This is a genomic window from Ehrlichia ruminantium (assembly GCF_009728835.1).
Classification (GTDB): Bacteria; Pseudomonadota; Alphaproteobacteria; order Rickettsiales; family Anaplasmataceae; genus Ehrlichia; species Ehrlichia ruminantium_B.
The window spans coordinates 1,103,596-1,161,266 of record NZ_CP033455.1 but is presented as its reverse complement, the minus strand read 5'-3'; the positions used below and the strand labels follow the sequence as shown (position 1 = coordinate 1,161,266).

Below are 57,671 nucleotides of genomic sequence, written 5' to 3'. Positions count from 1 at the left end.
TAAATAATAATACTCTATTTTGTTTTAATACAGTGATGTGTGCAAATATAAATATACTTACTATAACATTAATCGTTTCATATCAAGAAATTATGAAATAATTTATAGTGCTGGTTATGTTAAGTTATATATGTGGTCACTCAGTTATAACATTAAGTATGTATTTGTAATATAGAATAAACGATAGATTGTTTGAGAAATTACAACGTGTATATAATTTTAATATGACAAATCGACTTTAGGTAATAGGAGTAGTGATTGTTTGTTATTTAATGTTGGTTATGTATTATAAGTCTGAAATAAATTGGATTGTATAGTGCTGTAGAGTTTTCAGATGGTTAGTTAGTTTGTGTAGTAGAATACTATTAGAGGCAATTTAGGTGAAGGTTTATATATTTTTATGATAAATACAGTATGTATTATAAGAATAAAGTAAAATGGATTGTGTAGCACTATAGAGTTTTCAGATGGTAAATTAGTTTGTGTAGTAGAATACTATTAGAGGCAATTTAGGTAAAGGTTTATATATTTTTATGATAAATACAGTATGTATTATAGGAATAAAGTAAAATGGATTGTGTAGCACTGTAGAGTTTTCAGATGGTTAGTTGGTTTGTGTAGTAGAATACTATTGGGCAATTTAGGTAAAGGTTTATATATTTTTATGATAAATACAGTATGTATTATAAGAATAAAGTAAAATGGATTGTATAAGCACTGTAAAGTTTTCAGATGGTTAGTTAGTTTGTATAGTAGAATACTATTAGGGCAATTTAGGTAAAGGTTTATATATTTTTATGATAAATACAGTATGTATTATAAGAATAAAGTAAAATGGATTGTGTAGCACTGTAGAGTTTTCAGATGGTAAATTAGTTTGTGTAGTAGAATACTATTAGAGGCAATTTAGGTAAAGGTTTATATATTTTTATGATAAATACAGTATGTATTATAAGAATAAAGTAAAATGGATTGTGTAACACTGTAGAGTTTTCAGATGGTAAATTAGTTTGTGTAATACAATACTGTTACGGAGTTTTGTTTAAGGTTTATGTATTTTTATAGTAGATACAGTATTTAGCTTATTTCATAATAGTATCGTAGTTATATTGAATATTGTGTTATTTCAATAAAAAAAGTTGTTAAGGTAGAAATACTTAGGTGTTGTGAGATATATAATAATTATGAGTATATAGATATGTATTAGGAACTATAATACTATATTGTGTATTGTTACTGATATACATAATATATTGTATTATTTAAATAATAATAGTACACTTACCAGCGTGTTTTTTAGGATTTGTTAGATTCTAAATATTCATTCATAAAAGTAGTAATCAATTTAACAGAAAATATATATTTGGATGCTGGTACTTACAATTTCTATTTTGTCTTAAGTTTTATAATTTCCATTTCCTTATATTAAGTATGTTTCTGAGATATCTAATTGTAGCTATGGATTTATTATTTTAAATAATGGTGGAGTGTGTGTAATGTATGAAGTGAATATTAATTGTATATCTGTAGAAATAAGATTGGCAATTTTGTTGGTAGTATTATTAATACTATTGATAGTAACTGTATGGGGCATCTTTTATAAAGGAACGTATACTATTGATCATAAAAAACGAGACAAAGTAAAATTATTCGAAGATAGTGATGTTGGCAGTAATGTTGGCAGTAATGTTGGTAGTAATGTTGGTAGTAATGTTAGTAGTGATGTTAGTAGTGATGTTAGTAGTGATGTTAGTAGTGATATTACAGTGATATCTAGTATAGTTGAAAAAAATAGTGAGTTTTTAGCACAAATAGATAGTCTGAATCTTGTTATGAAAAACGTTGATGTTCAACATGATACTAAATCTTTTGATGAAGTTGGGATGAAAAATCCTAATGATAATACAAGTACAACATCTGAGGTTTCTAGTGTTGTCAATGACTGCAATTCTATTGCAGGTAATGTAAGTTATATTCGTCAATGTAGTTTAGAAAGTGTTATTGTACCTGTTGTTAATGCTCATACAGATAATGCTCAAAATGATAAACCAAACATAAATGGTGTTTCTTCAGTGAGGGCAACACAGGGAGAAGATATAGGTAATAGTCAAGGTTTAACAAGTAATGTTGTGAGTGTTATCAATCCTATGGTTGGTGTTGCATTAAGTTTGTTTGAATATGTTAGGGAGTAATTTCCATAATCATTGTTTATTATGTGTAAAGGGTTGTAGAATGTTATACAGTGTAAAGTTTTATTAAGTAGCAAAGTTATTGTATAGTAGTGTGCTGTTAATGTATTAGGATATATATAAATAATAGAATAATGTGTAGCGTAACAAATTTAATGTATAAGTTATAGTGTAAAACTTACCTAAGGGAACCTATTAAAAAAAGCTAGGTTAGTTTGTTATAGTAAGTGATTTTATATATGTCTTGAGTTATGATAGATCATATAGGATGCTAAATTTGAGATACTGATTGTACATTTCTGAATTTTTGTAGGAACTTATGTCTTATTTAGTAATGTAATACTATACCTTTATTATATTGTTATAAGAAGAAAAGTAACATATATTTGTTGGTGTGTAACTGAATTTCAGTACTGAAGTGATAGTGCTAGATTTTCAGTATGTACATTGTACGCTGTTAAAATTATGGAGAAATTTATTATTCTATTATAAAGTAAAATATATAGTCAAAAGCAATAGGATATTTTGTTAATGGTCTATGGTATGACAGTTATGGTGATAAAAAACAATAATATTATCTTAAACTGAATACATAATTAGTATCTTGTTGCACGTTACCGATACAGTATATGTTTAATCAATACTGTTGTTATATTAGTAGGAAGTTATATCAAATAAATATATTCCATATTTATAGAAGTGAATAGTAAATTCTCCTACTCGTTTATAGATTGACATTAAAATTATAAAAGTACTTGTCCATTTTAACATGTTTGTATTTATAGTAGGTGCAAGTGCTAGAAAATTGCTCTAATGGTATTCTACTATACAAACTAACTTACCATCTCAAAACTCTACAGTGCTACACAATCCATTTTACTTTATTCTTATAATACATACTGTATTTATCATAAAAATATATAAACCTTTACCTAAATTGCTCTAATAGTATTCTACTACACAAACCAACTTACCATCTAAAACTCTACAGTGTTACACAATCCATTTTACTTTATTCTTGTAATACATACTGTATTTATCATAAAAATATATAAACCTTTACCTAATTTGATAAGAGTTTTTTTTCAATATAAAAAATAGTAAGTATTATAATATGAGTGATTAGGTAATGTTGTTTTGTATAGTAAGTTGTATGTGTAATAAACACTGATTATTATAAAATACTTTTATTTTTGATAATATTTTGATAGATGTTTATTGATATATAGTATTCGTAAATCATGTAATAAATATAGTAAAAGTGTGTTTGTATTATGCATCTATCAGGAGATGATTGTGAATGATGTCGTTAAAAGAAAATATGGTTAATGAACCTTTAAATAAATAAGATGACTTAATATTTATTATGGTATTACTAAATTTTGATAATTACGTGTTAATGTTGTGTGACCTTCATTAGCCAAAGGAGTCATTATATGTTAATATTTTTTAACTAAGTAATAAATTGATTACTTTTTTATATTATTATTTTCTACGTTTATCTTGTAAAAGGAAGGATATTTCAGTAAGAATACATACTATTTACGATGTCTTTTTATGAAAATTCATCCAAATATTGTTTTTGTCAGCATAATTACTTGATAAGCATTAATCTTATGTTCCTTTAGTAAGAATATGGATTGTTTAGTCTATTGAAGGGAATAGAAATTAATATGTATTGATTACTAAGTGGTAACTTATTAATAAGTAGTTTGCGGAGAAAAAGGAATTCATATGTTGGAAACTCAGGAATATTGTTTTATAGGATTAATAGTGCTGTTGGCATTATTGTTCTGTATTGTTATGTGCGTTGCAGCATGTGTATTATCCAATTTTTGTAAATTTAGGAAGGAATGGAATAGTGTAAAAACACAAGATGCGGATTATTGTACGGATATTGAAGAACGACTTCGGAACGTAATTGGAAAAACTAATGAATTGGAGAATTTAACAAAGCTAGTTCATGATCTGCATGATGATATGAGTAAAGATGGTATATGTTCTGATGAAAGATCTACAACTGATCATAAGATGTTAAGTGCAAATTTGTTGTTAAGAATACCTGATAAAGTTAGTGGTCCACTTATTCGAGATCCGTCAAATCCTATAAGTGATGATCCAACAGGTCAATCTCTTATACTAGAAAATCCTATGTTTTCAGATGCTGATAAAAATCCGGAAGAAAAAGGAGCAGAAGGAGATGTTAGTGATAAAAAATCTTGTGTAACATCTGATGTATCAGTTACTTCTGTTGCTGATGGAAAGTTAACTGTGCGTTATAGGCATTAAGATGTATATTAAAATGAGTAAAATATGTGTTAAGTAAAATTAGTATACGTATTTATATTATACTGAGTGTGTTTTATACTTTTTTGTTAATTTAGTGAAGTAGCATAGTATATGAATATTATGCTATCAGTATTTGTATGGTATTGTCGTTTATAGATGTAGGAATATTCTTTTCTCTAGTTTTACAGATATGTGTGGGGAATTAAAAGTTTTATTCATTTTTCTAGTTGTGTCTATATACAGCTTGTTTAGTAATTTTTCATTTATTATTAGTTGTAAAAAGCATTGAGTTGTAATTTTTATAAGCTGCTTATATTATAAATCTATATATTCTAATTTACTTGTTTTAGCAATACATCTTTGTATCAATACTATAGTATTATTGTTGTGTTTGTATTGGTCATTTACTATAATACATAGTTTTATCATGAAGTTATATACTTACAAAATATAGAAAGAAGTTGTCTATGTGAGTTAGTTATTTTCTAAGGTTGAAAGAATGCTATAATGTTAAAGGAATTTAAGGTATGTTAATATGTATTTCCTTTTGAGCATATAATGTTTGTACTGATGGTATATGCATTTTCAGCTTTTTAAAGACAATTTAATGTCATAATTGGACCTATAACAATTTTTTATACAACATATTAATACAATTAATTAATATAAAAGTAATTAGTATATATGAATATATTAATGAGAAAAGTTAATATATTAATTACCTTTCTATGTTAGTATGCTTTATCGGTTAGAGTTTAGCATATAATGGAATACATATGCAAACTGTAGAGATTATCAAAGTGTTTAGGGTTATTTTTTTTTTTTTTTTTCAGATTTATACCAGATTAATGAGTTGTTTAGTGGTTACTACATGTTTGTTTTTTAAGTAGGGGAATCTTATGAATTTGCGAGTTTATATAGCATTAACAGTTGTTACATCGGTTTTACTACTTATTTGTACAATTGCAATGGTGAAGGTCTGGTTAAAATTAAAAGAAATGCGGAGTTCTGTTGCTGGTTTGGTTAGAACAAATATGGTGTACTATGAGAATACACGTAAAGAGCTTGAGAATGTACAGAGTAATGTGGAAGCACGCGTAAAAGAATTAAGTGCTGAGTTGTTATATTTATCAGATGAATTAGCAAAATATTCGTGTGATACATCTCTTGGTGTGGGTAATGCTCAATATCAGGATGTGATGGGTAAACAGGATAAAATTAGTGACGAAGTAGAGGATCAAGCTGTACATTCTGGTGTGCGAAGAAGTGTAATAGGATCTATAAATACTGCATTGGAATCTTCAAAAGAATCTCTGGGGGAAAATAAAGAATCTGGAGATGATATTTCAGAAGTTCCTACTAAACCTATAGTGGAAAATGTAAAAGCAGGTAGTTCACGGGACCAAAGTACTATTCCGCGTGTTGCTATGCAAGATTTATCGATAGGATCCCAAGATCTTGAACAGGGAAAGCCTGTAGGTAGTAATGTAACATCTAAGTTGAGTTCTATTGAATTACGTGATGTAAATAATAGTAAACCGATAAATCCTGTAGGAGTAGTAAGGTAGTTACCCTTTATATATTAAAAATATTTTACAGAGTAGTTTGTTTTGTGTTCTGATAAAATATTGTAATTATAATATAAGTTTATCGATGTGTCAGGATAGTGTAGTTTTCATTATAGGAATTACGCTTTCTGCCTAATTAATGTAGAAATTAGTTAGATTTATTGCTGTACTACATACACTATGTTTTATATTACAAGAGATGTATTTTGTGTAGATAGATTGTGTATACAAAGTATATATGCAGTTATGGTTGAATTTTTCTTATCAGTTTATTTTAGATATGATGTAATATGTGAGTATATTTATGATATTACTATATTGATACAAGAATATATCTTAATGGGTGATATTTTAATGTTTAAGTAATCAAATTGTTATTGATTTTCATATATAAGATTAAGATAAAAGAAAATATGTACGATCATTTAATATGCTGTACAATATTGTGGAATAATGTTAATTGTATGGTTGATAAGTTGATATTTTAGCGATAAAACTACCACTTATGTATTGATATCCAGGTATAGTAAAGATAAAAAAATAGATATGTTATTAATTAGAATGTTACAGCTGTATTATAAAATAATGTCAGTAATGATATTTTTATCTACAAGTCTATAGCTATTTTATTTAATTAATAAAAGATGTCAACTTATAAGGATGTACAGGGTTACTGTAATATATAATTAAGTTGCAAATATCTAACAATTAAGAAAATAATTATACGCATATTTTAGTTATGCGTATTTTAAAGTTAGATTAATTTATTTAGTGTAACATTATCTTTACAGATAAATATTTGTGATCTAATTGCTGAAGTTTGGTTACATAAGTATAGGTGTGTTTGTGCAGACTCATTATATTTTGTTAATAGTATTTCTTCTAGTAATAGCCTTACTAGGAATAATTTTCTGGGCTATAAAAACTTTAAGAGAAAATGAGCAATTTTATTATAAATCTAATATAATTGATAATAAAATAAATGATATTTCATATAAATGGTTTGTTAAATTTTTAGTAAATTCTCAATTTACTATTGATAAATTATGTTTAAGATTACCTATACAAAATAGATATGAAGTTAATGATCAGTTTAAAGAATCTACAGATCAAATGCGTGTATGCATTGATGTATTTGTCGATCGACAGACACCATTAAAAAGTGACACTATTTATGATGATTATGATAGCACTATGAAAAGTATGAAGTCTTTATTAGATAAGGCTATTGATAATTATCCTGAGTCATGCAAAGTAGAGATGTGTAATCATTTTGCTGATATGTGTAGTTTTATTAAAAGTGATATTGAAGATTTATTGGAAAAAGATGTTGTATTGGGGAAAGCTAATGTTTCTTCATGTCATGCGAAGTGTAATCAGGTGAACATATAAAAATTTGTAATAGTTTTTCTTAGATTAGTATTTAAATTGTAGTGTCTAAAGTGATTAGTAAGATTATTATTTAATAGTAGATTTGTTTATCTTGTAAATTATAAGTTTACAGTAGTGTAGATATTCTAATTATCTAATGATGATATTTAATAGTACTATAATTAGTAATTTATTGCTAAATAAAAAGGTATATTTTATATCTACAGGATATATTATTGATTTATGTTACTGTGTATTAAAAGCATATAAGTATTAAGTAATTGCTTTATTGTGATATTTAGTTAACTGAAATATTTTATGTATAATTCCTTTATATTTGTTTATACATAATTGTGACAGTATGTTGTACTTAATTTAGTAGCAACTCTAAGATATGCTACTTATTAGATATAGCAATGTAGTGTTTATGATATAAGTGTTGAGTTTATATATCTTAATAAAAAAGTTGCGTTTACTTCCTTTTTCTAGCTGGTAATTATCATGTTGTATACTATAGTCCTTACAGAATAGTATAGCTATATATGTATAATATTGGTAAAAGATAGAGTATGCTCAAATTTTACAATATTATTTTTGGATTGTATATAAAAACTAGATCTATAATTTCTCTTAAAAAAGTCAGATTTATTATTTTATAAAAAATGTACTATAAATTTTTGTTGTTATGAGCACTATTGGTTTTAAAGTATATATTATCGATGTATTTGATTAAATAGTGATTGTCGTTACTAATGTAGGATAAAAACTTACTAAATGTTTTTTAAGTGTGATATGGAAATTATTTAGTAGAGGTATTCTTTTATTAACATAGTGTATTAGTTGAATAATACTTTATGTATTAATGAAATATAGATAGATATTTTTAAGAATTAAATGGTATATTTAAGTTGTAATGTTGCATTACATTACAATAAATTTTTATATATGTTAAGCGCTATAATATATAGTTTATTATTAATAAATTTATACTAATCTTATCAAATGTAATGTTGTTATGGGTGTAGCATCTCTAATACTGCTACTTCTAAGTGTGGTAATATTTGTGTTATGCTATTTTGTAAGAAAGTTACTTCAACAAAAGTTGTATATTGAGTCAGATATGCAGGGATTAAGTAGAGTTTTGCCTGGAGTACAAGGAATACCAGTAACTCTTTTAAACAAAGTTAATAAGGCACTTATAACTGAGGAAGTTACCAGGTCTTATTTAAAACCAGGTAGAGTTGAACAGCGTTTATACAATCAAGCATTTATTTATGGTACTTTATTAAGTATGCTAGGTGTTGTACGACAGTCAATACCAGAATCTTCTGGGCAGAATTTAGAAGATTTGTTGAGGTTGTGTGACAGTAAACTTGTTGATTTAGAAAGAACATTAGAAGCATTTGATCAGGTAGCGATTTGTGAAGATGGTAGCACAATTTCAGAGTTCTTAAGTTATGAATTATTAGGATATAATAGGCTATTATCTACTATTACTAAGGTACAAGAAATGGTTAAGTTAGTATCTACAAAAAATGCTGCAGATTATGACCTATATCATATTATTATTAAGGCAAGTATGGACGATTGTTGTAAGAAGCAAAGAATATTGCAAAAGTTATTATGGGGTAGAGATATAAAGGAAGATGTTATTGTTAGGTGTTAACTAATGATAATATGTAATATTATTAACTTATACTAAATGGTGCTGTATAAAAAATGTTTATAATACCAATAAACAAGACACGCTAAATATACAATTATATGATGTTTTTTACTGTAGGAAAAGTTATATGTTTGTTAGGGAAGTCTATTTAGTTAATATTCACTGTAGGAAAATATGTGTATAAGGGTATTAAAATTAAGAACTTAAAAGCAATGTGTTTTATATGCTAGATAGTCTTGTGAAGCATAAAAATATATATTTGTAGTACGTAAGGGCTAAAATAAATATGTACATGTTATGATGTCGTGTGGTCTTAGATGTATTATTCCTATTAATATAAGGTATTAGTGTTATTATAAACATGGGATGTATTGGTGATGTGTAGCAAGATATTAATTATGTATTTTGTTTTATAGTATTATTATTTTTTTATCACTTGCTTTGTTGAGTTGGTTAGTTTGTTTTTTTATAGTGAAGATGGACTATTAACATATATGTCTATAGCTATGTCTTATAAAGAATAATTTGATGTTAGTGCCTTTAAATACATAAGTTGTGTAATAAATTTATGTAATATACTACTGTTATGTGTAAGGGTTACTATATTAACAAAGAGTGGGATTGTAAATCTTGTATATCATAGGAATTCCAGTATTTAGATTTATTTGTTAAATCTTATCATAAATATTATGTCATAAATATCATGGTATTAATTCTTAATGTTGTAATAAGTCTACGGTAGGAAAAAACAAATAATAAATTAGGATTTTATTAATTTATATTCACATATACTTAATATAGTAAGGTTTTTTACTAAAATTTGAAAGAAATATGTAATAAATTTAAGACTTCTGTGTTTGAAGAATGGTATAGAATACTTATAAAGATAATGAGAGTATCTCATTGCTATTGTGGGTATTGCATATGCACAAGTGGGTTCTGGGATTTGTAAGAAGGGGTATATTATGGAATGGAATGAATATGTTATTATGGGAGTAATAGTATTATCTATAATTATTATTGCTTTACTACTATGTATTTTTAAATGTATTTATAAAGCTCTATCTCATAAAAGACAAATAAGTGACAAGAGTGATATTAGTTCTTGTGTAGGTGTAGCATGGGATAAAAAAGTTGATAGTGATATTCAATATTTAATTGCAGGATTACCTTATACTACACTTGACGCGCAATTAAGTGAAGAAGGTCAAATTAATCCTTTAGCAGATGTACCAGAAAGTGAGAAAGTCGGTAGTGAAATTGAACATTTACCTGAAGGAGTACCTTCTACTCAATTAAATAGTATTGTAGGTATGCCAGTACTAGATGGGTATGATAAGTCTTTATGTAAGATTCGTGGAATGAAATTACGATTTAGTATTAATGCATATCTTCTTACATCTATGAGATCAGCATTGTTGAGTTTATGTAGTAAGTCTAAGTTAGAAGGTACTGACACATTACAAGAAATAGTGTCAAGTTTAAAGTTGCTCTCTGTGAAGTTGAATAATTGGCGCTGGCATCTTGAGCTTGATAGTAAGCTAGCTATTGAACCACTATTGAATTTTGAACATAGTTTTTATTATGAAACAAGAGCATTAGTGAATAAGGCGTATCATACAGTATCTCGAGATAATGATAATACGCATATGTTTAAGACATGTTTAAATTTGTTGAGTACTATTGATAAAAGATGTGCTGATATGGATCAACAGATAGTTGCTGTAATAAAGGGCTTACAGGGTCCTAGTTCAGGTATTAGTCAATAGTCATGGAGAAATTATAAGTTATTTCTAGTTTAATAATAATATTAACATGTAAAAGTAATATTTAGGTTAGGTTAAAAAGCAGATATTGAAGTAAAAATGCTTAGTGTAGTGTTAATTGTAGATTATTAAATAAATTAAATCCATCAATATATATTATTATGCGAATACAGAGTATTGCTATCTCATCATATGTATTGGATGAAGTTTAACAATAGATGAATATTATATATCTACATTATTGATTTCAGTGATTATTTTGTAATGAAATTACATTGTTATGTACTCTATATGTAGGTATTTTTATTAAATGTTTAAGTCTTATTCTAATTATTTTAGTATTTATATTAATATGTTTGCCATTATTTATTATTTTGCGTAATAATTTGTCATATATTGTAATATATATTCATAATTTCAAGAATTTTCATAAAAATTTACATTAAAATAGTATATTTTTTATTAAATAGTCTTGTTTATATTAAAAAAGTCATATATTATCCTAATAACTTATGAAGGGTATGGTATATGAAGATAGAAATGTTAGTGCTACTTGTGACTGTATTATTAGCAGTCATAATTATAGTTGTTAGTTGTGTAATATATTGTTCTAGGAAAGTTTGTGAGGTAAGTGAACAAAATGCTTTGATAAATAATGGTATAGAAAAAGAAAGATCAGATTCTTCTGAAGCAATTTGTCATACTATAGCTCATGATTTACATGAGGGAAATTATGATGATACAGAGATGGATTTTTCTGATGATGAAGATGTTAGTTATAATAAACAGGATAGAGCACGTTTACCTATTCTGATAGATGATACAAAGTTGAATAGTGTACCACTTAGAGATTGTTCTCAAATTTGGTGTGGTGAAAGAAGGGGTGAAGGATTACAACAGGGTAATGGTGTTTGTTTAACATCTGTTGGTGCTTTAGGTTATAAATGTCATTCAAGTAGCATTATGTATCCTATGAGTTCAGAGCGTGTTGATTGTCAAGATGAAATATTACCTGTTAGTTATAATTTAAGTGGAAGTGGTAGTTCTGATATACTATTAGATCAGTCGTGTAGTAAAAGTATATTTGAGAGTGACCGTCTTTATTCTACAAGTGGTTTATTTTCAGGTGTTGGACATTTTAATAGTGCTGGAGCAGATTGTGATAGTTTGATTGGTGATACCTGTGGCTATGAAAGATTATCATCTAAAGGTTTTTCTTCTGAAAGATGTAAAGTAGGTGTCAAGCCACATGATAGTATTGGGGAATTTGCTTCAAATAGAGGTAGGATTTTTGGTGAAATTGCACGGCAAGATGATATGGGTCATACATTACCGACTGCAGGTCTGTTAGATAATGTACTATCTAGTGATAGTAGTCAATCTGCTGGTTGCGGATTAGGAGATGCTACTGCGTGTAATAGTAGTATACAAACACAAGATGTTATTTTGGATAAACCAGTATCTGAATTATTAAAGAATGTTGTATCTCCTAATCCTGTTCTTCAGGTTGATCAAATGGATACAGCTGATATCGAAAAAAGTATGCCAGATTTATTGGCTTGTTGTTTACAACGTTCTGATTCTAGTAAAGATGATGGTGTAGATAATACTGGGGTTCATAATGACCGAGTCCTTTGTTCTATAGGCCCACACAATATAGAGAGTAGATTAAGTACAGTAATGCATAATGCTGTTGATCAACAGTTTTTAAATCAAGTAGCAGGTATGACTTTTGAAAGTTTGTTAAAAATGCTGTCAAATATGGATTCTAATATACGTTTTATGCTTAATAGTGCAGAAATTAATCTGTACTTAATACTTAATGACCCAATGATGAATATACGCTTGATGTGCAGCCATCCACGAATTTTTCAAGCAGCTATACATACTAGGTATGCTATAAGTGGAAGTTGTGGTAGTAGGTCTATGAGTACTACGAGTACAAGAAGTAGAAAAATACATTTGCATAGTAAGAAGTTTCCCTGTGTTTCTAAACGTAAGTCAACAATGGCAAGAGTTTGTCGTGGTCAAAAAGTTAGTGTAATTTCTAGCAAAGCAAATGGTACTTGTCTTACTCGAAACGTTAATCAAAGTAGTAAAGAAGATACTGCTAATCATACTATGCTACCATTAAATGGTACTATTCGTATTACTCAGGTTATGGATCGTAATATCAGTACTATGGGATTACCATATAATAGAAGTGATCAGTCGTTGGTAAGGCATACTATAAATAGGCGATCTATAGGACATTATGTTGATGGAGAAAGTACGATGGAAAATCAAGAATTAGCTTGCCTTGATACAGGTGAACTGAGAAAGCAGCAATATTTAGATAGTACTTATTTGCGTAGAACTTGTGCTTATGAAGCACCAAGCATGTCTACTCAGGTAGTTCAATCAGTGATGAGAGTTGATCCTAATGACTCGTTAGATGCAGTGTTAAAACTGGAATATGATAGATTGGATAATATATTATTAGAAATGAATGATAGAAGTTTGCAGAATAAAATAAGGGATGAATGTTTAAATGTGCATAGTATGATATTACAGGTTATGCAGTGTATAGATCAAGAGGTTATATATCCTACTATACAAAGTTGGGTTGTTCAGCGAGGTGAAGCGTTATATAACAAACATAAAGTTACACTTGTGAGAGATTGTATTAGGCTATTAACAAGTGATATTAAAGGATCTTGTACTGATAAAAGCTGTAGACAAGCTTTAGTAAGTCGATTGACCCATAAAGTAGAATCTTACATTCGATCTGAGTATATTATACAAGTACACAATATTGCTAGAAAAAAAGCAATAACAATGGCGTATAAAAATGTCTTAGTTATGATGACTAATAAGGTGCGATCTAAGCATACTATAATACAAAATGTTGTGAAAGGATATGTAAAACATACGAATAATCCTAAAAAAGGTATGTTAAGTGCATTAGTATCCAAGATAGTAAACGATAGAGAAGAACTTGATGTATTCAGATCTTTTCATAAGTTGGCTAACTTTTTTATGAATAAGGCCAAAGTGAGAACTATATCTATAGTCAGGGAATCTTTAAAAGAACATAAACAGGAAATTTCATCTACTGTTGTTAGAAATAGTGTTATAGAAAAAATTAGAAATAGTGTGTGTAATGGATTCGAAGAATCTCCTAGTTCTCATATGAATTGTATCATAGGTGATGAGTCTAATGTTATTAGTTTGGGTCTTACGCAGGCAAAACATCGTATCTTTTAACACTTTCTAATGTTATTGATGTGATATAATTATTAAAAAATAATTATATTTTAGTATAAAACTTAAGTTTTATTTTTATATAAATTAATATTATTCAAATAAAGTATAATATATTTTAATAATTATTTAAAAAATTTATTAGAAATAATAACTTTTTTTTATTATAATTACTTAGTTATTAAATATATTTTTTTATTAACTAATATTAATTTTTCTCGTAAAATCATATGGGTAGTATAGTGTTGTATGAAGCAATAACTAATGTAGTGCTGGTTCTTGTATGTCTTGCTTATGTTTTGCTTATAGTTAATTTAATGTTATATATTATAAATACTATAAAGAGAATGCTAGGCCGTTTACATATATCAAATGATTCCAAGGATGATGTTACCTTTTGCAAATATGGTAAAGATGAAAAAGAAATAGATGTGGTGGATGACTTAGATGATAATCAATGCCTAAAATCAGTTGATTATCAGAAAGATGGTGATGTAAGTGGTAATTCTGGAACTATGCCTACTGGTGCATCTTCTCGGGTAGATCAAGTAGAAGGTCAAACTTCTATATTGCACGTTGTCAAGTGCAGTAGTGCAACAGGAAGTAAACGAGTTGTAGATAAAGTAGGTGTTGTTGATTGTGATGTTCATGATAGTGTTGATGCTATAGAGACAAGTAGTGATATTGAATCGAGTATTGAGAGACCAAATACTATTTTTCGAGGTAACAGTACTGTTCTTCATTCTCAGACTGATAATGTAAGAAATATTAGAAGAACAATATTGAATACACAACTAATAGCACCAGAGGGATCATGTTTACCTAATACTAGTGGAGCAGTATCTGTAGAAGAGACCAAAGAAAAATCTGTGGCGAAGGAAGTAGTTCCTAGTAATGGTTGTGTAGACTGCAAAATAGAAAGTGATGTTCACCCGAGTTCTTGTGCTGTTTCTAGTACTGGGTCTGATAATATGAGTAATACTCAAGTGGGGCCGTTATATACAACACTAAGGACGTTAGAAGAATCAAGTTTACCTGATGCTAGTGGGACAATACCTGCAGAAGAGACCAAAGAAAAATCTGTGGGGAAGGAAGTAGTTCCTAGTAATGGTTGTATAGACTGCAAAATAGAAAATGATGTTCATCCGAGTTCTTGTGCTGTTTCTAATACTGGGTCTGATAATATGAGTAATACTCAAGTGGGGCCGTTATATACAACACTAAGGACGTCAGAAGAATCAAGTTTACCTGATGCTAGTGGGACAATACCTGCAGAAGAGACCAAAGAAAAATCTGTGGGGAAGGAAGTAGTTCCTAGTAATGGTTGTGTAGACTGGAAAATAGAAAGTGATGTTCATCTAAGTTCTTGTGCTGTTTCTAGTACTGGGTCTGATAATATGAGTAATACTCAAGTGAGGCCGTTATATACAAAACTGGAAACATCAGAAGAGTTGAATTTGTCTGTTACTAATGAAGCGATGCCTATAGGAGGTACTACTGAGGAATCTGTAGAAGAGGACGTAGTCTCTACTGGAGATGTTTATGTAAAATGTAATATGGAAGGTGATGTTTTGCAGAATACTCATGCCGTTTCTTGTGTTCAAACTAATAGTATAAGAGATTTTCAAGAAAAACTGTTAAGTGTGGGATTAAATAATCCTAAAGATTCTGGTTTATCTACTGATGGAAAAAACACTCCCGTCGAAAATGTTAAACCTGGCATCTATGTTGATGGACAAGGTATTTACCAAATGAATTCAAGTTGTGATCTTATGAGTACTAATAATCAGGATAGTTCAGCTCGTACTTTAAGTGACACTTGTTCTGTAATGTTAGATTTTTATAAAGATGGTCATTCTATGTATAGTGAAACTATGGATAATCCGGGTTCTAATTCTTGTCCTAGTAATATGTATGATACTCAAAAACAGCGTTTGAATGTTAGTATACCTGAGTCAGTTAGTATGTCTTATTCAGATGTTTCTGGAGAGCAAAAGGGATTATTGTTAACGGTAGAAAACACAAGGGTTGCTGGTGTTCATAATGAATGTCATAGTGTACCTCAGGATGAGGCAAGTGAAGATCCAGGTAATTTGGCAACTGGTGTTGAGCGTATAAAACAAGTCGAGCAACAGCAAGATGGTGTTATTAGGCAGACAGCTTCTCTTATGGTTAACCCTTCTATGATTAATGCATTAGATGTTTCTAATGTTAATTTAGAAGGAGAACCCAATACTAGCGAGAAAGTTGTTGTATCGTTAGGTGGTATTACTGTTAATCCAGCTTGTAGTTCTGTCATAAAACATAGAGTGCAAAGTGTTGAACCTGTCATAAACAATCCAGTAACACCTGGTGCTTTGGAAAGTAAACATAATGTAATTGATTTAAGTGGAGAACATGATGTTGATGAAAAAGTTGTGTCATCAACTTATACTACTATTGATTCAATCCATAATTCTGTAGGTGAGTCTCAGGTTCAAGATATTGGATCTGTTGTAAAGTGTCAATTGGAATTGAGTTCTTCATCGTTTTCTCGTGATACATGTTTGGGCAAAGATACTAGTACAACAATGGACGTGAAGAAATGTGATGACGACAAGCCCGATAAGGAGTTTTCATGTTCTTCTGATAGTGAATGTACTGATGACAGTCTACCTATGGTTGGTATTGGGTCATATTTTATAGATCAGATGATACGTGATATCGATTCTAGTGCTAATAGTAACAAAAAATTATCTGATACTTTAGAAAAGAGTAGGAAACAATTTTCCCGATTAATTGAAGATGATAATGAGAAGTTGTACTACAACCTTATCGACATTGTAGATTTAATAGGGGGGACTATTGGTTTGTGTTTTATTAATGATAGTGACACAAGAAATATAGTACAATATGTAATGAAACAAGCTAATCATACTGATGATGATATGGCATCAATGATGCTTATGCGTGATGAAAAATGCCTATTTAGAATTTTAGTGAATATTGTTCCTGTATTTAATAAGGTCTTTTTTGGTAAAGGTCCCGTATCTGAGAATGAATGGAAGTTGATAGGTGGATTGTTATCAATGAGGAAAGGAATCTTACAGGGAAATATTTATTTTCAGAGACTAGTTTATTATTCAACGTGTATCTGTCGCAGTGCTATAGAAGCAATAAAGCAGACTGACATATTGTCTAAACAATATGATGAAATAAAGAGAAAAATTGAAAAGTGTGTAGCTGAGCAAGAGCAACAGAAAGATTCTTTTGTGAGACGTGTTGTAAACCATTTTAGTAAAAGTGAGAAAGAGTTGTTGAGTGAGTTAGATGAAGTAGAAAAAAAGAGAGAGTTAGTTCAGGAAATTCGCGACAGTTTAGTAAAAGAAAAGGAAGCATTATTAAGATGTGATGCTGGTTACATGAGATATCTTATATCACGTATTGTTTTTGATTGTTGGAGGTTTGACGATCAGTCTAAAAAAGTTCTTTCTAATGTTAGAAGTTTAGTACCTTATATATTGGGTGATGGAAAAGGTGTGGGTTTAGTAAAATATTTGATACCTGAGTCTAAGATTTTTAGTGGAGATACAGATGCTTTATTGTCTATGGTGAAAGCATATCATGCTACACGGCAATATAATGATATTGCTAAGAAAGGATGTCAAAGTAAAGAAGCAAGTACTTCTACTCCTACTAATATTCTGGAAGATGTAAGAGATTTGATAGGGATGGAATGGAATAAAAGCAGTGGATTAACTGTGTAATTGTGTATTGTCACTTTGTAATATTTATGTAGTTTTACATGATTTACGTAAAGATAGAGAACATTTTTATGTGATAAAGATTAATTTTTTAAGTTAAAAAGTATACATTTTAGTTAGTATTGCATTACAAGTTGTTAATAAATTAGTGTGTTGTTGTCAGAAGAAATTTAAATATATAAGAGGATTATATTATGATGAATGAAGGAAACGATGTTGCTGGTGTTTCTGATAGATCATATGCAGGTTTTAAAGTATCTTTAGGAATTGATCATACGTTAGAAGATAGATTATATGCTAGAGAAGTAATGGGTCTATTAAAAACTGAACAAGAAAAGTTTGAGGATCTAAAAACTTTCTTAGTTATATACGAACGTGATCTGCAGTTTTACAAGTTATTAACATTAGTAGGTAAAGCGTTAAGAAATGAAGATTTGACAGTTAAAAATTCTAAGCAATCTCCTGCTATGCATGCAATAATGAAATCTATTATGGTTTTACTCAAAGGTAAAGAAGTATTATTTAATAATGAGTTTGTTAGAAAACTTATTAATTATGAAGTAATAAAAGTTATAGAATTTATTAGCCAAAAGGAGGAAATTCATAGAGTTACAAATGAAAGAATATTACAAGCTAAAGAAAATAGTTATCTTGCAATAAATGAAGCGAATAAAAAGGATCAGGCTTTAATAAGTATGCGTAGTAGTATGAGTGAAGAAGATTTTACACAGCGTGTACAAGAAATATGTTCAGAAGAACTTGAAAAATTTTCGGACTTGGTTGGGATTTATGCTGAAGCGCAATCTGATCGGGAGATGGTTAGTGCATTAAAAGAAAAGTGTATCCCTAATATGACGGAAATATTGTCTTCTCGAGATCATGTTAGTTATAAGCTTGTAGTTGGGTTAATGCAAAAACTTGGTAAAATTTCGGGTGTAGATATGGTATATGTTAAAAGGTTGGTAAAATATCTTGTTCTTGATACAAGTATTCCAGGTGTGGCATTATCCTTATTACGTGATAAATTACAAGATTCTTTGAGGAATGTGTTACTTGGTATTCAGGAACATTTTGTAAATTCAGAAGAAGAAAGTAAACGCCGAAATAGTAGAAGACTTGATATGGAAAAATATCAACACATAGCTTCGATGGCAGAACCTTTTTTGTATATGATGCTGCCAACTAAGGATATATGTGATATATGTCAGGAGATATCTGATACTTTAACTATGCATTTTCAGAAAATAAACAAAGAGATAGAATTTTTATTGTCTAAGACATGGTCTTCTACACAGATGAACTATAAAATAGTAAGGGAGAAAGTGCTGGAATGTATTAGTAGTAATGTGAGGTCAGCTTATTCAGTTATTGAACAAGATGCTGATATGAGTACATGGTTAACTTTGGGTGTAGATCAGCAGAAATTATTAGATCTTTGTTCTCAGCGAGATATTGTATTAGATCGTATGGATGAAGTATCTAGGTTATCTTCTTCTGCAAAAGATTTTCCTAAAATTGTGTGTGATTTTTTGACAGATGATTGTGTAAATTATGAACGAGCATTATTAGAATCTAGGACTACTTTAAAGCAGATGTATCAAAGTATGCATCAAGTTATAAAATTAAGTGAGGTTCCTAATGATACAGTAGTGATATTAAAGGATCACATAACTTGTGTAAATCATATCTGTGAGAAATTAGAGCAAGATATGGGTGTATTAAAACGCAAACCTGGTGTAATGTATCCTACTGCGGGTATTGTAGGAGGATCTCGTGGTATGTGTTGTTTATGCTTGTGTAATAGTGCAATGTATATGAAATAAATACATATCATGGTTAATGTAATATGACGTGTATTCTTTGACTATATAAATTATTGTTATACGCTGTACTATAATGTTGTTGGTAAATGTATATAGGAAACATATGTACTATAAAGGGTTTCAGTTTTTACTGCTAACTTATATAGTACAGGGTATAGCAAATAATGTAGTAGCCAGGATGTTTTGATTTAATTGATGTGTCCCGTGTATTAACAACTATTCATTTTATATACTGTAATGCAATTTTATATTTTGAAAATTGTATGAGAATATTGCATATAGTAGATTTTAGGAATAATTTCATTTGTTTGGGGGTAATATCAAGTGTATCTATCGTTTAGTTAATGTGCAATGGTATTGCATTTATGATAAGGATTTTAGAAGTCGGTCCATTTTGATTGTATGCAGCAAAAATGTAACAACTGATATGGTGGCATTTAAGGTTTTGTAATTTAGTTAGTGTAAAGTGTGTTAACAACTATTCATTGTGTATACTGTAATGCAATTTTATATTTTGAAAATTGTATGAGAATATTGCATATAGTAGATTTTAGGAGTAATTTCATTTATTTGGATATAATATCAAGTGTATCTATCGTTTAGTTAATGTGCAATGGTATTGCATTTATGATAAGGATTTTAGAAGTCGGTCCATTTTGATTGTATGCAGCAAAAATGTAACAACTGATATGGTGGCATTTAAGGTTTTGTAATTTAGTTAGTGTAAAGTGTGTTAACAACTATTTATTTAATGTACTGTAATGCGGTTTTATATTTTGAAGGTTATATAAAAGAAATATTGTATTAGTTATGACTTTTTGAAAGTAGTTGGACTTGTACTGTATAATATACAAAGTGTCAAAGAATAGAGTTGTATTCTGGACTAAGAGTAGATTATTGTAATTACATAAATGATCAGTTTTATACTTATAAAATACCATTTGGTATTCTATTTTCTAAGTTGGATATGTAATTTTATTTTTTTGTACCTTGTATGATTTGATTTATCTGTTCTGTTTTTGTAAATTATGCTTTCATAACTATATATACATAGGGTTAAGTGTACATAGTCAATTTATTATGATTTTATCTACATGGTAACATAGGTATTATTTTCTACTGTACTAAGAAAAATATAGTTATCGATATTGATAATATTATATGATTATTAATTGGACACTATATCTTTTTATGTAGCGGAATGTGTTATGTAAATTACAAACATGTATTTAAAGGGTATTTATATATTGTTTTGATTGGATTCTAAGAGTTCTTATACAGAGTTTAATAAAATTTGTGTTTTTTGTATAATTTTTATTTACCTTTAGTAAATTATATTTTAGTGGAACTACTGATAAGCTCTTCTGTAATATGTTATTAATTTTTTATATCAAGGTACTTATATCAGTGGTTAGTGTATTCCTATATTATATAGTGAAAACTATTGGATGTAGGTCTATGTTTATTTATACTAATTTCTTTATTTTATAGTTACTTCTAATTTAATTCTAATATTATGTATTTGGAACATCTGGTAAAGCGTGTAATCTCTGTGCAACTTCCCTATATCTTTCTATTACGTTACCAAGATTGAGTCGGTAACAATCTTTATCTAGTTTCTTGTCAGTAGATATATCCCAAAGCCTGCATGTATCAGGACTTATTTCATCAGCCAGAAGTAATTCGGACTGATTACTGTATAACCTACCAAATTCTAATTTGAAATCTATTAGTTTTATGTTTACGTTTAAGAAAAGTTTACTTAAGGTGTTGTTTATATTGAATGCCAGCTTTTTGATAGTTTCAAGTTCCTGATGTGTAAGTAATTCAAAGCTTAAAATATGACTTTCACTGATCATTGGGTCAGATAATTCATCATTTTTATAATAAAACTCAATAATGGGTAATTTAAATGTGATACCCTCTTTCATATTAAATCTTTTGCTGAAGTTACCAGCTGATGCATTCCGTATAACTACTTCGATTGGTATTATTGTTGCGTGCTTTATTAGTTGTTCTCTTTCATTTAATAAAGATATAAAATGTGTGTTTATACCTGTAGCTGTGAGTTTTTTCATTAAAAGTGCACTTATATGGTTATTAATTATTCCTTTTTCAGGAATAATGTCAGCTTTTTTATTATTAAATGCAGTTATTTCATCTTTGAAATGCTGTATAACTTCTGTGGGGTTAGAAGTTGACAATATGATTTTTGCTTTTCCTTCGTAGATTTTGTGTACCATAAATGTTTAAAGGTGAATATGAGGGTTTATTGTATCTTTCTATAATGGTTTTAGCAACTGCCTTTTTGGTATTAATAATGTGTTGCATATATTAATACACTTAACACTCCATTAAATTATAGAACTCTAAATGCTATTATATTTAGTCGTTATGCTTTTACTATATACAATCAAAAGGAACCCACTACCAAAACCTTTCTGAATAGTTTGTTGTGTGTGTTTTTGTGGATTGATCAAAGTAATATGTATATAGTTGTAGAATAGAGAATATTAAATAGATCGGTATGGAGTAATCTTATGCAGCGTACTAAATTAAGAGAAGTGAGGGGAACTAAAGATTTATTTGGTAATGAACTTTATAAATTTCAGTATATACAACATTTAGCTCAAACAATAGCAAGTAGATATGGATTTATACCTGTTGATACTCCCATTATTGAGTTTACAGAGGTATTTACTAAGTTGGGTGATACTTCTGATATTGTAACTAAAGAGATGTATAATTTTAAGGATAAAGGTGGGGAAGATATAACACTAAGACCAGAATTTACATCAGCTATTGTAAGATTACTTATTAGTAAAAATTTGGCTGTGCCTGTAAGGTTATTTTCTAGTGGTCCTGTATTTCGTTATGAGAGACCTCAAAAGTGTCGTCAAAGACAATTTCATCAAATTAATTTTGAGTTTTTCGGGAGTGATAGTCCGATTGCAGATGTTGAGATGATATCATTAGGTTATAATATATTGAGTGAATTAAAATTGTTAGATTGTGTTAAACTGGAGATTAATTTTTTAGGTGATAGAGAAACTATAGATTCATATAAAGTACATCTTGTAGAGTACTTGAGTAAATATAAAAATGATCTATCAAAAGATAGTCAACATAGACTTATTGTAAATCCATTAAGGATATTAGATTCTAAAGCTCCTGAAGATCGTGAAATTTTGCTGAATGCTCCTAGTATTTCTAGATTTTATAGTCAGATTTCCAAAAGGTTCTTTAAAGAAGTTTTGGATGGATTGGATAGCTTATCTATTCATTATGTTGTCAATCACAATATAGTTAGAGGTTTAGATTACTATTGTAATACGGTATTTGAATTTACAACTTCTGAGTTAGGATCTCAAAATGCAGTGATTGCTGGTGGTAGATATGATGGATTAGTAAAATCTATGGGGGGAAATGATATGCCTGCAATTGGTTTTGCGGCAGGTCTTGAAAGACTTAGCGCTTTAGTAGATTATGAATATAAAAAGCCTAAAAATGTTGTGTTGATACCTATAGGAGATAGTGCAAGATTTTATGCTGTTAAACTTGCTTATGAGTTACGGAATGAAGGTATCCATGTGTGTTGGAATAATTATAAAGGTTCTAGTCTAAAAAATGAATTAAGAAAGGCAAATGATGCTGATATAGTCTTAATCTTTGGAGATGATGAGCTTCAGAATAATGTAGTGAAAGTAAAAGATATGAAAACTGGTGATCAGCGTGATGTTATTATGTGTGATTTGCTAGATGATTTATTGCCTAGAATGTTTACATAACATTTATAAAATACTTGTAAATTGTTGATCGCATGGGTAGTACTGAGGAATCATTATGACTAAATAATTGTATATTTAATAATAATATATTAAATTTTAATTAAATAATGGCTTATGCATATTGATAGTGTTTATTTTCTTATATAAAAACTTTTATGCGTATAACAACTTTGATTTGTAATGAAGTTGTGCCATTTATTATTATTTATACGTATAAATTATGGTGTCAATGTATCGTTTTCTTTAGTAGTGTAAGAACCTGATTGTTCAATATTTGATGGGTAGTGTTGTGTTCAGTAAAAAACTTAAGAAGTATCTTTCCAAAAGAGAAAGCATTTTTTTTAATTGTTTACGTAACTATGGTTTTAATAATCAAGAAATTTTAGGAACTCTCAGTATCCTTCTTTCGTTTCATCAAAATGCTGTTTCTTATATTGATACTGGTACAGGTATACCTAACACTATAAATAACTTGCATATAGTTTTTGACATTCCGCCTACTGATTCTAGAAATTTCACACTTTTTAGAGTTGTAAGAAAGCAATCTGTATTAGGTGTAAGTGCTGGTGATGAAATATTAACATATATTGTTCAAATGTATGGAATATATCGCGTTTTTGGAACTTTATATAAGCATATGCTTGCTGATCTGCAGCATACTAATGAACAAATTGTTGATGAAATTTTTAGGGATATTGTCAATACTTGCAAGATTGTTGTTGATATGGAATCGGTAGATGATAATGATGCCGATTTTGTGAAACATCTCAAAGAATTTACTAAAGTTGTTTTGGGCCTTGATTATAGCGTAATTAAGAAACAACTTCTTGAACAGGTAAAGCTAGTTAGAAGTAATTATTTAGCGACAGTAGCTAGGTTAGATAAGACTGTAGATCAAAAATTAGTAAAGAAGTTTCTTGTTATGATGATATATCGAGAGGCTATAAGGTATTTTTCAGAAGTTAATAGTGATGTATTTAGTAAAAAATTTCAAGAAGAGATTGCTCCTATACTTACTCCAGTGAGTGGATCATATGAAACAAGCTTGTCTTCTGTAGTATATGAAAATGAAAATGTTGATGTATTAACAAGGTTAATAATAGATGCCTATAGAAATCTTTTTTATGAGCTATATCCGGAGTGTTTAGATGTTTGTGATGAAAATTTCTTAATCTCAGCTTCTCTTTCTTGCGATATTAATCTTACAATAAGAACTTTTGAGCAGATGCAAGAAAAGTTTGATTATCAAGTTATGCCACGTTATTTTTCTAATTTTGTTAATTGTGATATTTCATGTGCAATACTGTTCTTGCTAAATACTGATAGGGCTAAAAAATTGTATCACTTGTATGTAATGAGTACATTATATAAGAACATGCTCATGGCAAGATTTGTTTCACAAGGAATGCCACAGAATGATATAGTCATGGAATTATATGGTACTCGCGAGTGTTTAGCAGAACATTTTTTGGAGTTGCTATATGTTTCGTGTCATGCTGCATTTTCTTTGGGATTACCTGCTTTATCAATAAAAGAATCTTATCAAGAATGTTATAATGCGCTATTGAAGATTCAAAGTGCCCCATCTTCTCAAGTAAATATATTGTGTTGTGAATATGATGAACTCTTCTTTAAGGTTAAGCAAAAGTTAGAATGTGAAAAAATTCTTACATATGATATTGGACGCAATGTAAATAACTTAGAGCTTTTGTTAAAATACTTAGTATTTAATGAAGATATAGACCCATGTTTATCTAATATGGGATTGTCATATCAAGTGATAACTTGTCATAGTAATGAAAGAAAGGTTAATCAAATTATTATGACCATGTGTAGGACATTGGGAAGGTTTGATGTTCCTTTAAGTAAATGTTCAAGTATTCTATTGAGTTTTTTATTAAAGTTACGCTGTGGTAATGTTCTGGTAAAGAAATTAATAGTAAGATTATGTGATATAGCATACTTTGCTCATCAAAATCCTCATCTGTTGCCGAAACATATTACAGTAGAGGATCTTGCCAAGATACTTTTCAAGATGCTATTTAGTTTATCAAATATATTGGATGAAGGAGTATCAAGTGGTGAAATACCAGGTGGTATAAACAAAGTTTTCATGTTGAATGACATGCATATTAAAAGTCTTGCAGATCTAACACGACAAGAGATTGACTATTATAATGCTGCATTTACGACTGTCTCATCTTTAGCAGAGAGATTAGGTTTTAATGTGAATGACGTTGACTTAAATAGTGAAATATATTGTGATGATTTTTATCCTGTATTATGGCATGCCGTACACAATATGCAATCAATGTGTACTTCTGCAAGTTATGTCGGTTTTGTAGGGAGTATTAATATTCAATCATTTGTTAAGTCTGTACAATTGGCTACATCCTATATAAGTCGTTTTAGTAGTGAATTGTTTTATCAGAATTTCTATAGAGCTGAATTATCTTCACTTCATTTTTTATTGTTTAATATTCTGATTTCAAATCCTGTAATGGATAATATCGATATGGTGTATTGTCGTGTATGTTCTGATGATACTGGATTTCCTGTTCGAAAGTGCGAATCAGTACTAAAAGAATGTATTACTGGTGGCAGTAGTACAGCATTGAAAGTATCAGTGCACGAGAGTTATAATCTAGCACGAGAAATAGCTACTATTCTAGTTGATAGTAAAGGACATATTTGTCTATCACAGGAGATCATTGTGTATTTGAGTAGTCTTGTGTTAGATGAGGATGCATTCAAATTTAGGGGTGTTGAATTAGATCAAGTTGGTAAGTCAACTATGTCATTGTTATCTATAGAAGCTATTGATCAGTTATATATTCCTAATATATATCCTACAGCTATGTCTTTGAGCATGTATCATCCTAAGGTTAAAAAAAGTAGTGATGCAAAAGTACAGTCAGATGAATCTGATAGAAAATTGTCTTTAAAAACTGATGAATCTTTTGTAGAAAGTAAAAAAGGTAGTGATAAAGTTGATGGAATATTTTCTGGTAGTGCAGTAGGAAAAATGCGACTGGATAAGTTTGCTGCAGTGCAATCTCTAGAAGCTTATGATTCTTCTGTTAAAGCTAAAAAAGGTGGTAGCCTAATATATAAGTTACGTGAAAGTAAAGTGACTAGTCATAGTGATAAAATGACAAAAAAATGTCCAATGTTTTTAAAAAAGAAAACCTGCATACTTGTACCAGTATTAACCTTACTTTTCAGTGCAGTATTGGTCTCATTATTATACCATTTCCAGGTTACAGGTAGGGATATAATAACTACCTGTGTTGCTATAGTCAACATTGCTGCAATTATGTCACTAATAATTCTTAATGTTTTACATAATAAGTCTAATAACCCTACCGATGACAATGATAAAGGTAAATGCATAGAGTTAGATGGACACCCAAATACTAACGGACTCACAATAGATGAAACCCCTTACAACCCTATCATGTACAAAAGTGTTGAAATGGATAAGTATGTTTCTTGATATATGTTTCTACCTATTCTCCTTCTTGTTCGACTATTTTACTTCTTAGGGTTGATAAGTCTGCAGCTCCTGCAATGAATGCATCCCCTATGATAAGTGCAGGAGTACCTCTGATGTTTAATTTTTCAGCTAAACTTCTAGTAGACTCTATCATCTTATCAATAGCATCAGCATTTTTGGATAATGAAGCTTTAAACTCTTCCTCTGAGATTTTAATTGACTTTACTATACTTAGTATAGAATCTTCATTAAACTGTTGCTTATGATTTAATGCTTCATAGTAAAACTCTAAATACTTGTCTGGATTAATGAAATGCACGGCTAGTGCTGCTTTAACAGCTTTCAATGAGGACTCTCCAAGTATTGGAAAATCTCTGAATATAACACGTACCTTACCATCTTTAATAATTTGTTTTATATCATCAGACATCATCTTACAATATCCACAAGCATAGTCAAAAAACTCAACAAATATAATCTTGCTATTTTTATTTCCCGCAGATGGATAAGAGATATCTTCAAGTTCAGATTTGTGTTTTTTGATGTTTTCACTAAGCTCTGCTTTTTCTGCGCGTGCTTGTCCTGTAGTAAGTAAATCTATTACTCTTTGAGGATAGTGACTTATATATTCCTCAACTATAGATATAACTTGATCTTTATTTAATGTAGACTTACCAGAATTATTAGATAGCCAATTATTTATTAACGGAAAACTTGCCACTAATAATACTAAAGCTAATAAAAGAAAGATTCTTAACATCATCAACCTGGCAGAATATAGAGTGCTAAAACTACTATAAATTTATGTTGAAGTCAATATATGAAAAATAAATATTGTTTGGGATTTTATTAGATCAATGATTTATAGTAAATTTTATGATCCTAATTTTGTATTCTACAATATTAAATAGTGAATGTAGAATTAATAAAGAAAGCTTAGTATTCTATAAATTTAGCAATGTTTATGATATAGTTATCAGCAATGAAGTAATAAGTGAGTTAATACAAGACTATAATTTTTTATTATATAAACTGTAGATATTTATCATGGCTGGCTTAGATATAGTTATATTGATGTCATTTGTTGTTGAATAAGATTACGTCTATTGTACTGATTTAATGATAATAATTTAGATGTTGGTATATTGTGTGTGTGGTGTATAACCTATACTGGAAATAAAAGGTACAAAAGAGATTAGTATAAGAATTTATGATAATTGTTTTATTATGTAAGTTGTGTAGCACTTGTTCTGATTTCTGAGTGATGATTATTATATTATAAAAAGATGGAAATAATAACTCTGTCATTATTTAAGACAAAAGATAGTGCTAGTATAGGATTTTAAATAGTTAACTAGTTTTATTGAGTTAATTAAAATAATTGGTAGTGTATCTTTTGTAATGGGTAGTTAGCCAGTATTCTATCAAATGGTTTTGCATATGATACATGGTAGAAATAACAAATAATGATTTTACTATAAATGGAGATAGAATGTCGGATAAAGTTGTATTTAATTTAGTTTTTAAATAATAATGTTAATTGTGTATTTGTGATAAATGTAAGGTATTTATTGATTTAGTTTTTATGTAATATAATTATCGCAAAAATGTAAGCTGCCATTTTGCATGTTACTGTTAAAATATATGTTGGTTCTATATGTGCAGCAAAAGAATTAAACAGGTAGAAAAATTTAAAACTAAGTAAAATGTCTATAATGTTAGTTTTTGAATAATAGGACACTTAGTTAGTTATGTTTGTATAGCAATTGTGATATGTTTACTTTAAGGGAAGCATAGAATATAGTAGTGTAGGTAGGTTATTCATAAAAAAAGAATTTAATAGTATTGTTTGAAATAGTTTGGATAGGAAATCATTGTGTAGGTGGTATAATATTTAGTGTGTATTTTTAATGAATTACAGTTTATTTTATTATTACTTTAACGATATTCTACAGCTTTCTAAAGTATATTTGCTTATTTAGTATTGGGTTAATTGAAATATTTCTCAGTTAAAAAAATATAATGGTGTTTTTTGTTTATAGATAATAGTAATACACTAATATTTTGCTATACACATTAGTAATATAATGGAATTTTTGTTAAATTGTGTAAAAATCTTATTTTTTGCATATAATGTGAAAAACTGTTCTAGGTCTTATTATGAGTGTTACTAGTAATTCTGAAGATGTATGTGTTGGTGTGAAGATATGGTTATGCATATGTTGTGTAGGAATATTAGGAATGGTATTTATTGGAGGAATAACGCGCCTTACTCATTCTGGCTTATCAATTACAGAATGGAATCCTGTAGTAGGAATATTTCCACCAGTGACTGAAAAAATGTGGATAGCAGAAAAAATGAAGTATATGACTACTCCAGAATATAAATACATTACCTCTAATATTACTCTAATGGAATTCAAAAAATTGTACTTAATAGAATATTTTCATCGATTGCTTGGAAGACTTGTTGGTTTTATTTTTTTGATACCGTTTCTGTACTTTATATATAAAAGAAAACTGAATAAAAATTTGATACTTCGTTTTATGTTAATATCTTCTCTAATATTAGCTCAAGGAGTAATGGGATGGTATATGGTTAAAAGTGGTTTAATTGATCGTCCACATGTTAGTCACTATAGATTAGCTATGCATTTACTGTTAGCATTAGTAATTTTCTATTTTTTGTGGAAACAATTTTTATTATCTGTTGTCTCTAAAATGAGATGTAATATTAAAATTACTAATACATTAATTTTTTATATAATTCCTGTGTTAATTGTTATTCAAATAACATTTGGTGCGCTGGTTGCTGGTTTAAATGCTGGGTTGTTAAGTAAGGACATCCCTTTTTTATCTAGTATAGGATTAAATGATTTGTTTTTTATTAAACCATGGTGGTATAATATTTTTGATAATCCTATAACAGTACAGTTTATACATGAAGTAATAGCTTTGTTGATTTTTATTGTTGTTATTATTGCTTTATTTGTGGTAAAGGCGAGGATTTTATCTATATATTTGTTATTAGTATTTTTACTCCTACAATTAACGTTGGGGGTTCTAACATTTGTGTACAATGTTCCTATAGTACTAGCTTCATTACATCAGGTAACCGCATTTGTATTGTTTGCTAGTAGTATATACCTTTTACATTGTGTAAAATTATTGCAAGTACAATGTGTTCGGCAATAGAAGATTTGATTATTTTATGTTAGAATACCTTGCTTTGTAGATGAGATCCTTTTTGCATGTTGTGGTCTCTAATAAACTTAGGGTGAAAATATTGTTATCTTCTTTATTTAGTTTGTATAATGTCACTAGATTTTATAATAGACTTGATATATCAATGATGGTTTAAAGTTAAAAAAACAGGTCAAAATTCTTATGAATCTTTTCTAATATATAAGAATCACATATGAAATAGTTATTATGTTAGTTATGATTGCTGTGTTGTTCTAGATATGAGTGTTTTTAATATTGTGATGTGAGTTTAGCTATTTCTATGTACGCAGGATAACTCAGTTTTTAATTGGAACTGAGAATATTGTTTGTATGGTTCTGATATGTTGGAGTATATGTTGCTGTTGTAGAAATTTATTACTAATATATAATTAACCTATTAATAGTTTATGTGGTATTAGCATGAATTATTTATTGTTGAACTATAGGTCGATTTGTAAAGGATTCAAGATCTATAATGTTGCATTCTCCATATGACTCTGCTTTATTATGATCGGATATAATCACTATTCCGTTTTGTTTTAATCTTGTAGATATCAATTCTAATATTAATTCTCGTGTATGGGTGTCAAGATGTGTGAATGGTTCATCAATAATCCATATATTAGTATTATATATAAGTAGCCTTGATAAAGCGACTCTTCTTTTCCATCCAGCTGATAAATATTTGTATTTTATATCAAGTACTAATTGTAATTCGAAAAAGCATATTGTTGCAGCTATTAATTCATGAGAATTCTTTATATTTGCCCAAAATTCTATATTTTCTAATACTGTAAGATTGTCATTACAAAAGTTTTTGTGTCCTATGTAGGTGATGGATGTAAAATAAGTGTCGGATTCGTGAATATTTTCTCCATTATATTTTATGTTGCCATGTGTAATGGGGATTAATCCTGTAAGTAATCTGAGTAGGCTTGTTTTTCCAGTACCATTACTTCCTATTATGAGAGTGAGCAAATTTTTCTTTGTGGTAAAGCTTAATTGAGAAAATAAGCACTTATTGTTTCTAATGCAAAGAAGGTCAGTACATTCGAGCATATATTAAACTTTACTATAAGTATATTTCTAATATTTAATTGTTTAGAAATAAGTCAACAAATTTGTTTTATTATTGAGATGTGATTCTATTGTGATAACTCTGTATATATGATTAAAAGTTATTTATATTTTTATAAGTGATAAGTATATGTAATGAACTTAGATTGTAATATTAAATGAATTTTTATTGATCATATGAAATACTTATAGTGTTTATATGTGCAAAAAGATCTTGTTCAAGCACTATAGAATTAATCTTTTTAAGTAGCGAATGTACTGAAATTCTTTAATAGGATTTATGTGGGTAAATAAATTGATGAGCTTTTAGGTAATTTTAGAATATCAAAGAATTTGTATCTCGTATATATGTGATCAACATTCTTTGGTAATGTATATATAAGAAGAATTGCTATTAAAATTATTTCAAAAAATGTAAAGAAATTTTTATTGTTTAATATGTTTGTGTATATTGGAATTATGTAGAGTGTATCAATTTCAAATTGGTGAATTATTTTTTTTAAATATCCTAATAATTGTTTGATAGTTTGTATATATTGAATAAATAAATTTTTGTAATTTGATATAAAGTGTGTTCAAATATATTCGTGGTGACTGAGTATATCATAGATATACTGTGCGTTATATAAGGAGTAAGTAATTCAAACTGTTGTTCAAAGTTGGGAGTAGTTTGTATGATACAATCAATGTGATATATCTATTTATTAGATGCTAAATACTTGATATTAGGGTTGTTAGGATATAGCTGTTTATTACTTATTTAAGTAAGTGATTATAACTACTATGTTAATTAATATTGATGGGTTTTATATGTCCAATAGTATCTAATATACTTTGTATAGAGGTACTATTAGTGAAGTCTGATTAAGATTCGTATATATTTGTGTTTATTCTGGTATTTAATATAGTAAATGGGGTGTATAGTTACTAAGTTAGTCAAATAGCTTATTTGTTGTTAACTATAGGTAGTGTGACATCCAATTGGTTCATGTATTTTCCTTGTAGTTCATTATAAGATATACTACACTCACTATCGCCTTTTAAGAAAATAAACTGACAAGCTCCTTCAAATGCGTAAATTTTTGCTGGAAGTGGTGTAGTATTTGAGAATTCTAGTGTAACGTATCCTTCCCATCCTGGCTCTAGAGGTGTTACATTAACAATGATACCACATCTTGCATAAGTTGATTTACCTACACATATTACTAGTATGTCTTTGGGTATTCGAAAATATTCAACAGTTTTTGCTAATACGAAACTATTAGGTGGGATGATACATACGTTTTCTTCTTTATCTATAAAACTTCCTAAAGGAAAATTCTTAGGATCAACTATTACTGAATTGACGTTTGTAAATATCTTAAATTTATTATCTATCCTTGCATCATATCCATAAGATGATAAGCCATATGATAAAATACCACTACTCTTCTTATGGTCAGTAAATGGATAAATCATCTTGTCTTTTATAGCCTTATCTTTTATCCAATGATCTGGCATGACTGGCATATTTGGTCCTCACATAACATAATACCTAATGGCAAGTAAAACATTTACAATTAATCAGTAATCAATGCAAGTTTAAAATCACTACTAGGATGTGTTGTGTATTAAATATTGATCGTATAATTAATTTAGTAACTAGGATGTTGTGTAAATATCATTATATTTGAAAAATCATTCAATAATACAGTTGTAGATATATTATTCTGTCTTTAGTAATAAAGTTTTTTCAATATCAGTGTTGTATTATTGGTGACTATTTATCTTAGTGTATGGTTATATCCATATAGAGCGTATATGTTTATTGTTTAATATGGATATAATTGGTTTTGTAATGATTACTTAACTTCAAATAACAGACTTAAAAGTTTAAATGTATTTATTGATTGTAAGTAGAATTATATAAGTTATTGTGTATGTTGTTATAGCAAAATTCAAAGTTGTAGCTTATTAAATAACTTTTGCTAATATCTAAATGTGTAATTTTTATTGTGATTTAATAATATGTGATACTTGGCATAAAATAAAAAAGTACAATCATGTTATGAGTATGAACATGATATTGATGTTATGAAAAAGTTTGTATTACAAAACTTTTGAGAACAAATGATATAATATTTAAGATTGTTTGTATATAAAGCGTATTAATTAGTTAGCATTATCATTAACTGGAATGGATGTTTTTTTTGAACAAGTGTCTAATATTACGTACGTTCTATATTAATAATTATGTAAATTTTAATAAATAGAGTGGATCTGTAATGTGCTGAGTAATTTTTTACATTACTTCCTATTTTATTCTATGAATGTGATACTTTATGTGAAATATATTTAAAATATTTCTGTATTAATTAAGCTATGTAAACCTTGTATGTAGGTAGGATATTTTAATGATATACCTAACTCATCTTTTATTTTAAGGTTACTTACTAGTTTTTTTTCTGTGTAAAATCTTTTCATACTATCTGGTAAATCATCAAACGTAATAGGCTTTGGTGGATCTATGTTTAATAGTTGAGCTCCATATTTAACAACATTTGAATATGAGGCTGGTAAGTCGTCTGAACAATTATAAATACTATTAGGATTTGGGTGATGTATTGATGTAAATAAAATATTTGCTATGTCATCTACATGTATACGAGAAAATATTGTATCACTTATAATATATCTTACATTGTTTTGTATTAAGTGGCATAATACATTTCTTTGTGGGCCGTATATACCAGATAACCTGAATATGTGTATGGGTAGATTAGAGTTGAGCCATAGTTTCTCTTGTTTTAAGCGGTGAATGCCAGAGTTGGTGGATGGATTTGTAATAGATGTTTCGTTAACCCAATTACCATTATGGTCGCCGTATACATTTGTTGCAGATAAATATCCTACCCAGTGAACTTTTTGTAAAAATATATGATATTTCTTAAGAATATCATCTCCTTCCGGTGGAATTGATATAAGTACATGGGTGATATCTGCAAATATTGATTCTGGTAATGGAAAATTATAATCTAGTATATGTACATTTTCATTTTGTTGCTTCTTTTGATGAAATGATGTTCCACTTACTTTCCACTTGAGGGATAATAGTTTTTGTGCAAGAAAACTTGCTGTATATCCATATCCGAAACAGAACAAATGCATAACTCTAAAAGATATATAAGAATTAATAGTTTGCTATATCTGATTTTAATAAAAGTCAACTAAATTATTAATACTGTTTAAATATTGATATATAATAGTAGTTTTATAGTTATAGTATAGATATTTCTACATCTGATGTACTAATATTTTTCTTGCAAAAAATATATTAACCTTTACTCTTAACGCAACATAGTATTATATATTATAATACATGATTTTTTAGTGTATTATTGGTAATGTAGTATATGTTTTTATGTTAATTTTTAAGGATTATTTAATGTCTCAACGGTTGGTAGATGACTCAATTTATACTGGGTATGTAAAGTGGTTTAGTTCAGAGAAGGGTTATGGATTTATTCGTAAAGATCATGGTGATAAAGTAAAAAATATTGGTCAAGATGTAAAAGATATTTTTGTTCATATTACTGCATTACAAAAAAGTAGAATTAGTGGATTGAAAGAAGGTCAGAAAGTTAAGTATCAGCTTGATAAGAATAATGGGAAGTTTTCAGCAATTAACCTCGAAGTTTTAGAATGCTAAAATAAAGTTATACGCTATGAGTATTTTTTATTATTTAGATTATATGAAAAAATTTGTAGCGTTCTTTATTTTTTATAAATATTCTAAGTATAGGTTCCTTTAGGCATGTTATAGTGTGTCATAGGCCTAAGAACTAATTGTTTTTGTATAAGTTAGTTCATCCACCGTTTGATACTCTAATGAAAAACTGGTTTGTAAAGGTATATAACAGCATAAATAAATTAAAATTTTTTAAAGTTGTTGCTTCATTTTTAGCTATATCTATTTTTCTATTTTCTGTTATCACTTATTGTGTTGTTTTTCATCATGATGATCCACTTGGTCCTGATCATGGTAAAGCAATTAAATTGATATTTTTCGATTTAATATTGTTTTTATTGTTAATCACCAGTGTATCTTGTAAGCTCATTAATATATGGATACAGAGAAAAAGAGGACGTCTAGGTTCTCATCTTCAAACAAGAATTGTATTAATGTTTTCAGTGGTAGCTGTTATCCCTACTATTATTATATCTGGTTTTTCCAGCTTATTCTTCAATTATAGTATTCAGGCCTGGTTTAATAAAAGAGTAGAAACTGCTATGCATCAATCTATTAAAGTAGCAGAGGCATATCTTAGGGAGCAAAAGAGAAATATTCGTTCTGATATCTTAGCTATATCACATTATGTGTCTAGTAATAATGGGCTGTTGTATTATGATCAAGCATATTTGCAAAATGTTGTACAATCTGAAGCAGATCTTTTGGGATTATCAGAAGTATTAATTTTTCAACCAGGTAGAGTTATAGCAAGTAGTAAATTTAGCTTTGCTTTAAGTTTTGATATGATTCCATGGTATGGATTAGAAACAATAGATGATGATAAAGTTCTTGTAATTACACAAGAAAACATGATACGTGCTTTTTTATTGATTGATGGGTTCTCGTCTACTTATATTATGGTTGGGCGCCTTATAGACATGAAAGTATCGTCTCATTTATCTGCAACAAAAGGTGCAGTGCAGTCTTATAGAGATTTGCAATCTCAAATATCATCTTTGCAAGTTCAATTTTCGATGATATTCATTCTCATTTCGTTATTACTATTGTTTACTGCGATTTGGTATGGTATTAATTTTTCTGGTGATATTGTACGTCCATTATTAGACTTGTTTTATGCTACGAGGAAGGTTCAAAAGGGTGATTTATCTTTTAAAATAGAAGAAGGTAAAATTGGACAAGAAATGTCTACACTTGTTCGTGCGTTTAATCAGATGACATCGCAACTTAATACTCAACGTTCTCAGTTAATAAAGTTATATCAGGATATGAATGAAAGGAGAGAGTTTATAGAAGCTGTGTTGTCAGGTATTTCTTCTGGGATAATAGCTGTGAATTGTGCAGGTGTTATTACTTTGATGAATGATAAAGCAAAAGAATTGTTGGCTCCTGAAGTGTTGAATGTAGAACTTGATAGTGTTTTTCCTGAAATATCTGAGTTGATAACAAGCAATAAAATGAAAGATGAAGTGATTGTAATTAGAAATAAAAAATCTTTTACTTTATCTGTACGTATTAAAGTATTAGGCAGTGTTACAAAAGGATATATTATTACGTTTGATGATATTTCAAGTTTAGTTGAAGCTCAAAGATCTGCAGCATGGTCTGATGTTGCACGCAGAATAGCACATGAAATAAAAAATCCTATTACTCCAATATATCTTGCAGCTGAGAGATTAAATAGTAAGTATAAACAGGAAATTGCATCTGATCAGGAAGGTTTTTCTAGGTATGTTGATACTATCATTCGTCATGTTACAAGTATCAGGTGTATTGTTGATGAATTTGCTAAGTTTGCAAGAATGTCAGATCCTGTATTAGTTAAACATGATATTTGTAATATTATAAGGAACTTGGTGTCTTCTGGGCAATTTAGCTGTGATTTTGTGGATTACGATTTTAATGTACCGGATAATCCAATTTTTGTAGTATTGGATGAAAGTCAAATTAACCATGTCTTTGTTAATTTATTTAAAAATGCATGTGAATCGATTGAAATGAAACGAAATGTACATGGAAAGATAACAATTACTGTAATTGAAAATAAAGATCATGTTGATATACAAGTTCAAGATAATGGCATTGGTTTTCCGGAGGAACTTATAGAAAAACTTACCGAACCCTATGTAACAACCCGTAGTCAAGGAACAGGATTGGGTTTGTCGATAGTGAAAAAAATACTAGATGAACACGGTGCATCAATAAATTTTTATAATATAAAAGGTGGTGGGATGGTTAAATTGACGTTTGTAAAATGTATAGACACTGAATCTAGTTCATTTGAAACAAAATAATACAATATGATACTTGTATTAGTATTTTATTATTTTGAACACAAGTATGATAGGGATTTTTTGATACTAGTATTTATATGTGGTTTTACCTAAGTAATATTTAAATATGTATAGTGCTAGTTTATCTTATATTAAGTGTTTATCATGTTAAGTTTGTAAAGCTTGTATCATTAAGCTGTGATGAATTATATAGGTTTATTTTTTTATTATGGTAAAGGTTCATAATAACTAAAATATATTAAATTATAAAATATGGGATGGTTTTTTTAGTGTGGATTTAAAGAAGTATAGAATATGCTAGAGAATAAAACTCATTAAATAATATTGTATAAATTTATAGAATATCAAATAATAGATATTGTAAATGATTAGTAGTTATTTATTTTTTGGAATTTGTAATGTATTATCTAGGAAATATAAGAAATAAAATTATATGTTTTGTAAAAAATAGGATACTAGGTGATATCTCATGAGTACAAATTAGCCATTTTTGTAGTTATTATTAAAGTAATCTTATAAAGACTTAATCAGTATGTATAAATATGTGAGTTAACAATAATATAGTGTGTAATTGCGCTAAAGTTGGGGTATTGTTTATTAAATGATAAAGAAGGATGAAAAGGCATGTTAATTGATACTACTAGTAAGCTGCAAGATGTGTGTAGTCAATTACTTATGTCATGTCCTAAATTTATTGCAGTAGATACTGAGTTTATTCGGAACTGTAGTGAGTACTATCCAAGATTATCTTTAATACAAATTGCTTGGGGTAAAGGAAACTGTGTTATTGATGTTTTGGCACATGATATGGATTTATCTATTTTAGAATCTGTATTTTATAATAGGGATATAGTAAAAGTTTTTCATGATTGTCGGCAAGATATAGATGCGCTATTGACAAGATTTTCAAGAATTCCTAATCCTATATTTGATACTCAAGTTGCTGCCATGTTTTGTGCGTATTATGATAATGCTGTGGGATATTCAAAACTAGTGGCGCAGTTTTTAGATGTTTCATTAGATAAATTAACGCTAAAGAGATCTAACTGGCTGATACGTCCATTATCTGATGATAAAATTCAATATGCACTTGATGATGTTGTGTATTTATATGAGTTATATCAGATATTGTATGATAACCTAATATCTTCTCAGAGGTTGTTGTGGTTTCTGGAAGAGATGAACAATATTGTTATGCAAGAAGCAAGTTACGGTAATATATATGATATTTTTGATTTTTCTTCAGAAGTGACAAAAGAGGAAGTTATTATCAGTTGTTCTATTGTTGAATGGAGAGAGAAGTTGGCACAATATTTTAATGTTAGTCGTGATTCATTATTAAAAAATAAAGCAATTCCATACCTAGCTAAGGATCTTATGGAAAAAAGTGATATTAGTACTTTGAAAAAGTATATTAAGAAAGAATATTTGTTGCATAATACAGTATCTGATATTTTTGAAATTATTAATAACAATCAGTCTATTAATGTTGGTGAATTATCTAGTATAAACTCTAGTAATAACAATAAATCAGTTTTAAATATACTTTTAATATTATTATATAATGTTTGTTATGGTAGTAATATATCGCAAAAGTTAGTTTGTTCTAAAGGTAGTTTAATAAGATTACTTAATGGTAAATCAAGTTATGTAATGAAAGGTTGGAGGTATGAATTTTTTGGATGTAAAATTGAAAAATTTATGCAAGGAAAATCAAAAATTGTAGTATCTGCTCAAGCAGTAAATAATCAATGTGTAGATATTATGACTACTTTATCAGATATGTAAGTAGCTATTTTATTAAATAATGTCAGTTAACGGCATTTTTGCTACAATTATTTAAAAAGTGACTTAGGTTTTGTATTAACTTACGTAGTACAGCGTATTATGTGTTAAATAAGATTTATGGTAATAGTAAATAAAAAGCCACATAAGTTTTGTAGTTAATAGTCATTTATATGAAAAGTAAACTTAATATTATCTTATTTAAGTGTTATACAGAATAGTGTATGCTGTCTTTTAAGGAATGGTTGAAAACATTGACTGTGTGGTAGTTAGTTTGAATGTACTGTAGTGTTGTTTATTATAATATCTACTGTGAAGGTAATATATATGTCAGATTAATATGGCCCTAAATCTTCAGTTAGGATTTATATAGTTTAGGAATTGTGTTTTCTTACTTAAGATTGTTATTTCTAGTGAAAAATCTGTGTTTTGTGAAAGTGATAAATAAATATTTGCTGTAACATCTTCTGATACTGGTTTTAATAATACTTTCTTAGCTAGTGTGAAAATGCTGATTATGAATCTAATATTTTGTTAGGTTGAATGTATTGTAACCATAGGTCCTCAGTTAGGATTTATATGTTCAGAGATTGTGCTTTTTTATATTTTGAACCAGGATTATTGTCTATAATAAGGGAATCTATATTTTTTTTAGAGTAATAAATAAACCTTTACTAGAACATTTTCTGATATTGGTTCGGATAGTATTTTCTGGATTAGTGTTAAATACTAATTATGTGACTAGTATGTTATTAGGGTGAATGTATTATTATTACTATGGGTTTTCAGTTAGAATTTACATATTTAGACATTATATTTGCTTGTCTAGGATTGTTATTTCTAGTGAAAAATCTGTGTTTTGTGAGAGTGATAAATAAATATTTGCTGTGACATCTTCTGATACTGGTTTTAATAATACTTTCTTAGCTAGTGTGAAAATGCTGATTATGAATCTAATATTTTGTTAGGTTGAATGTATTGTAACCATAGGTCCTCAGTTAGGATTTGTATATTCAGAGATTGTGCTTTTTTATATTTTGAACCAGGATTGTTACCTACAACTAGAAAATCTGTATTTTTTGAAAGTGATGAAGAAACTTTTGCTCCAGCAGTTTCTGATTTTAGTTTTGCTTCTGACCGTGACATGCTTGATAGTTCTCCGGTGAACACTATAGTCTTTCCATGAATAAGGGATAAATAGTTATTAGATTTTGTATCTAGTATTGTAAGGTGTCCTACTAAGTTATTTATCATGTTTAAGTTATGTTGTTCTGTGAAAAATGTTCTTAACGAATCTATAGTTTTTAGTCCTACTTGTTGTATGTTAATTGAATAATCAATATCTTGTGTTAATTTAAGCATTTCAGTGTACCATTTTTCGTATGATATAAAATAATTGGCAAGTATTTTTGCTATATATTTACCTACAAATCTTATACCTAATGAAAAAATGAAATTTTCAAGATTAATTACTTTACTATTGTTAATGGCAGATAGTAAATTGTTTATGGATTTTTCGCCCCATCCATGTAGTGAGGATAACTGTACATTTTGATTGTTTATTTTTTCTTCTAATGTAAATATATCGACAATACTTGTAATTAAACCATGCTCATAAAAGAACTGTATTTGCTTTTTCCCGAATCCAATAATATTAAATGCGTCTTTTGAAACAAAGTGTCTAATTTTTTCTAAAATTTGGTTTTGACAAAATAATCCTCCCATACAGTATATTGATATTTCCTGTTGTGCTTGATATAAATTACTACCACATGCTGGGCATACTGTTGGAAAAACAAATTCTGCTAGTTCTGTAGTACGTAAATTTTTGTCAACATCAACTACTTGAGGAATTACATCTCCTGCTCTTTTTACAATAACATAGTCTCCTTCCCGTATGTCTTTACGTTCTATTTCACTTTTATTATGTAAACTAGCTCGTGTTATTACAACCCCACCAATATTGATAGGAGAAAGCTCTGCAATAGGTGTAAGTACTCCGGTTCTTCCAACTTGTATTGAGATTTTATTTAATTTGGTTTTCCCTTCTATTGCAGGAAATTTATATGCTATAGCCCATCTAGGAGATTTACTTGTTGTACCTAAAGTATGTTGTAATTTAATGTTGTTAACTTTATATATAATTCCATCAATGTCATAGCTAATATTACTTCTGTCATTATAGATCTTGTTATAGAAATTAATAGCTTCTTCAAAATTATCTGTGCTAATGGTATGTTCATTTATACAAAAACCCCAGTTTTTTAATTGATCTAATGATTCTATTTGTGTTAGGCACTTGCTATTTACTATTGTATACATGCAGTATTTTAATTTGCGTTGTGCAGTAATACTTGAATCTAGTTGTCTTATAGATCCAGCTGCAGCATTACGTGGATTTGCAAAGTTTTTTCCTTCGTTATTTAACTGTATAAAGTCATTTCGATCTATATATATCTCACCTCTAACTTCTAAAAAATCTGGTGCATTTTGAATAATATGTGGTAAGTTTTTTATGGTTTTTACATTGTTTGTTATGTTTTCACCAAAGTATCCGTTACCTCGTGTAGATGCTTGAAATAATTCACCATTTTTGTATATTATAGAGAATGATAGTCCATCAATTTTTAGTTCGCAAGAGAAGCATACCGACTCATTTTCTTGTAAGTCTAAGAACTTTTTAGTTCTTGTGATAAATTTTTCTATATCATGCTGAGTGAAAGCATTATCTAAGGATAGCATTTTTTCTTCATGCTTAACTTTAGAAAACCTTAGATCTGGGTCTCCACCTATGTTATCCTGGTAGTAACTGTTTAATGTAGGAAACTTTTCAAGGATTGCATTTCTTTGATAACATAATTCATCATATTCTGCATCACTTATTTCTGGGCTGTCATGTATATGATACAGGGTGTCATGATATCTAATTTTTTCATTTAACTTGTCTAATGCAAGTTTGGCTTCTTCCTGGTTTATCATAATTGATTTTGATTAAATACATGCTTGATTAATTAGCTGTAATTAAATTATTTTTGATAAATAATTCTTGAAGTTCTCCATTATAATACATTTCTTTAACTATATCGCATCCTCCAATGAATTCACCTTTCACATATAATTGTGGAATAGTAGGCCAGTTTGTGAATTCTTTTATTGCTTCACGTAATTCTAAGTCTTCTAATACATTAATGCTTTTAAAGTTAACATTCATCTTTTTAAGAATGGCAACTACTGTGCTGGAAAAACCACATTGAGGAAGGTTAGCATCACCTTTCATGTATAGAACTACATCATTAGTTTCTATATCATGTTTTATTCTATTCATTATATTGTCTGTCATAACATATTACTTAGATTCTGTTTTTATTTGTATTGCGTGTATATTTAACCCATCTAGTACTTTATATACCATCCTATGTTGTTCGAGTTTTGACTTGCCTTGAAATTGTTGAGATACTATTTTGATTGCATAATGGTTATTATCATCAACTAGGCTAGTAATAGTAATATCGGCTTCAGGGAAAGCATCTCTTATTACTTGTTCTAAATGAGATTGTATTACACTCATTGTTTAGCAAGTCCATAAATTGATATAAAGATTACGCACTATAACATGTTTTATAATGTAGGTAAATAGCTAAGGTGTATTAGTTTACTTGAGAATGCGTACCAGTTGATATTACAACACTTGTATTGTTCATTACCTATTGTTTATGCTAAGAACAATACGAAAATAATCCCAGTATAGAAAAGACTAGTGTAATGAATTGGATAAACGATGATTATAAATATTACGTAAGTGTAAAAAGCTGAGAAGACACTTACTGTACATCGTTTTATTAAAAACAATATCAAAGTAAATTCAATACGGAAAAGGATAATATGATGTATTGGGTGAGTGATAGGGTGCAGGTATTATGTAAATACCAAAAATCTAGAAAGCATTTACCTATGTATAGTTTATTAAAAACAATACAAGGGTAAGCTCAGTCAGGAAAAAGGATAGTGTTATGTGTTGGGTGAGTGATAAGGTACAGATATTATGTGAGTACCAAAAATCTAGAAAGCATTTACCTATGTATAGTTTTATTAAAAACAATACAAAAATAAGATCAGTCGGGAAAAAGGATAGTGTTATGTGTTGGGTGAGTTATAAGGTACAGGTATTATGTGAGTACCAAAAATCTAGAAAGCATTTATACCTATATATAGTTTATTAAAAACAGTACAAGGGTAAACTCAGTCGGGAAAAAGGATAGTGTTATGTGTTGGGTGAGTTATAAGGTACAGATATTATGTGAGTATCAAAAATCTAGAAAGCATTTACCTATGTATAGTTTTATTAAAAACAATACAAGGGTAAGCTCAGTCAGGAAAAAGGATAGTGTTATGTGTTGGGTGAGTTATAAGGTACAGGTATTATGTGAGTATCAAAAATCTAGAAAGCATTTACCTATGTATAGTTTTATTAAAAACAATACAAAAAATAAGATCAATATGGAAAAGCATGGTGAGATGTGTTGGGTGAGTAATAGGGTACAGATATTATGTGAGTACCAAAAATCTAGAAAGCATTTACCTATGTATAGTTTATTAAAAACAATACAAAAATAAGATCAGTATGGAAAAGCATGGAGAGATGTGTTGAGTGAGTGATAAGGTATAGATATTATGTGAGTATCAAAAATCTAGAAAGCATTTACCTATGTATAGTTTTATTAAAAACAATACAAAAATAAGATCAATATGGAAAAGCATGGAGAGATGTGTTGAGTGAGTGATAAGGTACAGATATTATGTGAGTACCAAAAATCTAGAAAGCATTTATACCTATATATAGTTTATTAAAAACAGTACAAGGGTAAACTCAGTCAGGAAAAAGGATAGTGTAATATGTTAAATAATTATACAGTATAAATGTTATTGAATGCTAAGAAGCTGAGAGAACATGTGGTAATGCTTTTTTGAAAATCATTGTGTGTTGTCCAATTTTCTAGAGTTATGAGGTATAATAATACTAATATAGTGTCGTGAGAAGAGAATTTACCATGTTTGCTTAAGGTACATTGTAATTCTTGATGTAGGTTTTTTATAGTACATCAAAACGTATATTTTTATGTCAGATGGTAAAGAGTAAAAGCGTTAGTTTTATTTAAGTCGTTGGTTTGATATATAAAAAAGGTTATTTTACTTTTTGTATGATATGTGGTAATGTGTGGTTAGGCGGATAATGGCTGATTAGCTTTTGCAGTTATAGATTACATATATGTCTGATTTTTGTTATACAATACTTTAATAATCAGGTAGATAGCAATTTGTTGGTACTGTATTAGTTTTATATATTAATATTGAATTTACTTTGATATTGTTTTAATAAAACGATGTACAGTAAGTGTCTTCTCAGCTTTTTACACTTACGTAATATTTATAACCATCGTTTATCCAATGCATTACACTAGTCTTTTCCATACTGGGCTTATTTCTGTATTGTTCTTAGCTAAACAATAGGTAATGAACAATACAAGTGTTGTAATATCAACTGGTACGCATTCTCAAGCAAACTAATACACCGTAGCTGTTTACATTATAAACATGTTATAGTGCATAATTTTTATATCAATTTATGGACTTGCTAAACATTGTATTAAGCTGTGTGATGTCTTTATCCTATACCTAGAGTTTCATACTGTTTTCAGTTTTTTGTATTAATGGTAGTATTTGAGTTCTCCATATGTCTTTAGTTAGGCTGCCATATATGTGTAGTAGTAATTTTCCATGTTGATCGAATATAAAAGTTTCTGGTACTCCTGTTACTCCTAGTATGTTATTTACTTTCCCAGAATAGTCTTTTGCAATTTTAGTATAAGGATCCCCATTAGTTTTAAGCCACTCTTTTACTTTGTATTCCGTGTCAAGGTAATTGATGCCATATATTTCTATAATTTGTTCTTTAGCAATATCTAGTAGCATACTATGTTCTTCTTGACATGTAGTACACCAAGATGCAAATACATTTAATATATACGGATGTCCAATTAGATCGTTTGTATCAAACAATTGGTCTTCTGTATATAAAAGAGGTAATATTATTCTATTTGAAATATCATGAATGGTGTTTTTATTTAATAATGCTTTTGTAAATATTGCTACGAACATTAAAAAGCATGCTAGAAAGATTATACCAATTATTTTCATAGTTCAATGAGATATTTTTTCAATGTTCTAATATGACCTATTTCTATGATTTTGATATCAGAGAAAACATGCTTATTATTGAGTGGAATGATTGCTTGTGTCAAGCCTAGTTTATAAGCTTCTTTTAAGCGTAAATCAATATTTGATACATTCCTTATTTCTCCTGATAGGGCTATTTCTCCCAATATTATTGTTGATGGTGGAATAGGTATATTAGTGAAGCTTGATATTAATGATGCTGCAATGGCTAGATCTGCTGCTGGTTCACATATTTTTAAACCTCCTGCAATATTAAGGTATACTTCCTTATCTCCAAGAAATATATTACATTTGGCTGTGAGTACAGCTATAATCATTGCTAATCGATTAACATCCCATCCAACAACTGCTCTTCTTGGAGTTACCATATTTGTATTTGCAATTAATGATTGTATTTCCATCAGTAAAGGTCTTGATCCTTCAATGCCTGCAAATACTGCACTGCCTACTATATTGTTGTACTGTGATTTAGATAAAAAAAGAGAAGATGGGTTGTTTACTGGGATTAGTCCACGATCAGACATCTCAAATACCCCTATTTCATTGGTAGGGCCAAATCTATTTTTTACTGTACGTAAGATACGCAGTTGACTATTATTTTCTCCTTCGAAATATAGTACTGTATCTACCATATGTTCTAGAGTTTTTGGACCAGCTATTTGACCATCTTTTGTTATTTGTCCTAGTATAAATAAAATTATATTGTGTTGTTTTGTAAGAGTTATAAGTTCATGAGTGCACATACGTATTTGAACTACAGTGCCAGGTGGTGATGATATTTTACTGTCATATATGGTTTGTATTGAGTCAACAATAATACACTTAAAATCCTTATTCTTTTTGAGAGAATTGGTAATATCTGATAAAGATGATGTTGATAATAATTGGATATTAGATTGAGTAATATGTAATCGATCTGCTCTGATTTTAATTTGATCTACGGATTCTTCACCTGAAACATAAAGACATGTAGAGAAGTTTTTGTCTAAAATTGCAGCTAATTGTAGTAACAGTGTTGATTTTCCCACACCAGGTTCTCCTCCAATGAGAGTACTACTTCCTAAAACTATACCTCCTCCAAATACTCTGTCTATTTCGTTGATCTTTGTTATGAAACGAGTAGGGGATATTATGTTTTTGTCGGATAATGAGCTTAATTTTATTTCAGAAACATATTGTACGTTTGTTAAATGTTCAGTAGCTGTTTCTCCTATGATACTATCCCAGCTGCCACAGGAGTTACATTTACCAGTCCATCTATGTGTTTGATTACTACATACTTGGCATACATATACAATTTTTGTAGACATGAGCTAGGTGACAAATTTTATTATATAATAAGCACGGACTTTATTCTATCAGGTAGACAACATATTATCTACTGGAAGTTTTTAATAATGCTAATTGTACAATATTGTTGAATATAGAAACGGTTGTTGTGGATGTATATTTGTTAATAATAAAATTAATAGTAGTAAATAGATTTACTATTGTAATTATTTGTAGTAATCTAGGGTAGAATAAGTTTATGTTATATAAACGATGTAGGTTGTAACTTAGTCACTTGGTACTATTCAATATGTTAAGTTAGGGTAGTCGAGATATTTGATCGCATAGTTTATCATTTTGCTAATTTTAACAATATATTTTTAATGTATTTCAGAGAATTATAGGTGTTAGTTAGGAGGTTATATTTTATTGACGTGGAAATTGCGTGATGCTATTAACTAGTAAAGAATTAGAACAGGGTTGATTATAGAATGAAAAATAAGGAAGAGCATATACAACATATAATAGACCGAGAACTAGCTTCTTCAAGACAAATTGATGATTGTGGTAAGATTACTTCTTGTACAGTAAGCTTTTTGGCTTTTTTTTGGGCATGTTTTCAATTATTTATAGCCTCACCTTTGCCTTTTTGTTTGGTTAATTATGGGATAGAATGGGCAGTATTGCCTGATATTCAGTGCAGAGCGATACATTTAGCATTTGCATTTTCTTTGTTATTTTTATTTTTTCCAGTATTAGAAAATTCGAACAGGACTTCTATTAAAGCACTGAACTGGATTTCTGCACTGTTAGCTAGTATATCTGCGCTATACATTGTAGTGTTTTATGAAGAATTATCATTTAGGATAGCAATGCCTAATGATGTTGACTTAGTTATAGCGTTTTTTGGACTTTTATTCTTACTAGAAGGTGCTAGAAGAGCAATAGGATTACCTATCACTATTATTATCTTGACGTTTTTAACGTATGCATATTTTGGTAAGTATATGCCAGATATTATTGCACATAAGGGACACAATTTTTCTGCTATAGCATCTCATGAGTGGTTATCTTCTGAAGGCGTATTTGGAGTTGCATTATCTGTATCTTCTAATTTTGTGTTTCTGTATGTATTATTTGGTGCATTCTTGGATAAAGCTGGTGCTGGTAACTTTTTTATTAAGCTATCGTTTGCTTTATTGGGAAGATTTGTTGGTGGACCAGCTAAAGCTGCAGTTATTGCTTCCGGTTTTATGGGTATGATGTCTGGATCTTCAATTGCTAATACTATTACTATAGGATCTTTTACTATTCCTTTGATGAAAAAAATGGGGTTGAGTGCTGAAAAAGCTGCTGCAATAGAAGTTTCAGCTGGTGTTAATGGACAAATCATGCCTCCAGTTATGGGTGCTGCAGCGTTTTTAATGTCAGAATTTTTGTCTATTCCATACGCAACTATTGTGAAATATGCATTTGTTCCAGCAGTAATGGTGTATGTTACTTTGCTTTATATAGTACATCTAGAAGCTTGCAAGTTAGATATGCGGCCTGTAATTGATTTAACAAGAGCAAGGTCTATTTATTTGAGTTTGTTGAGATTTTTTATATCTGCTAGCTGTATAGTAATTTTATCATGTGTTATTTATGTACTTATAGAAGGGATTCATATATATGAACTTTATATTCCTGGAATAAAGGCCATATTTCTTGATAAGAGTCTATACTGTATATCGTTGATATTAGTTACTTTATATGTTGGCGTTCTGTTTTATCAATCTAAAGGGGAACATCTTAGGATTAATAATGATCAGGAGGATAGGTGTCCAAATTTATCAGAGACTTTTAAATATGGAATACATTATTTTATTCCGATTTTTATTTTGATATGGTGTTTAATAGTCGAAAAGATGTCTTCTGCGTTATCTTGCTTTTGGACAAATTTATTCTTAATCTTTATGTTACTTACTAGGGATACAATCTATACGATATTTACTAAAAGAGCAGCAAATATACTTTCTGTATTTTCTAATAGTATCAGGCAAACGTATGAGGCTATGATTATGGCTTCTAAGAATATGATCTCTATTGCGATTGCTACAGGTGCAGCTGGAATCATAGTAGGTATTGTATCATTAACTGGTTTTGGTTTATCGATTAGTGGTGTACTTGATTCTATAGCAAGTGGTAGTTTATTTTTCACATTATTAGTAACAGCGATAATATGTATAGTATTAGGTATGGGAATGCCTGCGACAGGATGTTATATTATCGTATCTACACTTATGGCTCCTATTTTAAGTTCTGTTATACATAAAAGTGGTATCTATGTTCCACAAATTGCTATACATCTGTTTGTTTTTTATTTTGGGATCATGGCAGATGTTACTCCTCCAGTAGGGATAGCTTCCTATGCTGCTGCAGCAATTGCTAAAGGTAATGCTTTTAAGACTGGGGTACAATCTTTCTTATATAATGTAAGAACTATGATCGTTCCTTTCTTATTTATATATAATACAGAGTTAATATTATATGATATTACAAACATATGGGATACTATAATAGTCATTTGTGTATCTTTAGTTGGGATATTGAGTATTTCAGCAGCAATGCAAGGGTATTTCATTAGACGGAATAAGTTCTATGAATCTATAATGCTATTGGTTGTAGGAGTATTGTTTATTATGCAGAACTATATTACTAATTTAATAGTATCTCCTTATAATGATATAATGTTTTCTGAATTAGAGCGTACGTTAGTAGTTTCTAAAAATAGTTCTGTTAAAATGACTGTGCAAAGGAAAGATGATAGTAATAATGTTACACGGAAGGATGTGATTATACCATTAAAAGATAAAATAGATATAGCTGAGTATCAGGGTACAATACTTGATTTATTACGTAAAAACCTTGGTATAATTGTTGATACCACTCAAATATCTAATAATAAGTTGGGTATTGTTGATATAGCGAGCTGGAGTTATGTAGAACCTTCTGATATGGATAATACATATGATATTGTAGGGTTAGCATTATCTTATAAGAAATATTATTATACTATTTGTATTTATTTAATAGCTATTATATTACTGTTGATTATTATCTTTTTGCAAACTAGAAGAAGTAATTCTGTAAAATGAAGTAGGATTGATATGCTAGATTTAGCAGTAATTGGTATCATATTATTATCGGTTATCATTGGCATCTTAAGAGGGTTTATTAAAGAAATATTTGGTTTAACTAGTATTTTCATATCTATCTTATTAACTATACGATATAGAAGTTGTTTTACGGATTTGTATAATCAGTATGTTACTTCTGAAGTTATAGCGGGAATATTATCAGCAATTACTGTTTTTGTTTTTATTACTATTACTGCAATAATTGTCAATGGTTGGGTTATGAGTCTTCTTTCTTCGGCCAGATGTAGTGTGGTTGATCGATTTGGAGGCTTGTTAATAGGTTTAGTAAAAGGCATGGTTTTTTCCTATATTTTATTTTTTATTATTCAAACTTCCTGTTATGCATTATTACCTGCAGCAAAGGAGGATGAGGAAGTATTGCCAAATTGGTTTTTAGATTCATATTATTATAATGTGTTCTATATCTTTAACACTTATATAGATGAGATGGTACCAGAATCTACTCATGATAAAATCAAGGAGCTGGAATCTACGTTGCAAGACATAATAGATAAAAAGTCTGCTAATAAAAATAAGAAAAAACTTAGTAAATATAGAAAAGATTTAAAGGATGAAATTTAAAATTTATGCCTGATCTATCTTGCAATACTTAAGTTATAAAAAAACCTCTAATAAGATAAAATAATTAACTTGATTATCATGTAATATTTTATATACTAGCATAACTGGTTTTTGTTAAGGAGAAGACGTGCCTTTATATGAATTTACTTTTATAGCACAGCAAGGTTTGACTCAATATGAGTTAGAAGGGTTAGTTAAAGGTTTATCGTCCTTATTAACAAAAAATGGTGCTGAGCTTCTTAAGTATGAGTACTGGGGGCTTTTGGATTTTGCTTATGCCATAGATAAGATGAATAAGGGACATTATTGTATGATGTATATTAAGTCATCTTCTACTAGCATGGATGAGTTTAAGCGTAAAGTAAGGTTAAATGAGGATGTTTTACGTTTCTTATGTCTTAAGAGGGATAAGTTGCCAGAAGGTGACTCATTAATGATACAAGCAAATCAAGCGTAAGTGGGTATTTATTATGTTGAAAAAAAGTAAGAAGACAAATTCTAATAACTCAGGTGGTACAGCATATTCTCCTCTAGCTTATTTGAAGAGACCATATTTTAGAAGGTCTAAGGCTTGTCCGTTAGAGCAGTGTTCAAATGAGGATATAGATTATAAGAATAAAGCTTTATTATCCAAGTTTACTTCAGAATATGGGCGTATCTTGCCAAGCAGGATTACCTCAGTTTCTTCTAGAAAACAAAGGTTGTTATCTACTGCTATAAAGAGAGCACGTTATTTAGCTCTATTGCCTTATTGTTAGTTTTTTATTTATAGGTTAATATGTTATCAGTTATCCTCAAAGAGAGTGTTAGAAATCTTGGCAAAGCAGGGGTAGTTACTAAAGTAAAGCCGGGATATGCTAGGTATTTGTTAGCGCAAAAAAAGGCAGTTAGGGCGACAAAGGAAAATCTAAAGATTTTAGAAGAGCAGCGTGTATCTATTCAACAAGAAAATTTAGAAAAATTAGAAGCTGCAAAAGCTTTACAATTGTCTTTACAAAATGAGTTTTTAGTGATAATAAGACAAGCTGCTGATGATGGAAAGCTCTTTGGGTCAGTGACTCCAAAGTGTATATCTAAATTGTTGTCTGATAAGGGGCATAACATACACTACCATAACATATTTTTTCATTCTGTAATTAAATATATTGGTGAGTATGTAGTTAATTTGGAACTTCATCCTGAGCTTGTGGTTCCTATAATGCTTTATGTTGTAAAAAATGATCTTGGGGCTATGCAAGCGCAAAAATTGCATTTAGAAAAGCAAAAGAAAAAAGAGAAAACTAATGATGAGGCAGCAAATACTACAGGAACTGAAAGTTCAATACTTAGTAGCGTATCAGATGATGGGAATAGTACTGAAGAGAGAATAGAAAATCAGGAAGAAAGTCAATAATATACTTTTATACCTAGTCTTGTAATACGCTGTTAAGGCTTAATTTTATAAATGTTGATACAGGGGTTGTTATTACTATGGTTAGATATATTTCAGATTATGACTTACAAGATGTAGATACGGAAGTATTTCAATGTATTACTGACGAATCGAATAGACAAAATTCTCAGCTACAATTAATAGCATCTGAAAATTTTGTCAGTAAAGCAGTTTTACAGGCACAAGGCTCTATATTTACAAATAAATATGCGGAAGGTTATCCTGGTAGGAGGTATTACTGTGGCTGCCATTTTGCAGATATTATAGAGAATATTGCAATAGAGCGTTTATGTAAATTATTTGGATGTAAGTTTGCAAATGTACAACCACACTCTGGTTCTCAGGCTAATCAAGGAGTATTTGCCGCTTTGCTTAAACCAGGTGATACAGTAATTGGTATGTCCTTGGATTGTGGTGGGCACTTAACTCATGGTTCAGCTCCTAGTATTTCTGGTAAATGGTTTAATGCTATACAATACCAAGTTGATCGTGATACTGGTATGATAGATATGGATGAGATTGAAAAGCTTGCTTTATCGCATAATCCATCATTAATTATTGCTGGTTCTTCTGCTTATCCACGTAGAATAGATTTTAAAAGATTTAGAGAAATTGCTGATAAAGTGGGTGCTTATCTTTTAGCTGATATAGCTCATTATGCTGGATTAGTTGCTGCAGGGGAATTTCCTTCACCTATTGAATATGCTCATGTCATTACATCTACTACTCATAAGACTTTACGTGGTCCTAGGGGTGCAGTTATAATGACAAATCATGAAGATATTTTTAAAAAGATCCAATCTTCAATTTTCCCTGGGATGCAAGGAGGTCCACTAATGCATGTTATTGCTGCTAGGGCAGTAGCATTTGGGGAAGCGTTAAAGCCAGAATTTAAGGAGTATGCAAAGCAGATAATTAAGAATTCTAAAACATTGGTTAAAGTATTCCAAGAACGTGGTCTTAATGTACTGACTGGTGGTACAGATTCTCATATGGTAGTTGTTGATTTACGTCCTAAAGCTGTTACTGGAAAAGATGCGGTGCTTGCTTTGGAAAGGTTGGGAATAATTTGCAATAAAAATGCTATTCCTTTTGATCCAGAAAAACCTTTTGTAACTTCTGGATTAAGATTTGGTAGTGCTGCTGAAACATCTAGGGGATTACAGGAACCAGAGTTTGAAAAGATTGGTCATATGGTATGTGATGTTGTTGATAGTTTAAAAGCTACTGATGATGTCAGGTTATCTATTGAACAAGATGTCATCAAAAGGGTGAAAGAATTAACTGATGCTTTCAGAGTTTAATTATTTTATTAAATAATGTGATACTTATTTTTCGGATATCTCATAAATAGCTTGATTTTTTTATTAAATAATATTATTAATGAAAAAAAATGGTAAGCTTATTTGTTCTTTTTTTAAGATATTGTAATACAGTTCATTATTGTTAGAGTTAAATGTAGTTTATTTGGCCATAATATTTATGGGAAGTATAAATGTCAAATTCCTTGTGTGTATTTGATTTTCAAAATTTATCTTGTAGTATGCTAAATACTTTGGTCAGTATGATAGATAATGCTGATATAGATGGAATATTGGAATGTGAAAATTTTGATGGAGTAGTTAATATATCTGATGGTAAAGGTAATGTGTATATTGTTAGTAGACATGAACCATCTATGCAAATTTGGATTGCTTCTCCTATTAGTGGATCAGTACGTTTTAGTTATGATAAATCCTTAGGCATTTGGATTAATTCTAACAATAATGAACTATTTAACTTCTTAAGATCTGAAATTAATATGTTATTTAATATTATGATATAGAAAATGAAAATATTATTTCAATTTGTAAAGCCTCACCTGTTATACTTTATATTTGCGTATCTAGTAGTTGCTGTTTCCTCTGTTACGATTTTAGCATTTGGGTATGGTTTACATAACTTAGTTGATTCTTGGGTTACAACGTCCAGTGTTACGTCTATAAACAATGCGTTACTGTTTCTGTTAGTAGTAGTTTTGATAGTTGGAGTGACTTCTTTCCTACGGATGTGGCTTACAGGTTATGGAAGTGAGAGGGTTATTACTGGGATTAGATTAAACTTATATAACAAAGTAATACATTTTTCTCCAAGGTTTTTTGAGAATAATAGTATTTCAAGCTTAGTAACACGTTTGATGGCTGATACATCAGCACTGCAGGTAATATTAAGTGCTAGTATGTCAACAATATTAAGAAATGCAACTACTTTATTAGGTAGTGTTGTAATGCTAGTACATACTAACTTTAAATTAACTACATATACTGTAGTAGTAATACCAATTATTTTGGTGATTTTGACGTCTCTTGGTAAGAAGGTAAAATCTCTATCACAAAAGGTACGATTAAAAACTGATGAAATTACATCATTTGTTGAAGAGACTTATCGTGGTATTTCTGTTATTCAATCTTTCTCTAAAGAATATACTATAAAACAAAAGTTTGCTAATTTATTAGGTATTTCGTTAAATATCACAAATAAGTATATTATTCTACGTGCATTATTGGTAACTTTGATTATTACTTCTGCTATGACTTCGATAGGCCTTGTTTTATCTTTAGGAATTAGAGAAGTATTGAATAATAACATTACTGTTGGTTCTCTTTTCTCATTTATATTTTATGCTGCAATAGCTGCTGGATCAGTAAATAATATGGGGGATAATCTTCATGATATACAGAAGGCTGTAAGAATTTCAGAAGATATTTCAAAAATATTATCAATGCCATTGGATATTAATGAAATAGAAAGTCCTAAAGTCGTGCATGGATTAAAAAATTCAATCCTAGTTAATGATGTAACTTTTTATTATCCTAGCAAGCAAAATGATCCTGCGTTAAAAGGAGTATCATTTTCTATTGATAAAGGTCAAGTTGTTGCATTAGTTGGACCTTCTGGGAGTGGTAAAAGTACTATTACTAATATATTGTTACGTTTTTATGATATTACATCTGGTAATGTAAGTATTGATGGTATAAATATAAAAGAGTTATCACTGAGTAGTTTACGTTCTTTATTCTCTGTTGTTCCTCAGAATCCTATAATGTTTTCTGGTACTATATTAGAAAATATAAAATATGGGGTATCAGATGCTGCATATAAAGATGTAGAGAATGCAGCAAGAACAGCTTGTATTCTTGATTTTATAGAAAGCCTACCTGATAAATTTGATACTTTTGTTGGTGAAAGAGGGTTATGTCTGTCTGAAGGACAAAAACAAAGGATTGCTATAGCAAGAGCTGTACTCAAGAAAGATGCAGACATATTAATATTAGATGAGGCAACATCATCTCTGGATTCGAAGAATGAGCAGTTAATTCATGATGCTTTGGATAATTTAAAAGGTAATAAAACAATGCTGATAATAGCACATAGGCTATCAACTGTTGTTAAGGCTGATAAGATAATTGTGTTTAACAATGGATATATAGATGATGTAGGTACTCATCAGTCGTTGATAGCCAAACAAGATGGATTATATAGTAAATTAGCAAAATTGCAGTTATCAAATGAAAATTTTTCAAATGGTAGTTCTAGTTGATCAGTATTAATATTGTGGGAAATTTTAGATCACCTCTTTTAGTCATATGATTGCTATGGACTGTTTTTAGGTATTAATTTTTATTTATGGCTTATATATGTGTGGTATTGGATTACATATTATAACCATCTAATATTAGTACATAATAAACATGATTACTAAAATAAATTTTTGACGTTTTGCTTAGTAAACTGATAAATATATTCCGTCAGTAGACTATTATGAGTTGTATGTCAGTGTTTAGTGTGAAATGAATCTGTTTGTATGTTTTAATTATGTGTAATGATAATTATGCATTTATCAATATTATTGTTTGTTGTGTGTCGCGACATAAGTGTGTAATTTATTAGTCAAATATTTTGAATATGTGTATTTCATATATTTTAGTTAGTTTAGATAATTTTCCCGATAGTTTTGTTATCAATTTATTTTGGATGTTAAGGGTATATTATAATTATATAAGTGTAAGAGCACAATGATTGTATATAAAGATATTTCTTGTAGTAAGTGTTTATAATTTTATTGGTGTGTGTAAAAGAAAAAAATTAGGTTGAGTTGTTATAACAGTATTCAGTGATTATTTTATTATTAGTATGTGTGTTATTTAGATTATATAGGTGAATGCAAAGGATTAAGTACTTTGATAATGGTAATATTTATAAATTACTGAAAATTATAAAAGTTGCTTGTAAATTGATAATATCTTATTGTGTATCATTTGGACTACTATTGGAAATATGAAATTATGTTACTGATATAAAAGTCATTTTATTGTTACATGTATTTTATTTACTAATAGTATTTTATATAGATAGTAGAGTATTCTAAAATTATGTTGATATATCAGAAATTCATTATCTTGATCTTTTAATATATTGTATATGTATAGATTGCCTTTAATAAACATAAACATTATGGTATGATAATGTATACCTAAGTATAATGTTGCCCCAATATATACGATGTATTTGTTATAATACTGATTATTTATTTTTTCTTAATCTGAATATTAGATAATTGATATTATTATATTGAGCAATATATAAAGTTGAGTGACGATATTTGTTCTTAATTTTATTAGTAAAGCTGTGAGTATATTATGAAACTTTTTTAACATAGAAATTATGTTGACTCACGGTGTTATTATGGTAGCCTAGTTATGTTTTCTATTGTTTTGTAAATATCGTTTTTTGTAATGTCTAATTCTGCATACAGTATTATAGACCACGAGTATGACGTTGTAATAGTAGGTGCTGGAGGAGCTGGTTTAAGGGCAACTTTTGGTATGACTTCTATTGGCTTGTCTGTTGCATGCATATCTAAAGTTTTTCCTACAAGAAGTCATACAGTCGCTGCTCAAGGTGGTATTAGTGCTGCGTTGGGTAATGTCACTGAAGATGACTGGAGATGGCATATGTTTGATACCGTCAAAGGTTCTGACTGGTTAGGTGATCAAGATGCTATTGAATATATGTGTAAAAATGCAGCAGAATCTGTCATTGAACTTGAACGTTATGGCGTACCTTTCTCACGTACTAGTGATGGTAAAATATATCAGCGTCCTTTTGGTGGTATGACTACAGAATTTGGTAAGGGTAAGCCAGCAATACGTACTTGTGCTGCATCTGATAAGACTGGTCATGCTATACTTCATACTCTATATCAGCAATCCTTAAAGCACAATGCTAAGTTTTTTGTAGAATATTTTGCTATTGATTTACTAATGAGTGAAACTGGTGAGTGTCAGGGTGTGATTGCATGGTCATTATGTGATGGAAATTTGCATAGGTTTCGTGCTCATACTGTTGTTCTTGCTACAGGTGGATATGGTAGAATATATTTCTCTGCAACTAGTGCGCATACCTGTACTGGTGATGGTGGTGGGATGGTCTCTCGTATTGATTTACCTTTGGAAGATATGGAATTTGTACAGTTTCATCCTACTGGAATATATGGGTCAGGATGTTTAATGACTGAAGGATGTAGAGGGGAAGGTGGTTATTTAATTAATTCTGAAGGTGAAAGATTTATGGAGCGTTATGCTCCAAAAGCTAAAGATTTGGCATCTCGTGATGTTGTTAGCAGAGCTATGACTCTAGAAATTAGGGAAGGTCGTGGTGTAGGGCCTAACAAAGATCATGTATATTTATCTATATCTCACTTAGGAGCAGAAGTTATACATGATAAGTTACCAGGTATTAGTGAAACTGCTCGTACTTTTGCTGGAGTAGATGTAACTAAGGAACCTATACCTGTATTACCAACTGTACATTATAATATGGGTGGTATTCCTACGAACTATTATGGTCAAGTTATTACATTAACGAGTAATGGAGAAAAAATCG

At 29.2% G+C, this 57,671-nt stretch carries 35 protein-coding genes (1 of these 35 running past the window's edge); 25 read left to right on the top strand and 10 right to left on the bottom strand.

Going from position 1 to position 57,671, the window contains the following annotated elements; genetic code table 11:
* Window positions 1-1,496 precede the first annotated feature (1,496 nt).
* From EDL80_RS03950 to EDL80_RS03910, 9 genes are all read left to right on the top strand, one after another.
* A complete protein-coding gene (locus tag EDL80_RS03950) occupies window positions 1,497-2,192 on the top strand; it encodes a hypothetical protein (protein ID WP_158406880.1) in 696 nt (231 codons plus the stop codon).
* A 1,731-nt stretch (window positions 2,193-3,923) separates the two neighbouring features.
* The gene (locus EDL80_RS03945) at window positions 3,924-4,478 is read left to right on the top strand and encodes a hypothetical protein (protein WP_158406879.1); all 555 of its coding nucleotides are present in this window, start codon (window positions 3,924-3,926) and stop codon (window positions 4,476-4,478) included.
* Window positions 4,479-5,377: 899 nt separating this feature from the next.
* Entirely contained in the window at window positions 5,378-6,046 is a 669-nt protein-coding gene (locus EDL80_RS03940) for a hypothetical protein (protein WP_158406878.1), read from the top strand.
* An 846-nt stretch (window positions 6,047-6,892) separates the two neighbouring features.
* Window positions 6,893-7,438, top strand: coding sequence for a hypothetical protein (locus tag EDL80_RS03935; RefSeq protein WP_158406877.1), 546 nt, complete (start codon window positions 6,893-6,895; stop codon window positions 7,436-7,438).
* Window positions 7,439-8,480: 1,042 nt separating this feature from the next.
* A complete protein-coding gene (locus tag EDL80_RS03930) occupies window positions 8,481-9,083 on the top strand; it encodes a hypothetical protein (RefSeq protein ID WP_158406876.1) in 603 nt (200 codons plus the stop codon).
* Window positions 9,084-10,048: 965 nt separating this feature from the next.
* Window positions 10,049-10,852, top strand: a complete 804-nt coding sequence (locus tag EDL80_RS03925) for a hypothetical protein (protein ID WP_158406875.1) — start codon at window positions 10,049-10,051, stop codon at window positions 10,850-10,852.
* Window positions 10,853-11,377: 525 nt separating this feature from the next.
* Window positions 11,378-14,095: a hypothetical protein gene (locus EDL80_RS03920; RefSeq protein ID WP_158406874.1), complete on the top strand. Its 2,718-nt coding sequence runs from the start codon at window positions 11,378-11,380 to the stop codon at window positions 14,093-14,095.
* Window positions 14,096-14,322: 227 nt separating this feature from the next.
* A complete protein-coding gene (locus EDL80_RS03915; RefSeq protein ID WP_158407116.1) occupies window positions 14,323-17,838 on the top strand; it encodes a hypothetical protein in 3,516 nt (1,171 codons plus the stop codon).
* 191 nt (window positions 17,839-18,029) lie between these two features.
* Window positions 18,030-19,658, top strand: coding sequence for a hypothetical protein (locus EDL80_RS03910; protein ID WP_158406872.1), 1,629 nt, complete (start codon window positions 18,030-18,032; stop codon window positions 19,656-19,658).
* A gap of 1,514 nt (window positions 19,659-21,172) precedes the next feature.
* On the opposite strand, the gene purC is transcribed toward EDL80_RS03910, so the two are convergent.
* Window positions 21,173-21,901, bottom strand: a complete 729-nt coding sequence (gene purC, locus EDL80_RS03905) for a phosphoribosylaminoimidazolesuccinocarboxamide synthase (protein ID WP_158406871.1) — start codon at window positions 21,899-21,901, stop codon at window positions 21,173-21,175.
* 297 nt (window positions 21,902-22,198) lie between these two features.
* Here purC and hisS point away from each other — a divergent pair, with 297 nt between their 5' ends.
* The gene (gene hisS / locus EDL80_RS03900) at window positions 22,199-23,446 is read left to right on the top strand and encodes a histidine--tRNA ligase (RefSeq protein ID WP_158406870.1); all 1,248 of its coding nucleotides are present in this window, start codon (window positions 22,199-22,201) and stop codon (window positions 23,444-23,446) included.
* Between the two features lie 289 nt (window positions 23,447-23,735).
* On the top strand, window positions 23,736-26,942 hold the full coding sequence (locus tag EDL80_RS03895; protein WP_158406869.1) for a hypothetical protein: 3,207 nt from the start codon (window positions 23,736-23,738) through the stop codon (window positions 26,940-26,942).
* A gap of 13 nt (window positions 26,943-26,955) precedes the next feature.
* Here the strand turns inward: EDL80_RS03895 and EDL80_RS03890 are convergent, their stop codons facing one another.
* Window positions 26,956-27,705 carry a DsbA family protein gene (locus tag EDL80_RS03890; protein WP_158406868.1) on the bottom strand — a complete coding sequence of 250 codons (750 nt, stop codon included), beginning with the start codon at window positions 27,703-27,705 and terminating at the stop codon, window positions 26,956-26,958.
* Window positions 27,706-29,102: 1,397 nt separating this feature from the next.
* Between EDL80_RS03890 and EDL80_RS03885 the strand changes: the two genes are divergently transcribed.
* Window positions 29,103-30,137: a COX15/CtaA family protein gene (locus tag EDL80_RS03885; protein ID WP_158406867.1), complete on the top strand. Its 1,035-nt coding sequence runs from the start codon at window positions 29,103-29,105 to the stop codon at window positions 30,135-30,137.
* Window positions 30,138-30,596: 459 nt separating this feature from the next.
* Here the strand turns inward: EDL80_RS03885 and ccmA are convergent, their stop codons facing one another.
* The 3 genes from ccmA to EDL80_RS03870 form a co-directional block, all read right to left on the bottom strand.
* Window positions 30,597-31,226 (bottom strand): heme ABC exporter ATP-binding protein CcmA, encoded by a 630-nt coding sequence (gene ccmA, locus EDL80_RS03880; RefSeq protein WP_158406866.1) that lies wholly within the window; start codon window positions 31,224-31,226, stop codon window positions 30,597-30,599.
* 963 nt (window positions 31,227-32,189) lie between these two features.
* A complete protein-coding gene (dcd, locus tag EDL80_RS03875) occupies window positions 32,190-32,753 on the bottom strand; it encodes a dCTP deaminase (RefSeq protein ID WP_158406865.1) in 564 nt (187 codons plus the stop codon).
* An 825-nt stretch (window positions 32,754-33,578) separates the two neighbouring features.
* Entirely contained in the window at window positions 33,579-34,391 is an 813-nt protein-coding gene (locus EDL80_RS03870) for an SDR family oxidoreductase (RefSeq protein ID WP_158406864.1), read from the bottom strand.
* 277 nt (window positions 34,392-34,668) lie between these two features.
* Between EDL80_RS03870 and EDL80_RS03865 the strand changes: the two genes are divergently transcribed.
* The 3 genes from EDL80_RS03865 to EDL80_RS03855 all read left to right on the top strand — a co-directional run bounded on the left by EDL80_RS03865 (window position 34,669) and on the right by EDL80_RS03855 (window position 39,053).
* The gene (locus EDL80_RS03865) at window positions 34,669-34,932 is read left to right on the top strand and encodes a cold shock domain-containing protein (protein ID WP_330998022.1); all 264 of its coding nucleotides are present in this window, start codon (window positions 34,669-34,671) and stop codon (window positions 34,930-34,932) included.
* A gap of 179 nt (window positions 34,933-35,111) precedes the next feature.
* Complete coding sequence (locus EDL80_RS03860) at window positions 35,112-37,265, top strand: sensor histidine kinase NtrY-like (RefSeq protein WP_158407100.1); 2,154 nt, start codon at window positions 35,112-35,114, stop codon at window positions 37,263-37,265.
* A 624-nt stretch (window positions 37,266-37,889) separates the two neighbouring features.
* Window positions 37,890-39,053: a ribonuclease D gene (locus tag EDL80_RS03855; RefSeq protein ID WP_158406862.1), complete on the top strand. Its 1,164-nt coding sequence runs from the start codon at window positions 37,890-37,892 to the stop codon at window positions 39,051-39,053.
* A 942-nt stretch (window positions 39,054-39,995) separates the two neighbouring features.
* Here the strand turns inward: EDL80_RS03855 and ligA are convergent.
* Genes ligA through EDL80_RS03840 form a run of 3 tightly spaced genes read right to left on the bottom strand, consistent with a single transcriptional unit; the run spans window position 39,996 to window position 42,618 of the window.
* On the bottom strand, window positions 39,996-42,029 hold the full coding sequence (gene ligA, locus EDL80_RS03850) for an NAD-dependent DNA ligase LigA (RefSeq protein ID WP_158406861.1): 2,034 nt from the start codon (window positions 42,027-42,029) through the stop codon (window positions 39,996-39,998).
* 28 nt (window positions 42,030-42,057) lie between these two features.
* A complete protein-coding gene (gene grxD, locus EDL80_RS03845; protein ID WP_158406860.1) occupies window positions 42,058-42,390 on the bottom strand; it encodes a Grx4 family monothiol glutaredoxin in 333 nt (110 codons plus the stop codon).
* Between the two features lie 6 nt (window positions 42,391-42,396).
* On the bottom strand, window positions 42,397-42,618 hold the full coding sequence (locus EDL80_RS03840; RefSeq protein ID WP_158406859.1) for a BolA/IbaG family iron-sulfur metabolism protein: 222 nt from the start codon (window positions 42,616-42,618) through the stop codon (window positions 42,397-42,399).
* A 704-nt stretch (window positions 42,619-43,322) separates the two neighbouring features.
* On the opposite strand from EDL80_RS03840, the gene EDL80_RS03835 reads away from it, so the two are divergent.
* Window positions 43,323-43,664 carry a hypothetical protein gene (locus EDL80_RS03835; protein WP_158406858.1) on the top strand — a complete coding sequence of 114 codons (342 nt, stop codon included), beginning with the start codon at window positions 43,323-43,325 and terminating at the stop codon, window positions 43,662-43,664.
* Between the two features lie 1,059 nt (window positions 43,665-44,723).
* On the opposite strand, the gene EDL80_RS03830 is transcribed toward EDL80_RS03835, so the two are convergent.
* Together EDL80_RS03830 and radA are read right to left on the bottom strand one after the other, a co-directional pair.
* A complete protein-coding gene (locus EDL80_RS03830) occupies window positions 44,724-45,245 on the bottom strand; it encodes a DsbE family thiol:disulfide interchange protein (protein ID WP_158406857.1) in 522 nt (173 codons plus the stop codon).
* Window positions 45,242-46,594, bottom strand: a complete 1,353-nt coding sequence (gene radA, locus EDL80_RS03825) for a DNA repair protein RadA (protein ID WP_158406856.1) — start codon at window positions 46,592-46,594, stop codon at window positions 45,242-45,244. The genes EDL80_RS03830 and radA overlap by 4 nt, the downstream gene beginning before the upstream one ends.
* Before the next feature lie 450 nt (window positions 46,595-47,044).
* Between radA and EDL80_RS03820 the strand changes: the two genes are divergently transcribed.
* The 9 genes from EDL80_RS03820 to sdhA form a co-directional block, all read left to right on the top strand.
* Complete coding sequence (locus EDL80_RS03820; RefSeq protein ID WP_158406855.1) at window positions 47,045-49,690, top strand: TRAP transporter fused permease subunit; 2,646 nt, start codon at window positions 47,045-47,047, stop codon at window positions 49,688-49,690.
* A gap of 12 nt (window positions 49,691-49,702) precedes the next feature.
* A complete protein-coding gene (locus tag EDL80_RS03815) occupies window positions 49,703-50,314 on the top strand; it encodes a CvpA family protein (RefSeq protein WP_158406854.1) in 612 nt (203 codons plus the stop codon).
* Window positions 50,315-50,441: 127 nt separating this feature from the next.
* The gene (gene rpsF, locus EDL80_RS03810; RefSeq protein WP_158406853.1) at window positions 50,442-50,771 is read left to right on the top strand and encodes a 30S ribosomal protein S6; all 330 of its coding nucleotides are present in this window, start codon (window positions 50,442-50,444) and stop codon (window positions 50,769-50,771) included.
* A gap of 13 nt (window positions 50,772-50,784) precedes the next feature.
* Complete coding sequence (rpsR, locus tag EDL80_RS03805) at window positions 50,785-51,072, top strand: 30S ribosomal protein S18 (RefSeq protein WP_158406852.1); 288 nt, start codon at window positions 50,785-50,787, stop codon at window positions 51,070-51,072.
* Between the two features lie 20 nt (window positions 51,073-51,092).
* A complete protein-coding gene (gene rplI, locus EDL80_RS03800; RefSeq protein WP_158406851.1) occupies window positions 51,093-51,707 on the top strand; it encodes a 50S ribosomal protein L9 in 615 nt (204 codons plus the stop codon).
* A gap of 77 nt (window positions 51,708-51,784) precedes the next feature.
* On the top strand, window positions 51,785-53,050 hold the full coding sequence (glyA, locus tag EDL80_RS03795; protein ID WP_158406850.1) for a serine hydroxymethyltransferase: 1,266 nt from the start codon (window positions 51,785-51,787) through the stop codon (window positions 53,048-53,050).
* A 191-nt stretch (window positions 53,051-53,241) separates the two neighbouring features.
* Window positions 53,242-53,571 (top strand): iron donor protein CyaY, encoded by a 330-nt coding sequence (cyaY, locus tag EDL80_RS03790; protein ID WP_158406849.1) that lies wholly within the window; start codon window positions 53,242-53,244, stop codon window positions 53,569-53,571.
* Between the two features lie 3 nt (window positions 53,572-53,574).
* Window positions 53,575-55,326, top strand: a complete 1,752-nt coding sequence (locus tag EDL80_RS03785) for an ABC transporter ATP-binding protein (protein WP_158406848.1) — start codon at window positions 53,575-53,577, stop codon at window positions 55,324-55,326.
* 1,195 nt (window positions 55,327-56,521) lie between these two features.
* Window positions 56,522-57,671, top strand: partial view of a succinate dehydrogenase flavoprotein subunit gene (sdhA, locus tag EDL80_RS03780; RefSeq protein ID WP_158406847.1) — the 5' portion only. The gene runs 647 nt beyond the window's last position; only the first 1,150 of its 1,797 coding nucleotides appear in the window; it begins with the start codon at window positions 56,522-56,524; the stop codon falls past the right edge of the window.

Coding starts and splice junctions, on each gene's coding strand:
- EDL80_RS03950 (WP_158406880.1), top strand. CDS start 1,497: ATGTATGAAGTGAATATTAATTGTATATCTGTAGAAATAAGATTGGCA.
- EDL80_RS03945 (WP_158406879.1), top strand. CDS start 3,924: ATGTTGGAAACTCAGGAATATTGTTTTATAGGATTAATAGTGCTGTTG.
- EDL80_RS03940 (WP_158406878.1), top strand. CDS start 5,378: ATGAATTTGCGAGTTTATATAGCATTAACAGTTGTTACATCGGTTTTA.
- EDL80_RS03925 (WP_158406875.1), top strand. CDS start 10,049: ATGGAATGGAATGAATATGTTATTATGGGAGTAATAGTATTATCTATA.
- EDL80_RS03920 (WP_158406874.1), top strand. CDS start 11,378: ATGAAGATAGAAATGTTAGTGCTACTTGTGACTGTATTATTAGCAGTC.
- EDL80_RS03915 (WP_158407116.1), top strand. CDS start 14,323: ATGGGTAGTATAGTGTTGTATGAAGCAATAACTAATGTAGTGCTGGTT.
- EDL80_RS03910 (WP_158406872.1), top strand. CDS start 18,030: ATGATGAATGAAGGAAACGATGTTGCTGGTGTTTCTGATAGATCATAT.
- purC (WP_158406871.1), bottom strand. CDS start 21,901: ATGGTACACAAAATCTACGAAGGAAAAGCAAAAATCATATTGTCAACT.
- hisS (WP_158406870.1), top strand. CDS start 22,199: ATGCAGCGTACTAAATTAAGAGAAGTGAGGGGAACTAAAGATTTATTT.
- EDL80_RS03890 (WP_158406868.1), bottom strand. CDS start 27,705: ATGATGTTAAGAATCTTTCTTTTATTAGCTTTAGTATTATTAGTGGCA.
- EDL80_RS03885 (WP_158406867.1), top strand. CDS start 29,103: ATGAGTGTTACTAGTAATTCTGAAGATGTATGTGTTGGTGTGAAGATA.
- ccmA (WP_158406866.1), bottom strand. CDS start 31,226: ATGCTCGAATGTACTGACCTTCTTTGCATTAGAAACAATAAGTGCTTA.
- dcd (WP_158406865.1), bottom strand. CDS start 32,753: ATGCCAGTCATGCCAGATCATTGGATAAAAGATAAGGCTATAAAAGAC.
- EDL80_RS03870 (WP_158406864.1), bottom strand. CDS start 34,391: ATGCATTTGTTCTGTTTCGGATATGGATATACAGCAAGTTTTCTTGCA.
- EDL80_RS03865 (WP_330998022.1), top strand. CDS start 34,669: ATGTCTCAACGGTTGGTAGATGACTCAATTTATACTGGGTATGTAAAG.
- EDL80_RS03860 (WP_158407100.1), top strand. CDS start 35,112: ATGAAAAACTGGTTTGTAAAGGTATATAACAGCATAAATAAATTAAAA.
- EDL80_RS03855 (WP_158406862.1), top strand. CDS start 37,890: ATGTTAATTGATACTACTAGTAAGCTGCAAGATGTGTGTAGTCAATTA.
- ligA (WP_158406861.1), bottom strand. CDS start 42,029: ATGATAAACCAGGAAGAAGCCAAACTTGCATTAGACAAGTTAAATGAA.
- grxD (WP_158406860.1), bottom strand. CDS start 42,390: ATGACAGACAATATAATGAATAGAATAAAACATGATATAGAAACTAAT.
- EDL80_RS03840 (WP_158406859.1), bottom strand. CDS start 42,618: ATGAGTGTAATACAATCTCATTTAGAACAAGTAATAAGAGATGCTTTC.
- EDL80_RS03830 (WP_158406857.1), bottom strand. CDS start 45,245: ATGAAAATAATTGGTATAATCTTTCTAGCATGCTTTTTAATGTTCGTA.
- radA (WP_158406856.1), bottom strand. CDS start 46,594: ATGTCTACAAAAATTGTATATGTATGCCAAGTATGTAGTAATCAAACA.
- EDL80_RS03820 (WP_158406855.1), top strand. CDS start 47,045: ATGAAAAATAAGGAAGAGCATATACAACATATAATAGACCGAGAACTA.
- EDL80_RS03815 (WP_158406854.1), top strand. CDS start 49,703: ATGCTAGATTTAGCAGTAATTGGTATCATATTATTATCGGTTATCATT.
- rpsR (WP_158406852.1), top strand. CDS start 50,785: ATGTTGAAAAAAAGTAAGAAGACAAATTCTAATAACTCAGGTGGTACA.
- rplI (WP_158406851.1), top strand. CDS start 51,093: ATGTTATCAGTTATCCTCAAAGAGAGTGTTAGAAATCTTGGCAAAGCA.
- glyA (WP_158406850.1), top strand. CDS start 51,785: ATGGTTAGATATATTTCAGATTATGACTTACAAGATGTAGATACGGAA.
- cyaY (WP_158406849.1), top strand. CDS start 53,242: ATGTCAAATTCCTTGTGTGTATTTGATTTTCAAAATTTATCTTGTAGT.
- EDL80_RS03785 (WP_158406848.1), top strand. CDS start 53,575: ATGAAAATATTATTTCAATTTGTAAAGCCTCACCTGTTATACTTTATA.